This window comes from Neoroseomonas terrae, from assembly GCF_018129025.1.
GTDB classification, from domain to species: Bacteria; Pseudomonadota; Alphaproteobacteria; order Acetobacterales; family Acetobacteraceae; genus Neoroseomonas; species Neoroseomonas terrae.
On sequence record NZ_JAAEDI010000013.1, the window covers coordinates 56,817 to 112,033 of the forward strand.

The 55,217-nt window shown below is 70.6% G+C and carries 57 protein-coding genes (1 of these 57 only partly in view); 41 read left to right on the plus strand and 16 right to left on the minus strand.

The window, feature by feature from the left end; genetic code table 11:
- Positions 1–333 carry the 5' end (the start) of an alpha/beta fold hydrolase gene (locus GXW78_RS13170; RefSeq protein WP_211869282.1) on the minus strand. The gene continues 621 nt to the left of window position 1, outside the view, so the window shows 333 of its 954 coding nt (coding positions 1–333); it begins with the start codon at positions 331–333; its stop codon lies beyond the left edge, outside the window.
- Between the two features lie 110 nt (positions 334–443).
- On the opposite strand from GXW78_RS13170, the gene GXW78_RS13175 reads away from it, so the two are divergent.
- The gene (locus GXW78_RS13175; protein ID WP_211869283.1) at positions 444–1,031 is read left to right on the plus strand and encodes an HD domain-containing protein; all 588 of its coding nucleotides are present in this window, start codon (positions 444–446) and stop codon (positions 1,029–1,031) included.
- 42 nt (positions 1,032–1,073) lie between these two features.
- Complete coding sequence (locus GXW78_RS13180) at positions 1,074–2,066, plus strand: Bug family tripartite tricarboxylate transporter substrate binding protein (RefSeq protein ID WP_211869284.1); 993 nt, start codon at positions 1,074–1,076, stop codon at positions 2,064–2,066.
- Between the two features lie 42 nt (positions 2,067–2,108).
- On the opposite strand, the gene GXW78_RS13185 is transcribed toward GXW78_RS13180, so the two are convergent.
- The 4 genes from GXW78_RS13185 to fabD all read right to left on the minus strand — a co-directional run bounded on the left by GXW78_RS13185 (position 2,109) and on the right by fabD (position 5,926).
- Positions 2,109–3,452, minus strand: coding sequence for an RtcB family protein (locus GXW78_RS13185; RefSeq protein ID WP_211869285.1), 1,344 nt, complete (start codon positions 3,450–3,452; stop codon positions 2,109–2,111).
- A 283-nt stretch (positions 3,453–3,735) separates the two neighbouring features.
- Positions 3,736–4,104 (minus strand): low affinity iron permease family protein, encoded by a 369-nt coding sequence (locus GXW78_RS13190; RefSeq protein ID WP_211869286.1) that lies wholly within the window; start codon positions 4,102–4,104, stop codon positions 3,736–3,738.
- Between the two features lie 107 nt (positions 4,105–4,211).
- Positions 4,212–4,952, minus strand: a complete 741-nt coding sequence (gene fabG, locus GXW78_RS13195; protein ID WP_211869287.1) for a 3-oxoacyl-[acyl-carrier-protein] reductase — start codon at positions 4,950–4,952, stop codon at positions 4,212–4,214.
- A gap of 14 nt (positions 4,953–4,966) precedes the next feature.
- Positions 4,967–5,926 carry an ACP S-malonyltransferase gene (fabD, locus tag GXW78_RS13200; RefSeq protein WP_211869288.1) on the minus strand — a complete coding sequence of 320 codons (960 nt, stop codon included), beginning with the start codon at positions 5,924–5,926 and terminating at the stop codon, positions 4,967–4,969.
- A 604-nt stretch (positions 5,927–6,530) separates the two neighbouring features.
- Here fabD and rpsF point away from each other — a divergent pair.
- The 11 genes from rpsF to GXW78_RS13255 all read left to right on the plus strand — a co-directional run bounded on the left by rpsF (position 6,531) and on the right by GXW78_RS13255 (position 15,400).
- Positions 6,531–7,007 (plus strand): 30S ribosomal protein S6, encoded by a 477-nt coding sequence (rpsF, locus tag GXW78_RS13205; RefSeq protein ID WP_211869289.1) that lies wholly within the window; start codon positions 6,531–6,533, stop codon positions 7,005–7,007.
- A gap of 6 nt (positions 7,008–7,013) precedes the next feature.
- Positions 7,014–7,292, plus strand: a complete 279-nt coding sequence (gene rpsR / locus GXW78_RS13210) for a 30S ribosomal protein S18 (protein ID WP_198370384.1) — start codon at positions 7,014–7,016, stop codon at positions 7,290–7,292.
- 26 nt (positions 7,293–7,318) lie between these two features.
- Entirely contained in the window at positions 7,319–8,224 is a 906-nt protein-coding gene (locus GXW78_RS13215) for a hypothetical protein (protein WP_211869290.1), read from the plus strand.
- Entirely contained in the window at positions 8,221–8,790 is a 570-nt protein-coding gene (gene rplI, locus GXW78_RS13220; protein ID WP_211869291.1) for a 50S ribosomal protein L9, read from the plus strand. Before GXW78_RS13215 ends, rplI begins: the two co-directional genes overlap by 4 nt.
- 199 nt (positions 8,791–8,989) lie before the next feature.
- Positions 8,990–10,204 (plus strand): SAM-dependent methyltransferase, encoded by a 1,215-nt coding sequence (locus tag GXW78_RS13225; RefSeq protein ID WP_211869292.1) that lies wholly within the window; start codon positions 8,990–8,992, stop codon positions 10,202–10,204.
- Positions 10,201–10,578: a nuclear transport factor 2 family protein gene (locus GXW78_RS13230; protein ID WP_211869293.1), complete on the plus strand. Its 378-nt coding sequence runs from the start codon at positions 10,201–10,203 to the stop codon at positions 10,576–10,578. Before GXW78_RS13225 ends, GXW78_RS13230 begins: the two co-directional genes overlap by 4 nt.
- 217 nt (positions 10,579–10,795) lie before the next feature.
- Positions 10,796–12,310: a replicative DNA helicase gene (locus GXW78_RS13235; protein WP_211869294.1), complete on the plus strand. Its 1,515-nt coding sequence runs from the start codon at positions 10,796–10,798 to the stop codon at positions 12,308–12,310.
- Positions 12,303–12,767 (plus strand): GNAT family N-acetyltransferase, encoded by a 465-nt coding sequence (locus GXW78_RS13240; protein WP_211869295.1) that lies wholly within the window; start codon positions 12,303–12,305, stop codon positions 12,765–12,767. Before GXW78_RS13235 ends, GXW78_RS13240 begins: the two co-directional genes overlap by 8 nt.
- Positions 12,764–13,837, plus strand: coding sequence for an alanine racemase (gene alr, locus GXW78_RS13245; RefSeq protein ID WP_211869296.1), 1,074 nt, complete (start codon positions 12,764–12,766; stop codon positions 13,835–13,837). Before GXW78_RS13240 ends, alr begins: the two co-directional genes overlap by 4 nt.
- Positions 13,838–13,841: 4 nt before the next feature.
- On the plus strand, positions 13,842–14,627 hold the full coding sequence (locus tag GXW78_RS13250; protein ID WP_211869403.1) for an MlaE family ABC transporter permease: 786 nt from the start codon (positions 13,842–13,844) through the stop codon (positions 14,625–14,627).
- A complete protein-coding gene (locus GXW78_RS13255; protein WP_211869297.1) occupies positions 14,624–15,400 on the plus strand; it encodes an ABC transporter ATP-binding protein in 777 nt (258 codons plus the stop codon). The genes GXW78_RS13250 and GXW78_RS13255 overlap by 4 nt, the downstream gene beginning before the upstream one ends.
- 6 nt (positions 15,401–15,406) lie before the next feature.
- Here GXW78_RS13255 and GXW78_RS13260 read toward each other — a convergent pair whose 3' ends face one another.
- The 3 genes from GXW78_RS13260 to GXW78_RS13270 all read right to left on the minus strand — a co-directional run bounded on the left by GXW78_RS13260 (position 15,407) and on the right by GXW78_RS13270 (position 18,302).
- Positions 15,407–15,793 carry a hypothetical protein gene (locus GXW78_RS13260; RefSeq protein WP_211869298.1) on the minus strand — a complete coding sequence of 129 codons (387 nt, stop codon included), beginning with the start codon at positions 15,791–15,793 and terminating at the stop codon, positions 15,407–15,409.
- An 80-nt stretch (positions 15,794–15,873) separates the two neighbouring features.
- The gene (locus GXW78_RS13265) at positions 15,874–16,908 is read right to left on the minus strand and encodes an LLM class flavin-dependent oxidoreductase (protein ID WP_211869299.1); all 1,035 of its coding nucleotides are present in this window, start codon (positions 16,906–16,908) and stop codon (positions 15,874–15,876) included.
- Positions 16,909–17,030: 122 nt separating this feature from the next.
- Positions 17,031–18,302 (minus strand): MFS transporter, encoded by a 1,272-nt coding sequence (locus GXW78_RS13270; protein ID WP_211869300.1) that lies wholly within the window; start codon positions 18,300–18,302, stop codon positions 17,031–17,033.
- Positions 18,303–18,399: 97 nt separating this feature from the next.
- On the opposite strand from GXW78_RS13270, the gene GXW78_RS13275 reads away from it, so the two are divergent.
- The 3 genes from GXW78_RS13275 to GXW78_RS13285 all read left to right on the plus strand — a co-directional run bounded on the left by GXW78_RS13275 (position 18,400) and on the right by GXW78_RS13285 (position 20,363).
- Positions 18,400–18,966, plus strand: coding sequence for a bifunctional transcriptional activator/DNA repair enzyme AdaA (locus GXW78_RS13275; RefSeq protein ID WP_211869301.1), 567 nt, complete (start codon positions 18,400–18,402; stop codon positions 18,964–18,966).
- A 144-nt stretch (positions 18,967–19,110) separates the two neighbouring features.
- Positions 19,111–19,686, plus strand: coding sequence for a peroxiredoxin (locus tag GXW78_RS13280; protein WP_211869302.1), 576 nt, complete (start codon positions 19,111–19,113; stop codon positions 19,684–19,686).
- A gap of 140 nt (positions 19,687–19,826) precedes the next feature.
- Positions 19,827–20,363 (plus strand): carboxymuconolactone decarboxylase family protein, encoded by a 537-nt coding sequence (locus GXW78_RS13285; RefSeq protein WP_211869303.1) that lies wholly within the window; start codon positions 19,827–19,829, stop codon positions 20,361–20,363.
- A gap of 16 nt (positions 20,364–20,379) precedes the next feature.
- Here GXW78_RS13285 and GXW78_RS13290 read toward each other — a convergent pair whose 3' ends face one another.
- On the minus strand, positions 20,380–20,883 hold the full coding sequence (locus tag GXW78_RS13290) for a GFA family protein (protein ID WP_246522143.1): 504 nt from the start codon (positions 20,881–20,883) through the stop codon (positions 20,380–20,382).
- 158 nt (positions 20,884–21,041) lie between these two features.
- Between GXW78_RS13290 and GXW78_RS13295 the strand changes: the two genes are divergently transcribed.
- Positions 21,042–21,926, plus strand: a complete 885-nt coding sequence (locus GXW78_RS13295) for a TauD/TfdA dioxygenase family protein (RefSeq protein WP_211869305.1) — start codon at positions 21,042–21,044, stop codon at positions 21,924–21,926.
- Between the two features lie 470 nt (positions 21,927–22,396).
- On the opposite strand, the gene GXW78_RS13300 is transcribed toward GXW78_RS13295, so the two are convergent.
- Both GXW78_RS13300 and GXW78_RS13305 read right to left on the minus strand, forming a co-directional pair.
- Complete coding sequence (locus GXW78_RS13300; protein WP_338147745.1) at positions 22,397–23,062, minus strand: HAD family hydrolase; 666 nt, start codon at positions 23,060–23,062, stop codon at positions 22,397–22,399.
- Positions 23,059–23,952, minus strand: coding sequence for a LysR family transcriptional regulator (locus GXW78_RS13305; protein WP_211869306.1), 894 nt, complete (start codon positions 23,950–23,952; stop codon positions 23,059–23,061). The genes GXW78_RS13300 and GXW78_RS13305 overlap by 4 nt, the downstream gene beginning before the upstream one ends.
- 107 nt (positions 23,953–24,059) lie before the next feature.
- Between GXW78_RS13305 and GXW78_RS13310 the strand changes: the two genes are divergently transcribed.
- Both GXW78_RS13310 and GXW78_RS13315 read left to right on the plus strand, forming a co-directional pair.
- The gene (locus GXW78_RS13310) at positions 24,060–24,890 is read left to right on the plus strand and encodes a dienelactone hydrolase family protein (RefSeq protein ID WP_211869307.1); all 831 of its coding nucleotides are present in this window, start codon (positions 24,060–24,062) and stop codon (positions 24,888–24,890) included.
- Complete coding sequence (locus GXW78_RS13315; protein ID WP_211869308.1) at positions 24,890–25,627, plus strand: sulfite exporter TauE/SafE family protein; 738 nt, start codon at positions 24,890–24,892, stop codon at positions 25,625–25,627. Before GXW78_RS13310 ends, GXW78_RS13315 begins: the two co-directional genes overlap by 1 nt.
- A 179-nt stretch (positions 25,628–25,806) precedes the next feature.
- Here GXW78_RS13315 and GXW78_RS13320 read toward each other — a convergent pair whose 3' ends face one another.
- On the minus strand, positions 25,807–26,559 hold the full coding sequence (locus GXW78_RS13320) for a dienelactone hydrolase family protein (RefSeq protein ID WP_211869309.1): 753 nt from the start codon (positions 26,557–26,559) through the stop codon (positions 25,807–25,809).
- Between the two features lie 201 nt (positions 26,560–26,760).
- Between GXW78_RS13320 and GXW78_RS13325 the strand changes: the two genes are divergently transcribed.
- From GXW78_RS13325 to GXW78_RS13335, 3 genes are read left to right on the plus strand one after another with little or no spacing between them, the layout of a single operon-like run.
- Entirely contained in the window at positions 26,761–28,095 is a 1,335-nt protein-coding gene (locus tag GXW78_RS13325; protein ID WP_211869310.1) for a dihydroorotase, read from the plus strand.
- On the plus strand, positions 28,092–28,754 hold the full coding sequence (locus GXW78_RS13330; RefSeq protein WP_211869311.1) for a nitroreductase: 663 nt from the start codon (positions 28,092–28,094) through the stop codon (positions 28,752–28,754). Before GXW78_RS13325 ends, GXW78_RS13330 begins: the two co-directional genes overlap by 4 nt.
- On the plus strand, positions 28,754–29,626 hold the full coding sequence (locus GXW78_RS13335; protein WP_211869312.1) for a DMT family transporter: 873 nt from the start codon (positions 28,754–28,756) through the stop codon (positions 29,624–29,626). Before GXW78_RS13330 ends, GXW78_RS13335 begins: the two co-directional genes overlap by 1 nt.
- Here the strand turns inward: GXW78_RS13335 and GXW78_RS13340 are convergent.
- Positions 29,610–30,017 (minus strand): ketosteroid isomerase-related protein, encoded by a 408-nt coding sequence (locus GXW78_RS13340; protein WP_211869313.1) that lies wholly within the window; start codon positions 30,015–30,017, stop codon positions 29,610–29,612. The two genes, GXW78_RS13335 and GXW78_RS13340, sit on opposite strands and share 17 nt — an antisense overlap.
- A gap of 92 nt (positions 30,018–30,109) precedes the next feature.
- Here GXW78_RS13340 and GXW78_RS13345 point away from each other — a divergent pair, with 92 nt between their 5' ends.
- The 5 genes from GXW78_RS13345 to ppdK are packed head-to-tail and all read left to right on the plus strand — an operon-like array spanning position 30,110 to position 36,517.
- Positions 30,110–30,973 carry a glycine--tRNA ligase subunit alpha gene (locus tag GXW78_RS13345; protein ID WP_211869314.1) on the plus strand — a complete coding sequence of 288 codons (864 nt, stop codon included), beginning with the start codon at positions 30,110–30,112 and terminating at the stop codon, positions 30,971–30,973.
- A 59-nt stretch (positions 30,974–31,032) separates the two neighbouring features.
- Entirely contained in the window at positions 31,033–31,293 is a 261-nt protein-coding gene (locus GXW78_RS13350) for a type II toxin-antitoxin system VapB family antitoxin (RefSeq protein WP_211869315.1), read from the plus strand.
- On the plus strand, positions 31,290–31,679 hold the full coding sequence (locus GXW78_RS13355; RefSeq protein WP_211869316.1) for a type II toxin-antitoxin system VapC family toxin: 390 nt from the start codon (positions 31,290–31,292) through the stop codon (positions 31,677–31,679). Before GXW78_RS13350 ends, GXW78_RS13355 begins: the two co-directional genes overlap by 4 nt.
- Positions 31,679–33,832 (plus strand): glycine--tRNA ligase subunit beta, encoded by a 2,154-nt coding sequence (glyS, locus tag GXW78_RS13360; RefSeq protein ID WP_211869317.1) that lies wholly within the window; start codon positions 31,679–31,681, stop codon positions 33,830–33,832. Before GXW78_RS13355 ends, glyS begins: the two co-directional genes overlap by 1 nt.
- A gap of 15 nt (positions 33,833–33,847) precedes the next feature.
- Positions 33,848–36,517 (plus strand): pyruvate, phosphate dikinase, encoded by a 2,670-nt coding sequence (gene ppdK, locus GXW78_RS13365; RefSeq protein WP_211869318.1) that lies wholly within the window; start codon positions 33,848–33,850, stop codon positions 36,515–36,517.
- 160 nt (positions 36,518–36,677) lie between these two features.
- On the opposite strand, the gene GXW78_RS13370 is transcribed toward ppdK, so the two are convergent.
- Together GXW78_RS13370 and ygfZ are read right to left on the minus strand one after the other, a co-directional pair.
- Positions 36,678–37,136: a methyltransferase family protein gene (locus GXW78_RS13370; RefSeq protein ID WP_211869319.1), complete on the minus strand. Its 459-nt coding sequence runs from the start codon at positions 37,134–37,136 to the stop codon at positions 36,678–36,680.
- The gene (gene ygfZ, locus GXW78_RS13375) at positions 37,133–37,960 is read right to left on the minus strand and encodes a CAF17-like 4Fe-4S cluster assembly/insertion protein YgfZ (RefSeq protein ID WP_211869320.1); all 828 of its coding nucleotides are present in this window, start codon (positions 37,958–37,960) and stop codon (positions 37,133–37,135) included. The genes GXW78_RS13370 and ygfZ overlap by 4 nt, the downstream gene beginning before the upstream one ends.
- 73 nt (positions 37,961–38,033) lie before the next feature.
- On the opposite strand from ygfZ, the gene GXW78_RS13380 reads away from it, so the two are divergent.
- From GXW78_RS13380 to GXW78_RS13420, 9 genes are all read left to right on the plus strand, one after another.
- On the plus strand, positions 38,034–38,963 hold the full coding sequence (locus tag GXW78_RS13380) for a glycosyltransferase family 9 protein (RefSeq protein WP_211869321.1): 930 nt from the start codon (positions 38,034–38,036) through the stop codon (positions 38,961–38,963).
- Between the two features lie 187 nt (positions 38,964–39,150).
- Entirely contained in the window at positions 39,151–39,915 is a 765-nt protein-coding gene (locus GXW78_RS13385) for a glycosyltransferase family 2 protein (RefSeq protein ID WP_211869322.1), read from the plus strand.
- On the plus strand, positions 39,912–40,934 hold the full coding sequence (locus GXW78_RS13390; RefSeq protein WP_211869323.1) for a glycosyltransferase: 1,023 nt from the start codon (positions 39,912–39,914) through the stop codon (positions 40,932–40,934). The genes GXW78_RS13385 and GXW78_RS13390 overlap by 4 nt, the downstream gene beginning before the upstream one ends.
- Before the next feature lie 4 nt (positions 40,935–40,938).
- Positions 40,939–42,690 (plus strand): asparagine synthase (glutamine-hydrolyzing), encoded by a 1,752-nt coding sequence (gene asnB, locus GXW78_RS13395; protein ID WP_211869324.1) that lies wholly within the window; start codon positions 40,939–40,941, stop codon positions 42,688–42,690.
- Between the two features lie 207 nt (positions 42,691–42,897).
- Positions 42,898–44,202: a tetratricopeptide repeat protein gene (locus GXW78_RS13400; RefSeq protein ID WP_211869325.1), complete on the plus strand. Its 1,305-nt coding sequence runs from the start codon at positions 42,898–42,900 to the stop codon at positions 44,200–44,202.
- 159 nt (positions 44,203–44,361) lie between these two features.
- The gene (gene radA / locus GXW78_RS13405; RefSeq protein WP_211869326.1) at positions 44,362–45,768 is read left to right on the plus strand and encodes a DNA repair protein RadA; all 1,407 of its coding nucleotides are present in this window, start codon (positions 44,362–44,364) and stop codon (positions 45,766–45,768) included.
- A 33-nt stretch (positions 45,769–45,801) separates the two neighbouring features.
- On the plus strand, positions 45,802–46,359 hold the full coding sequence (locus tag GXW78_RS13410; RefSeq protein WP_211869327.1) for a CvpA family protein: 558 nt from the start codon (positions 45,802–45,804) through the stop codon (positions 46,357–46,359).
- 12 nt (positions 46,360–46,371) lie between these two features.
- Positions 46,372–47,832: an amidophosphoribosyltransferase gene (gene purF, locus GXW78_RS13415; protein ID WP_211869328.1), complete on the plus strand. Its 1,461-nt coding sequence runs from the start codon at positions 46,372–46,374 to the stop codon at positions 47,830–47,832.
- Between the two features lie 277 nt (positions 47,833–48,109).
- Positions 48,110–48,832 carry an SDR family NAD(P)-dependent oxidoreductase gene (locus GXW78_RS13420; protein ID WP_211869329.1) on the plus strand — a complete coding sequence of 241 codons (723 nt, stop codon included), beginning with the start codon at positions 48,110–48,112 and terminating at the stop codon, positions 48,830–48,832.
- Here GXW78_RS13420 and GXW78_RS13425 read toward each other — a convergent pair.
- Complete coding sequence (locus tag GXW78_RS13425; RefSeq protein WP_211869330.1) at positions 48,803–49,312, minus strand: hypothetical protein; 510 nt, start codon at positions 49,310–49,312, stop codon at positions 48,803–48,805. The genes GXW78_RS13420 and GXW78_RS13425 overlap by 30 nt on opposite strands.
- A 159-nt stretch (positions 49,313–49,471) precedes the next feature.
- On the opposite strand from GXW78_RS13425, the gene GXW78_RS13430 reads away from it, so the two are divergent.
- From GXW78_RS13430 to GXW78_RS13450, 5 genes are all read left to right on the plus strand, one after another.
- Positions 49,472–50,122, plus strand: coding sequence for a tetratricopeptide repeat protein (locus GXW78_RS13430; RefSeq protein WP_211869331.1), 651 nt, complete (start codon positions 49,472–49,474; stop codon positions 50,120–50,122).
- On the plus strand, positions 50,122–51,456 hold the full coding sequence (locus GXW78_RS13435) for an outer membrane protein assembly factor BamB family protein (protein WP_246522145.1): 1,335 nt from the start codon (positions 50,122–50,124) through the stop codon (positions 51,454–51,456). Before GXW78_RS13430 ends, GXW78_RS13435 begins: the two co-directional genes overlap by 1 nt.
- Before the next feature lie 14 nt (positions 51,457–51,470).
- Entirely contained in the window at positions 51,471–52,823 is a 1,353-nt protein-coding gene (gene der, locus GXW78_RS13440; RefSeq protein WP_211869332.1) for a ribosome biogenesis GTPase Der, read from the plus strand.
- 88 nt (positions 52,824–52,911) lie between these two features.
- A complete protein-coding gene (locus tag GXW78_RS13445) occupies positions 52,912–53,832 on the plus strand; it encodes an FkbM family methyltransferase (RefSeq protein WP_211869333.1) in 921 nt (306 codons plus the stop codon).
- 2 nt (positions 53,833–53,834) lie between these two features.
- Positions 53,835–55,070 (plus strand): hypothetical protein, encoded by a 1,236-nt coding sequence (locus GXW78_RS13450; RefSeq protein WP_211869334.1) that lies wholly within the window; start codon positions 53,835–53,837, stop codon positions 55,068–55,070.
- The last annotated feature ends 147 nt before the right edge of the window (positions 55,071–55,217 follow it).

Here is a 55,217-nt window from a genome sequence, read left to right on the forward strand (position 1 = left end):
GGCGCGGCCGCGCTCGACGGCATCGCCGACCACGACCTCCCACCCCTGGCGCAGGAAGAAGTGCTGCCAGCCCTCGCGCCCGTCGGGCGTCGTCTCCCAGCACGCACCCGTGAGCCCGCCGCCGTGCCACAGCATCAGCGGCACGGCGCCGCGCCGCGGCTCCGGCAGCATGAACTGCGCATACATCCCGCCGACCAGGTAGGTGCCATTCGGATCCAGCCGAGCCGGCGCACTGCCGGGCGTGTACAGCACCTCGCGCACCGCTTCCCCAGCGACACGCACCTCGCGACCGCCGACATGGAAGCTGCCCCAGCGTTGCAGGCTGACGCTCATCGATCGTTCCTCATGGCTGCGGCCGCAACCGTAGCAGGCTGCCTCCCCGCCGCCACTGGCCGGGCCAGGCAGGCGGCGTTAGCCTCCCGCGGATAACAAGGGGAAACGGCATGGCGCCCTATACGATCGACCGCGGCAGCAACTGGCGGCGCGAAGCGGTCGAGCAATGGCTGTTCGGCCTCGACCTCGTATCCCCTGCCCTGCGCACCGACATCGTCACCGCCTGGGTCAGCGCCTGGGCCTCCAGCCCCTACGACACGCTGGAGGCAATGCCCTTCACGCCGGACGCCCCGGACTATCCGCTGATGTCGCACGTCAACGACGTGACGCGCACGGGCATCGACCTCGCGAAGCGCGCGGCGGCCGATTGGGGCGACAGGATCGACCTCGAGGTGCTGGTCCCCATCCTCATCCTGCATGATGTCGACAAGCCGCTGCTCTATGTCCGCAAGGATGGCGGCGCGATGTACTCGCAGCTTGCCGGGGAACTGCCGCATGGCGTGATCGGCGCGATGCTGCTGAAGGATCTCGGCTTCGCCCACGGCATCGTCAGCACGGTCGCGACGCACGCCACCAACGCGCCATTCCACGGCAGCAGCTTCGAGGCCTACGTCCTGCACTATGCGGACCTCTTCTCGGCCGACCATGCCTTCATGACCTGCGGCAAGACGCCCTTCTACCGCCGGCACAGATCCTGACGGCGGGAACCGCCGCGCCAGACGACCCAGGAGGAAACGACAATGAATGGCAATGACAAGGCGGGCATGCTGTCCCGCCGGATGCTGGTCTCAGCGGCCAGTCTCGGCGCGCTGCATGCGCCGGGCGTCCATGCCCAAGGGGCCGAGTGGCCGACGCGCGCGGTGCGCGTCATCGTCCCCTGGCCGCCGGGCGGCACGGCGGACAGCGTCGCGCGCGTGCTCTTCGCCGAGGCCTCGCAGCGCGCCGGCCAGCAATTCGTCATCGACAACCGCACCGGCGCCACAGGCATGATCGGTAGCGCAGCGGTCGCGACGGCCGCACCCGACGGCACGACGATCCTCTACGGCACCACGCCGCTGTCGACCGCCGTGCTGTTCCCGCAGCTCACCTTCGACCCGAAGCGGGACCTGATGCCGGTGTGGCAGTCCATCACCGTGCCGCAGCTCATGCTCGCCCACCCGTCGGTCCAGGCGCGCAGCGTCGCCGAAGTGATCGCCGATGCGAAGGCACGGCCGGGGACGCAGAACTGGGCCTCGGCCGGCAGCGGCGGCGTGCAGCACCTGTCGATGGAGCTTTTCGCGCGCCGCGCCGGCATCCAGGTGAACCACGTCCCGTATCGCGGCGGCGGGCCGGCCACCAACGACCTGATCGCCGGCCAGGTCAGCTTCTACCTGGGCAATGCCGACACCGCGATCCCGCAGGTGCGCGCCGGCGCCCTGAAGGCGCTGTGCCACACCGGGCGCGAGAGGCTCGCCGCCCTGCCCGACCTGCCGGCGCTGTCGGACACGCTGCCGGGCTTCGAGACCTATGAATGGAACGGCGTGTTCGTGCCGAAGGGCACGTCGCCGGACGTGATCGTGCGGCTCAACCGCCTGATGAACGAGACGCTGGCGACGCCCGCGGTTGCCGAACGGCTGCGCAGCCTGGAACTGCAGGCGCGGCAGAACACACCTGAGCAGTTCGCGACGTTCTTCGACGAACAGACCACGCGCTGGACCGCCTTCATCCGCGAGGCGAACATCCGGCTGGAGTAGCGGCGGCACCGGGGCGGGCATGGCACCCGCCCCGGATCACGCTCAATCCTTGAAGGGATCGAACTCGCCCGCTCCCGCCATCGCGACGGCGAAGGGCCGCAGGCGATGCAGCACCCGCACCGTATCGCCCTGCGCCGCCAGCACATCCGGCAGACGACGATAGGCCATCGGGCTTTCATCGACATCGCCGCCCGAGAGCAGCACGCCGCGTTCCCGCAGCCAGTCGCGCATCTGGTCCCGCGTGAAGCGGCGATGCGCCTCCTTGCGGCTCGTCACGCGACCGGCGCCATGGATGGTGGAGTAGAGCGCGGCGCGCGACGCCTCGCTCTCCACCCCTTCCAGGATCACCGCGTCGTCGCCCATCGAGCCGCCGACGAAGCCGCGCTGGCCTGGGAAGGCCGGCGTCGCCCCCTTGCGCACCACCCACAGGTCGCGGTCGCCGTGCCGTTCCTTCCAGGCGTAGTTGTGGTGGTTGTGCACGCTGTCCGTGACGACGCCGCCGACGATCGCGCGCACGCGCTCCACCACCCATTCCCGCCCGGCATGGGCGTAGCGGCCGGCAAGCTCCATCGCGGCGATGTAGCGCTCGCCGAGTTCGGACCCCTCATCGACCACCGTCGGCGGCACATGCATGCCATCCCGCCCGCCGGCCGCCTTCAGGTATCGCGTGGCGGAGGTGTGCCCCAGCCCGCGCGACCCGAAATGCACGCCGATCCACACGAAGCCGGCCTCGTCCTCGAACAGGTCCACATAGTGGTTGCCCGAGCCGACCGTGCCGAGCTGCGCCACCGCCTTCTGGCGATAGTCGCGCATGCCCGAAGCGTGCCACGCCTCGTTGTCGTCCAGCACCTCATGCTCGACGCGCGCGGCATTCACGCGGCCGACACCGAAGGAGATCGTCCGCCGGATGCCGGCGAGGATGTCGGGCACGCTCTCGCGGATCCGCGCGGCCGGCATGTCGAGCCGCACCGCGAGGTTGCCGCAGCCGATGTCGAAGCCGACGCCGGAGATGCTGACCTGGCCCTCATACGCGATGACGCCGCCGACGGGCTGCGCGTAGCCGAGATGCCCGTCCGCGCACAGCGTCGCGGCAACCGTGTTGCCGACACGCAGGCAGTTGCGCATCTGCTCGACGGTGATCGGTTCGTGCTCACCGAAGACATGCAGCGGCGCATCGCGATAGGCCGCCGGCTGCGCAGCCATGATCTCGGCCTCGCGCGCCTTCGCCGCATCGCGCCGCGCATCCCGCGCGGCGTCGCGGAACTGCGTCCAGGTCGGCATGGTCTTGCCGGGCTTGTCGGGGTTAGGGATGCGCGCCTCGGGGTCGATACCGGCCGCCGTGGCCAGTTCGCGCGCAGACGCCTCCAGCGGGTCGGAGCGACGCATGGGGATACTCCAGATTGTCGTAGTCCAGGGGAGAAGGCGGCGCCGGAGGCGCCGCGGGTGTGTCAGGCGAGGACGGGTTGCGGCTTCGCTGAGCCGAACAGCCCATCGCGCAGCCGCAGTTTCCGTCCGGGCATTGATCCGGCGGTATTGCAGGCGACGACGATGCGAGGCGCTGTCGGCGACATGGGTGACACACGAAATCCCGGCGGAGGGAGTTCCGCCGAGGGCGCTGCGGATACGCGAATCGATCCCGGCAATGCAAGGGCAAAAGCGGCGCTAGGCATCAGCGCGCGCCGGGTGCCGAATCCCGCAGCGTGTCGAAGCGCCGCTTCACGACGTCGAGCTGCTCCTCGGTGCTGTCCTCGAGCGAGATCATCCGGTCCTCCGCGCCCTGCGTGGCGCGGATCAGCTCATCGAGCTTCAGCTGCAGCGCGCGCGTGTCGCGGTTCTGCGTGTTCTGCATCAGGAACACCATCAGGAAGGTGACGATGGTCGTGCTCGTATTGATGATGAGCTGCCAGGTATCCGAGAAGCCGAAGAACGGCCCCGAGAGCATCCATACCAGGATCAGCGCGAGGGCGCCGAGGAAGGTCGAGGCGCAGCCGGCCCGGTGGCCCGCCCATTGCGCCACGGCCTCGAACATCTTGGACATCGGCAGTCTCCGATCATGCCGGCGGCGCCACCGCGGCAGACCTGAAACATGCCGGCGCGGTCGCGGTTGCGTGACGAATTGGTCACGCAGATCCGCGACGCGGCGCGTCAGACCATCGCCATCCCGCCATTCACATGGATGGTCTGGCCCGTGACCCAGCCTGCCTCGTTCGACGCCAGGTACACGACCGCCGCCGCAATATCCTCCGGCGAGCCCATGCGCTGCGTCGGGATGCGCGACAGCAGCGCGGTCTTCTGCGCATCGCCCAGCACATCGGTCATCGCCGTCTTCACGAAGCCCGGCGCGACCACGTTCACGGTCACGCCGCGCGTCGCGACTTCCTGCGCCAGCGACTTCGACATGCCGATCAGCCCGGCCTTCGCCGCCGCGTAGTTCGCCTGCCCCGCATTGCCCGTGACGCCGACGATCGACGCGATGGAGACGATCCGGCCCGTCCGCTTCTTCATCATCCCGCGCAGCGCCGCGCGCGCCAGGCGGAAGGGCGCGGTCAGGTCGACCTCCAGCACTGCGTTCCAGTCGCTGTCGCCCATGCGCAGCGCCAGCATGTCGCGCGTGAAGCCGGCATTGTTCACCAGGATGTCGAGGCCGCCGGCCTCGCCCTCGATCTTCTCGACCAGCGCGGCCGGCGCCGCGGGGTCGGACAGGTCGGCCGGCGCGACGATCACGCGCGCGCCGCCCAGCGCCTCCGCAACGCGGGCGAGCTCCGCCTCCCGCCGCCCAGTGATCGCGACCGTCGCACCCTGCCTGTGCAGCGCCGTCGCGATGGCCTCGCCGATGCCGCCCGTGGCACCCGTGACGAGGGCGGTCTTGCCGGTCAGGTCGAACATGCGCGTTGGTCTCCTCAGAGCGACTTCAGGAAGGCTTCGACATCCGCCGGCGAGCCGATGGCGAGCGCCGTCGCCTCCGGCGCGTTGCGCTTCATCAGCCCGGTCAGCACCTTGCCCGCGCCGGTCTCGACGAACCGGTCGCAGCCCATCGCGGCCATGGCGGCCACGCATTCGCGCCAGCGCACCGTGCCGGTCACCTGGCGCACCAGCAGGTCACGGATCTCGGCCGGCTCACTGGCCTTGGCGGCGGTGACGTTCGCCACCACCGGCACCAGCGGCGCGCGCAGCTCGGCCTTCGCCAGCGCCTCGGCCATCGCATCCGCCGCCGGCGCCATCAGCGCGCAATGGAAGGGGGCGGAAACCGGCAGCAGCATGGCGCGCTTCACGCCCTCCGCCTTCGCGATCTCGATCGCCCGTTCCACCGCCGCCTTGGCGCCGGAGATCACCACCTGCCCGCCGCCATTGTCGTTGGCAGCCTCGACCACCTCCGCCACACCCGTCTCGGGGTCGGCGGCGGCCTTCTCGCAGATGGCCCGCGCCTGCTCGAGCTCGGCTCCGAGCAGCGCGGCCATGGCGCCCGTGCCCGCCGGCGTCGCCTTCTGCATCGCCTCCCCGCGTAGGCGCAGCAGCCGGGCGGCGGTCGCGATGTCGAAGGCGCCGGCCGCAGTCAGCGCGCTGTACTCGCCGAGCGAGTGCCCGGCGACCAACGCGACCCGCTCGGCGAGCACGAATCCGCCCTCCGCCTCCAGCGCACGCACCACGGCCAGCGAATGCGCCATCAGCGCCGGCTGGGCGTTGGCCGTGAGTGTCAGCTCCTCCTGCGGGCCTTCCCACATCAGCTTCGAGAGCTTCTGGGACAGCGCGTCGTCCACTTCCTGGAAGACGTGGCGGGCGGCGGGGAAGGCTTCGGCGAGGTCGCGGCCCATGCCGACGGCCTGGCTGCCCTGGCCGGGGAAGACGAAGGCGGTAGCCATGTCTGCGCGTTTCCGTGTTGTGTCAGTCGATCTGGATGGGCGGATTGCGGCGCGGGCACGCGGTTGTCAACGGCGGGCCGCCTATATCGCCGGGACGTTCCATACGCGATGTCGGGACTGCTGCAACGCAGGCGAAGGCTCGGCCGGGCTTCCTCGCCCACCCGCACAATGCGGACTACAAAGCGATCTCCGGTTATGCACGGGCTTTCGCCCTGAAGACCCTGAGGGCCGGACACGCCGGATCGGCGCGGACGACCCCGAACTCCTGGCGCTGTCCAAGGCGATCCGCGAGCCCGGTTTCTAACGGGACAGGTGGGGCCAGAGGATCAGCGCGAACAGGTCGCCTTGGTAGAATGGGGGCGCAGTTGCAGTCGGCCGCTGCGCCACGCATCCATTCCTACCGGCCCGCCGCGCCAGACTTGTCCCCGGAGACGCCATCTGAGCGGACGGCTGAGTCCCGCCCGCTTTCGGTTTCGTCCTTGAAATCGGCGCAGACCCGTGCTTTACGCCCCCCTCCCCTGCCGGGCGCAAGGCAAGCGCCCGGCTATGCCCGTTTGCGCGCTCCATTCCGGAGCCAGGGCTGAGACAGCCACAGGGAGATCACATGCCGCTCTATGAATGCGTGTTCATCGCGCGCAACGACGTCACCCAGCAGCAGGTCGAGGCGATCGCCGAGCAGGTCGCGACCCTCATCACCGAGGGCGGCGGCGAGGTGAAGAAGCGCGAGTACTGGGGCCTGCGCGGCCTCGCCTACAAGATCAAGAAGAACCGCAAGGCGCATTACATGCTCCTCGGTATCGACGCGCCGGGCACCGCCCTGCCGGAAGTCGAGCGTCAGCTCGGCCTGAACGAGGACGTGCTGCGCTCGCTCACGATCCGCGTCGAGGCGATCGACGAAGCGCCCTCCGCCGTTCTCGCGAAGCGCGGCGACGACCGTGAGCGCGACCGCGGCTTCCGTGGCCCGCGCCCGGCTGGCCGGTTCGGCTCCGGCCGCGGCGGCCGTGAGCGCAGCGACGACCGCGAGGAATTCCGTGCCCGCCCGCGGGACGAGATGGATGGCCCCGGCGGGGCCGAGGAGTAAGCCAGCATGTCCGAATCGACCGACCTGACCCCCGCTGGCCGTCGCCCGGCCGTCGGCGCGCGCCGCCCCTTCTACCGGCGCAAGAAGTCCTGCCCCTTCTCCGGGCCGCAGGCGCCGAAGATCGACTACAAGGACGTCCGCCTGCTGTCCCGCTTCCTGAGCGAGCGCGGCAAGATCGTCCCGTCCCGCATCACGGCGGTGTCCGGCAAGAAGCAGCGCGAATTGGCCCAGGCCATCAAGCGCGCCCGCTTCCTGGCGCTGCTGCCCTACGTCATCAACGACTGATCTCGTAGGGACCGGGGCTATCGGCCATGGGCAGCGTGCTCGGCAATCCGCGTTGGCTGGCGGGAATGGCGGCGGGTCTTACCGCCGCCATCCTCTCGCTATGGGCCATGCGCGGCCTGCCGCTCGGCTTCGCGGCCTTCTGGCTGACGCCGCTGCCGCTCTTCGCCGCGGGGCTGGGCTTCGGCTCGGGCGCCATGGCGACGGCGGCCGCGATCGGGGCGCTGATCCACGTCGCGCTGGCCGGCATGCTGCCGGCAGCGGTGTTCCTCGGCGCCTTCGCCGCACCGGCGCTGCTGATGGTCGCCTTCGGCTACCGCCAGGGGCGCATCGACCCCGGGCCGCCGCTCGCGGTGCTCGGGATCTGGCCGGCCATCCTCGTCATCCTGGCCGGCTTCGCCCTCTCGGGCGCGCCCGACGGGCTTGAAGGGGCTATCCGCGCCGCTGTCGTCGACGGGCTGGCCCGCATGGGCTCATCCCCGGCGCAGGTGCCGGTGCAGCCACTGGTGCAGGTGATGGCTGCGGCCCTCGGCTTCTGGGCGGCGGTCTCGCTCTCGGTCAACGGTGCGGCGGTGCAGTCGGCCCTGGCGCGGAGCGGCCTCGCTTTGGCGCCGACGCCGCGCTGGAGCACGGTGCGGCTGCCCGGCTGGTACCCTGTCCTGCCCGGCATCGGCGCGGCCGTCTGGCTCGCCTTCGGCGGGGACGGCGACGTCGTCCTGCTGTCGGTCCTGCTGCTGCTGCTCCTGCCGGTTTTCCTGCAGGGCATCGCCGCGGTGCACCGCCGCTCGATCGGGCGGCCTGGCCGCCAGTTCATGCTCGGCACCTTCTACGTCGGGCTAGTCATCCTCAGCGTGCCGGCCGCCATCGCGGTGACGGCCTTCGGTTTCTACGAGCAATGGGGGCGGCGCACGAGCCCGCCCGGAGGCACAACATGATCGAACTCATCCTGATGCAGCGCGTCGACAAGCTCGGCCAGATGGGCGAGCTGGTGAAGGTCCGTCCCGGCTACGCGCGCAACTTCCTGCTCCCCTCGGGCAAGGCGATCCGCGCCAACAAGGACAACCTCGCCCGCTTCGAGCGCGAGCGCGCCCAGCTGGAAGCGCAGAACATCAAGCGCCGCGAGGAAGCCGAGCGCGTCGGCGAGCGCGTCCACGGCCTGACGATCACCATCATCCGCCAGGCGGGTGAGAGCGGTGCGCTCTACGGCTCCGTCTCGACCCGCGACATCGCCGAGGGCTGCACCGCGGCGGGCCTGACCGTCGGCCGCGACCAGGTGCTGCTCGGCCACGCGATCAAGTCGGTCGGCCTCGCCACCGTGCAGGTCGCCCTGCACCCGGAGGTCTCGATCCCAGTGACGGTCAACGTCGCCCGGTCGGTCGAGGAAGCCGAGAAGCAGGCGCGCGGCGAGCGCGTCGAGGACGAGGACGAGGCCGAGGCGGCGAGCCTCGAGGCCGAGCTCGCGGCCGAGCTGGCCGCCGGCCAGGCCGACGCCGACCGCTGAGCATAAGACCCGGATAGGGGGCACGACCCCCCTATCCGGCGGCGACGGGCCCTCCCCGCACGGCAACGCGAAGCGTGCCCCTGTCCGGGCGGCGCGATCCTGCAGCGAAACGACCCGGCCGACCCTGCCATGCGGCAATCGGGTCTTTTCGGAGACATGCCGGGTCTGCAATGCTTCCTCCATGCCAGGAGGAGCTTGCATGCTGTTCCACCTTGCTCTGACGCGTCTGATCCGCCACGGCCACCTGACCGTCACCTTCCCCGACGGGACCGTGCGGGAGTATCGCGGCGGGCCGGGCCCCCGGGCCGCGATGCGAATTACCACCCGCCGCGCCCTCCGCGGCATGACCTTCAACCCCGCTTTGGCGCTGGGCGAAGGCTACATGGCCGGCGAGATCCGGCCCGAGGGCTGCTCCATCTTCGCCCTGCTCGAGCTGCTCGTCCTCAACATGATGGAGGGCGGCACCCATCCGGCCGAGCGCGTGATGGAGCTCCTCCGACTGTTCCGGCGGCGCTTCGACCAGCTCAACCCCGCCGGCCGGTCGCGACGCAACGTCGCCCATCATTACGACCTGAACGGCCGGCTCTATTCGCTCTTCCTCGACCGCGACCGGCAATATTCGTGCGCCTACTTCGCTACCGGCAGCGAGACGCTGGAAGAAGCGCAGGTCGCGAAGAAGCGCCATATCGCCGCGAAGCTGAAGCTCGACCGGCCCGACCTCGAGGTGCTCGACATCGGCTGCGGCTGGGGCGGCATGGCCCTCACGTTAGCGCGGGACTGGGGGGCGCGCGTCACCGGCATCACGCTTTCGCAAGAACAGCTCGCCGTCGCCCGCCAGCGCGCCGAGGAGGCGGGCCTCACCGACCGCGTTCGCTTCGAGATGATGGACTACCGCCGCTGGGCCACGCCGGTCGACCGGGTCGTTTCGGTCGGCATGTTCGAGCATGTCGGCATCGACCATTTCCGCCGCTTCTTCAGCACAATCCGCGGCGCGATGAAGGAGGACGGCGTCGCGCTGATCCACGCCATCGGGCGCTCCGACGGGCCGGGTTCCACCAATCCGTGGCTCGCGAAATACATCTTCCCCGGGGGCTATTCCCCCGCCCTGTCCGAGGTGCTGCCGGCGATCGAGAAGGCGAAGCTGTGGGTCACCGACCTCGAGGTCCTGCGCCTGCATTACGCGATGACGATCGCCCATTGGCGCGCCCGCTTCGCCGGCAATCGCGACGCCATCGCCAGCCTGACCGACGAACGCTTCTGCCGGATGTTCGAATTCTACCTGGCCGGGGCGGAACTGTCCTTCCGCTGCATGGGCCACATGAACTGGCAGGTGCAGCTCGCTCGCCGCGTGGACGCGCTGCCGCTGGCACGCGACTACATGCTGGAGGCGGAACGGGCATCGGCGCCGGCGTGACCGCAACGGATGACATACGGCGCCTGTTGGAAGCTAAGGCACAAGCCCTCGTCGCGCGGGAGGCCGGGGACCTGGGCAGGCTGATCCATGGCGACTTCGTCTACGTCAATGCGGGCGGCCGGACCTTCGACAAGACCGCCTATCTCGAAACCTACTGCACGTCCGGGAAGGTGGTGTTCGCCCAGCAGCGCTTTACCGATCTCGACGTCAGGTTGATTGACGGTGTCGCGGTGGCCACCGTCCTGATCGACGACGAATTCAGGACTGGCGAGCGAAGGGTAAGCGGCCGCTACCGGTCGCTTTGCGTGTTCATCCGTGCGCCGGGAGGCTGGCTCTGGGCCGCCGGCCAGACAATGACGGCAGGGGTCACGTAGGGCCGCTCGGGCTCGCGAAAAGTCGTTCCGCAGGAATCGAATACAGACTTCTGACGCGCCGATAGGAACCGGCGCCGGGTCAAGGTTCCGAAGGCCTTCCGGCCCTTGCCGACGGCGAGGTGTGGAGAGCCCTTTTTCAATCACCCCCGTTATCCACCGCCATCCACAGGCCCTCCCCCCGCGCCAGACTCGCGCCGCCGCGCTACACTGCCCGACGATGAACAGCTTCGACGCAACGCCACACCAGGACGGCCTGCTCGGCCTGTCCCAACGCCTGCCGCCGGCCAATCTGGAGGCCGAGCAGGCCCTGCTCGGCGCGTTGCTCGCCAACAACAAGGCCTATGAACGGGTCTCCGAGTTCCTCGCCGCCGAACACTTCGCCGATTCGATCCATGGCCGCATCTACCAGGCCATCCAACGGCGGGTGGAGGCAGGCCAGCTTGCCGACGTCGTCACCCTGCGGGCGGAATTCGAGCATTCGGGCCTGCTCGCGGAAGCCGGCGGCCCCGGCTACCTCGCGCAGCTCCTCTCGGCGATGGTCGGCATCATCAATGCCGGCGAGTACGGCAAGGTCATCTACGACGCGTACCTGCGGAGGCAACTGATCGACCTCGGTGAGGTCGTGGTGAACCGCGCCTTCGGCGCGGAACCGGAACTCGACGCGAAGCAGCAGCTCGAATCGGCGGAACAGGCGCTGTTCGACCTGGCGAAGGAAGGCGGCGCGGGGGATGGCGGCTTCGTCTCCTTCGAACGCGCGCTGACCATCGCGGTCCAGCATGCCGAGAAGGCCTTCAGCACGCCGGGCGGCGTGTCCGGCCTGAGCACGGGGCTGCGCGACCTCGATGCCAAGATGGGCGGCCTGCATCCGTCGGACCTGATGATCGTCGCGGGGCGGCCCGGCATGGGCAAGACAGCGCTCGCGACCAAGATCGCCTTCGGCGCCGCCAAGGCCATCCTGCGCGAGGCGCGCGAGAAGGACCCCAACGCCGTGCCCAGGGGCGGCTGCGCGATCTTCTCCCTGGAAATGAGCGCCGACCAGCTCGCGACCCGTCTGCTGTCCGAGGAATCACGCATCTCCGGCGACCGCATCCGGCGTGGCGAGATCGGCCAGCGCGACTTCGACCGGTTCGTGGAGGTCAGCCGCGACATCGCCGCCCTGCCGCTGTGGATCGACGACACGCCGGCCATCACCATCTCCGCGCTGCGCACGCGCTGCCGGCGGCTGAAGCGCACCAAGGGACTCGATCTGGTCGTCGTGGACTACCTCCAGCTCATGCGCCCCGCTGCGGGAACGCGGCCGGAAAGCCGCGTGCTAGAAATCTCGATGATCACGCAGGGGCTGAAGGCGATCGCGAAGGAATTGTCGATCCCGGTGATCGCGCTGTCGCAGCTCTCGCGCGCCGTGGAATCGCGGGAGGACAAGCGGCCGCAGCTTTCCGACCTTCGTGAATCCGGCTCGATCGAACAGGACGCGGACTCCGTCATGTTCGTCTATCGCGACGACTACTATCTCGCCCAGCGCGCGCCCAAGGAACTGACCTTCGACAATCCGGAGAAGTTCCACGAGGCTGTCGACAAGTGGCAGAAGGACATGGAGATGGCGCACAACAAGGCGGAGCTGATCATCGCCAAGCAGCGCCACGGCCCGACCGGCACGATCAAGCTGTTCTTCGAGGCGGAGTTCACCCGCTTCGGCGACCTCGACACCCATCATGACGAGCATCATGACTGACGCACCCACGGTCCGGCCGGCACGGCCGGAGGATTACGACGCCTGGCTGCCGCTCTGGCTCGGCTACAACGCCTTCTACGGCCGCGAAGGCGCGACGGCACCGGCCGAGGCGATCACCCGCGTGACCTGGGCCCGCTTCTTCGATGCGCTGGAACCGATGGACTGCCTGGTGGCGGAGGTCGATGGGCGCCTCGTCGGCCTCGCCCATCTCATCTTCCACCGCAACACCATCCTGGCGGGTAGCACCTGCTACCTCCAGGACCTGTTCGCCGCGCCCGACCTGCGCGGCCGCGGCGTCGGCCGCGCGCTGATCGAAGCGCTCTACGCGCACGCAAAGGCCAAGGGCGCGGAGCGCGTCTACTGGCACACGCATGAGACCAACGCGACGGCGCGCCTTCTCTACGACCGCGTCGCGACGCATGCCGGCTTCCTGCTCTACAGCAAGGCTCTTGGATGAAGGCCACGCTGACCATCGACCTGCCGGCCATCGTCGCGAACTGGCGGGATCTCGCCGCGCGCGGCGCGCCTGGCGCGGTGGCGGGCGTCGTGAAGGCCGATGGCTACGGCCTGGGCGCCGCCGAGGTCGGTCGCGCATTGCGCGATGCCGGCTGCCGGCATTTCTTCGTCGCCCTGCCGGCCGAAGGCATGGCGCTCCGCGCGGCACTCGGCGCCGGCCCGATGATTGGCGTACTCGGTGGCTTCGCGCCCGGCGCGGACGGGGACGCGGCGCTGACGCCGGTGCTGAATTCCCTTGGCGACGTCACTGCCCATGCCGCGGCGGCGCGCGTGGCCGGCGTGGCGCGTCGCGCCATCCTCCATGTCGATACCGGCATGGCGCGGCTTGGCCTCGATGCCGGCGAACTCGCGCGCGTCACTCAGGACCACGGCCTGCTCGCCGGGCTCGATCTCCTCTATGTGATGACGCATCTCGCCTGCGCGGACGAACCCGGCAACCTGATGAACGCGGCCCAGGCAACCCGCTTCGCGGCGGCCTGCGCGGGGCTGCCCGCCATGCGCCGTTCATTGGCCAACTCCTCCGGCCTCTTCCTCGGACCGGGCTTCGCCTCAGACCTCGCCCGGCCGGGCTGCGCGCTCTACGGCATCAACCCGACGCCGGACCATCCGAACCCGATGCGCGGGGTCCTGCGGCTCGACGCCCCGGTGCTTCAGGTGCGGGACATCCCCGCCGGCACCCCCGTCGGATACGGCGCCACCTGGTCCGCCCCGCGCCCCACGCGCATCGCAACGGTTGCCGTTGGCTATGCGGATGGCTACCTGAGGAGCCTGTCCGGCCGCGCCGTCGCCGATTTCCGCGGCCGGTCGGTTCCCCTCGTGGCGCGAGTATCCATGGATCTGACCACCTTCGACGTGACCGACTTGCCGGAGATCGCCGCGGGCGACCGCCTGACGCTGATCGGCGGCGACGGGTGCAGCGCCGATGAGGTTGCCGCCCGCGCGGGCACGATCGGTTATGAGGTGCTCACCAGCCTCGGCGCGCGCTATGCGCGTGAGTATCGGCGGGGCTGAGCGGTTGGATCTGGTGCTGAACCCCGTCGCGGCGCTCGGCCGTGCCGTTCTCTCGGCCTGCCGGACGGTCGGTGCGCTGGCGCTCTTCGCGCTGGAGGGCCTGTCCCATCTGGTGCGGCCGCCGTTCTACTGGCGGCTGTTCCTGCGCCAGCTCGTCGAGATCGCCTATTTCTCGCTGCCCGTCGTGTCGCTCACCGCGATCTTCACGGGCATGGTGCTGGCGCTGCAATCCTATACCGGCTTCGCGCGCTTCAATGCCGAAGGGGCCGTTGCGAATGTGGTGGTGCTGTCCATCACGCGCGAGCTCGGCCCGGTCATCGCGTCGCTGATGGTCGCCGGGCGCATCGGCGCCTCCTTCGCCGCCGAGATCGGCACGATGCGCGTGACCGACCAGATCGACGCGCTGACCACGCTGTCCACCAACCCGATGAAGTACCTGGTCACGCCGCGCCTGCTCGCCGGCGTGCTCGCCATGCCCTTCCTGGTGCTGGTCGCGGACATACTGGGCGTCATGGGCGGGTGGCTGATCGGGACGACGAAGCTCGGCTTCAACTCGGCCGGCTATCTCAAGGCGACGATGGATTTCCTGCAGGTGATGGACGTCGTCTCGGGTCTGGTGAAGGCCGCCGTCTTCGGCTTCGTCATCACGCTGATGGGCTGCTGGTGCGGCTACAATTCGCGCGGCGGCGCGCAGGGCGTGGGCGCGGCGACGACGACGGCGGTGGTCGCCTCCTCCATCCTCATCCTCGCCTTCGACTACATCCTGACCGAGATGTTCTTCGCGCGATGAGCGGCGATACCCCGAAGATCCGCCTGCGCGGCCTGTCCAAGGCCTTTGGTGAGAAGCGCGTGCTGGACGGCGTCGACCTCGATATCCGGGCCGGCCACGGCATGGTCATCCTGGGCGGTTCCGGTTCCGGCAAATCCGTCACCATCAAATGCATCCTCGGCCTGATCACGCCCGATGCCGGGACCATCGAGATCGACGGCCAGGACATCCTCGCCATGTCGCGCCGGGACCGCGAGGCACTGAACGACCGCATCGGCATGCTGTTTCAGAACGGCGCGCTGTTCGACAGCCTGCCGGTCTGGGAGAATGTGTGCTTCAAGCTGCTGGCGCAGAAGCGCATCACGCGGGCCAAGGCGCGCGACAAGGCGGCGGAGGTGCTGGCGCAGGTCGGCCTCGCCGCCTCGGTCGGCGATCTCGCGCCCTCGGAACTCTCTGGCGGCATGCAGAAGCGCGTCGGCCTCGCACGCGCCATCGCGGCACAGCCCGACATCATCTTCTTCGACGAGCCGACGACCGGCCTCGACCCCATCATGGGCGCGGTGATCGATGGGCTGATCGTGGATGTGGTGAAGCGGCTGGGTGCGACAGCGGTCTCGATCACGCACGACATGGCCAGCGCGCGGCGCATCGGCGACGACGCGGCGATGCTGCACAGGGGAAAGATCGTCTGGACCGGATCGGCGGCAGTCCTCGGCGACACCGGCAACGCCATGGTGGATCAGTTCGCGCGGGGCGAGCGCGAGGGCCCGATCCAGATGGAGTTGCGGCGGTAGCGATCGCTACAGCCCGTATGGATTGCCTGGGACAATCCGCGTCATGCTTTCCACCACGCCACCATGGACGGCTTCGAAGACGTCCCCTTGGCGGTACATCCGGGAGCAGCGGGCTTCGCCATTGCGTACCTCCGGCGCCACTGAACAGACTCCATCGCTGCCCGCGTAGAACCGGCCCGTCATTGCCATCTGTCCGCGGGGCATGAAGACGACGCCGCGCCGCGTCAGGTCCTCCGCGACATGAATGCGCCAGTTGTTGCCGCCGCCCGACCCGACCAGCGTGTTGCCGCGGATCGCTGCGAGGTAGTCGTCCGGCGAAACGGACACGCCCTGGGGCGCGGACGCCGCGCAGCCGGCCAGCAGCACGCCAACGCCCAGGATGCGGAGGGCCATCGAACGGCCTTTCGTTATCGCTCAATCAGAACGATAACGAAATATTCAGGCCCTTCGCAACATTTCCGCGCGTGAGCCGGTCAGGCGAAGGCGGGCGCGCGGACCTCCTGCCTGACCCGCGGCGCAATCTCCTTCATGAACAGCTTCAGCGCCCGCGCCGAGAACTCCGCCGGCATCGGCCCGGTGCGGAAGCGGACACTCACCCCGCCGATCCCCGTCGCCGCCAGCGTCGTGAAATCCTCCATCACCGTCGCCGGGGACCCGCATTGCAGCGGCGGCGCAGCGGCCTTGTTCTGGTCCGCCGCCCGCTGCTCGAAGGCCGAGCTCTGCGCCGCGCGATACTGCTGCATCTGCCGGAAATACGGCATGCCGACGTTCTGCGCTTCCTCATCCGTCGGCGCGATGATCGCCGTCCGCGACACCCAGGACTCGGCGATCGCGCGGTCGATCCCGGCATCGCTGATCCCAGCCTCGCTCGCCGCCTTGCGGTAGACGTCGATGTTGTGCGCGGCACCGGCGGCCGTCGCCGCCGCCATGATCACCGGCCGCCCCTGCCTGGCCTGGCCGACCAGTGACGCTTCCGACGCCACGGACCGCAGCACGGGCGGATGCGGCTTCGTGAAAGGCAGCGGGCGGAGCATCGGGATGTCGATGTTCCAGTACTTGCCTTCGTGCTTCACGGGTTCGCCGGACCAGCATTGGAACAGGATCTTCTCGATCTCCTCGAAGCGCTCCTGCGCGCTCGCCGGGTCGACCTGATATCCCTTGTACTCGTGCAGGTTCACCATGCTGCCGCGGCCGAGGCCGACGATCAGCCGGCCCTTCGACAGATTGTCGATCAGCGCGATCTGCTCGGCCATCCGCAGCGGGTGGTAGAGCGAGGATTGCAGCACCGCGAAGCCGATCTTGATGCGCGTCGTCGCCATCGCCAGCGCGGCCGCCATGGTCGGCGGATCGACATAGGCACAGTTGCCGTCGAAATGATGCTCGGCGAGGAAGACCGCATCCATGCCTTCCGCCTCGGCGAGTTGCGCTTCGCGCACCGCCTCGTGGATGACCTGGGCATCGGCGCCGGGGTTGCGGGATTCATGAAACAGGAAGACGCCAACGCGCATGCTGATCTCCAGCGGTCTGTGGCGTGCCTCCCCGACGGCGGCCTTGGCTCGGACAGCCGCTCTTCGTCGGGAGCCTAAGCCCGCCGATCCGCCAAGACCATCCCCCCACCGGCACCGCCCGATCAGACCGGGAACGGCGTCGTCGCGCGATCCCGCCAACGCATCACCACCATCGCCGCCGCGGCCTGCACCGCCAGGGCGAGCAGGATCGACGCGCCGCGCGACCCCGACAGGTCCTGCAACAGGCCGAACAGCGCCGGCGCGAAGGCGAAGACGGCCTGGTTCGTCGCCGTCACCAGGGCCACGACCCGCCCGACATCCCCGCGCGCGAATTCCCGCTGCGCGATCAGCGGCGGCAGCGAGATGAGGTTGCCCACGCCGAGCCCGAACAGGACGCAGCCGAGCAGCAGGAGCGGCGCCGACGTCCCGCCCGCCGCGAGGAACGCCGCCGAGCCGGCGACCTGCACCGCGAAGTTCAGCGCCGCGGCCCGGCGTCGATCGGCCTCGCCCAGCAATCGCCCGAGCAGCGACCGCCCCACCACGGCGCAGGCGGTGGTCAGGCTGACCGCGGCCCCGGCACCGACTTCGCCGAGTGCTGCGACCAGCAGCGAGAACAGATGCGCGATCAGCCCGATCTGCGCGAAAAGCCCCAGCGCGAAGGCCACCGAGAGCGAGCGGAACCGCCCGTCGCGCCAGACCGCCCGCCCGGCAGGCAGCGCCGGCCGGTCCGCTGCCGTGGCGCCGGCCGTCCCTACGGCCTCCGCCGCCGCGCCATCAGGCCGCTGCCCGAGCGATGCCGGCGTCGGCCGCAGCAGCGTCGCCGCGATCCACCACACCGCACCGGCCATGATCGCGCCCCGCAGCGCCGCCGCCGCCGGGAAGCCCAGTCCCCCGATCAGCAGCGCCCAGAGCGGCGCGAACAGCACGCCGCCGACGCTCGCGCCGTTGAAGGCCATCGACAGCGCCATCGGCCGCTTCCGGTCGAACCAAGGCGCCACCATGGCGTTGATCGCCGCACCGCTCGTCAGCGCCCAGCCCGCCCCGCTGAGCACCGCCGCCGGGAACAGCATCCAGGCCGCCGGCGCCAGCGCCCAGGCCACGACACCCAACCCGGCGAGCACCCCGCCCGCCTGCGTCGCCGCGACCAGGCCGAAGCGGCGATGCAGCGCCGGCAGCCGCGCCACGATCCCGGCTGAAAGCAGGAAGTGCCAAGTGATCGCCGCGGAGATGACCCAAACCGGCCAGCCCCGCCCGTCATGCAGCACATGCAGGAACACCGACGGCCCGTAGAAGCCGACGCCCCATGCCAGCACCGCCACCGTGAAGGCGCCCCAGACCACGCGCCAGCCGAAGAAGCCGGCGGTCTCGCGCGGCGCATTGTCGAATGTCGTCATCGTGGCTTTCTTCTTCCGTCGCGCCAGAGGTAGTGCGGGCCGGGGAGACGGGCTCGCCGGATCCGGACTCCGTCCCCAACGCGTGCGGAGAATGGCCATGCTCGATGCCGAAGAATGCGAACGCGCCCGGGTCGGCCGCGATCCCGCCTATGACGGGCGCTTCTTCACCGGCGTGCGGACGACCCGCATCTACTGCCGCCCCGTCTGCCCGGTCCGGCCCGCGCAGCCGCGCAACGTCCGCTTCTACCCCTCCGCCGCTGCCGCCGAGATCGACGGCTTCCGACCCTGCCTGCGGTGCCGGCCGGAGACCGCGCCCTTCTCCCCGGCCTGGAACGGATCCCGCACCACGGTCGCGCGGGCGCTCCGCCTGATCGAGGACGGTGCGCTCGACCAGGATGGCGGCTCGATGGAAGCGCTGGCGGCGCGGGTCGGCGTGGGCGGGCGGCACCTTTCGCGCCTGTTCCAGCGCCATCTCGGCGCCAGCCCTGCGCAGCTCGCGCGAACGCTCCGGGTGCAGCGGGCCAAGCGCCTGCTGGATGGCACCGACCTGCCGATGACCGAGATCGCCGCCCGCGCCGGCTTTGGCAGCCTGCGCCGTTTCAACGCCGTCTTCGCCGAGACCTACCGCCGGCCACCCACCGCCATACGCCGCGCCAAAAATTGATCCGATCCGTCAAATCGACCGGTTCGATCGAATTCTTCGAATAAATCCATTGGACAGAATCCCGGCCTGTCGGCATTGCTGCGCCGCACTCGCTGCAATGCACAAAGACGCCTGTGGCGACCCGAGAACTCAAGGAGCGCACCGATGCTGACCGTTGGCGACAAGTTCCCCGAATTCGCCCTGACCGCCGTGAAGGGTGGCAAGGAGGGCCTCGGCGGCCCCGGCGTCTCCTTCACCGAGATCACCTCCGCCTCCGATGCCGGCAAGTGGAAGATCGTCTTCTTCTGGCCGAAGGACTTCACCTTCATCTGCCCGACCGAGATCGCCGCCTTCGGCAAGCTCGCCGGTGAATTCGCCGACCGCGACGCGGTGCTCTACGGCGCGTCCACGGACAGCGAGTTCGTCCACCTGAACTGGCGCGTCTACAACGACGACATCCGCGACCTGCCGATCCCGATGCTGGCCGACATCAAGCGTGAGCTGTCGACCGCCCTCGGCATCCTCGACAAGAACGCGGGCGTCGCGCTGCGCGCCACCTTCATCGTCGATCCGGACGGCACGATCCAGTGGGCCGCGGTGAACGGCCTGAACGTCGGCCGCAACCCGCAGGAAGTGCTGCGCGTGCTCGACGCCCTGCAGACCGACGAGCTCTGCCCCTGCAACTGGGAGAAGGGCAAGGACGTCCTGAACGCCCAGGAGTTGTTTGAGAAGGCGGCCTGACGGCCGCCATCGCGGACGCAGTTAGCCGCCACACCAACCCTAACCGCATCCGCGAAGGGGGGGCAGGCAGCCCCCCGTAGACCCCCCGGTCCCGCGCGCCCTGGTCGGGCACGCGGGACGTGTTGCTCCCGGAGGCCATGATGTCCCTCGACGCCCTGCGCGCCCGCCTGCCCGAACACGCCAAGGACCTGAAGCTGAACCTCGGCTCGCTCGCCACCGAGCCCGTGCTGAACCAGCAGCAGCTCGCCGGCACCTTCGTCGCCAGCGCCATCGCGGCGCGCAATGCCGAGCTCACCCGTGCGCTCCTTGGCGAATTCGCCCCGAAGCTGTCGCCGGAGGCGCTCGCCGCCGCCAAGGCCGCGGCCGCCATCATGGGCATGAACAACGTCTACTACCGCTTCACCCACCTGGTCGGTGGCGACTACGCCAACCTGCCGGCGAAGCTGCGCATGAACGTCATGGCGAAGCCCGGCGTGGACAAGGTCGATTTCGAGCTCTGGTCGCTCGCCGTCTCCGCCATCAATGGCTGCGGCATGTGCATGGAAGCGCATGAGAAGGTCGTCCTCCACGGCGGCCTGTCGAAGGAAGCCGTGCAGGCCGCGGTGCGCATCGCCGCCGTCGTCCACGCGGTGGCCGGCGTGCTCGACGCCGAGGACGCGGTCGCCGCCGCCGCCTGACGCTCCGGTCGGCCCGTCAGCTTCCCGGATCTGACGGGTCCGGCACGGCCTGCGCCTTCAGCCGCTGGCGCATCGCCGCCACGCGCGCGCGGGCCTCCTCCGGCCACACCGTGCGGGCGTCGTAGAATTCCGGCACGGCCCTCGCCCCTTCCGGCAGCACGACCCAGGGCAGCTTCGTCGAGGTGTAGATGTGGATATCCGGCGGAAACGCCGCCGGGTCATCCATCGTGCCGACCCGCACGAAGCGCACGGCGGGCCCGCCCTGCGGATAATGGCTCCAGACCGCGACATGGCAGGCGGGGCATCGTGCGATGAGCTGCCCGCGCCCGCTCGCGGACGGCGTGTTCACGACCTCGGGCTGCCCGCTCGTCAGCACCACGTCGTCCGCGACGAACAGTGCATTGAGCGCATGCGCGCTGCCAGTCTCCCGCTGGCACCAGCGGCAATGGCAGGCATGGACGATCAGTGGTGGCCCGCCGATGCGGTACCGCACATGCCTGCAGGTGCATCCGCCTTCCATTCGTTTCCTCCCACGAGCGTGTCCGTTCCCCGGCGGCCCTAAGTGTCCTCCAACCGCACTCGTCTGCGCCACGCATCTTGACCCCCTTCTTCACCGGGGCGACGCTTTCCCCACAGAGCCCGGCCAGCCGGGACCGGGCCGGTTGGAGGAAGCCGCCCGTGACCCTCGCGCTCAAGCCGCTGCATCCGCTCTTCGTCGCCGAGGCGACCGGGATCGACCTGCGCCGCCCCCTCACCCCCCACCAGGTCGACGACATCCACCGCGCCATGGACCGGTACGCCGTGCTGGTCTTCCCCGGCCAGCCGCTCGACGACGACCAGCAGATGGCCGTCGGCCGCGCCCTCGGTACGCTGGAGACGACGCGCGCGACGGTAGACGCCGACAAGCACCGGCTGAAGCATCAGGAGATGAACGACATCTCCAACCTTGACACGGAGGGCAGGCTGCTCGCGGCCGATGATCGCCGGCGGATGTTCAGCCTCGGCAACCGGCTCTGGCACAGCGACTCATCGTTCAAGTCGACGCCCGCGCTCTATTCCATGCTGCATGCCCGCGTGATCCCGCCCGAAGGCGGAGAGACGGAATTCGCCGACATGCGCGCCGCGTGGGATGCGCTGGCCGACAGGCAGAAGGCGAAGCTGCGCAGCCTCACCACCTGGCACTCCCTGATCTATTCCCGCGCCCAGCTCGGCTTCGACGCATACACGGACGACGAAAAGAAGGCATTTGCCCCCGTCCCGCAGCGCCTCATCCGCCGCCATCCCGGCTCCGGCCGCGTCTCGCTCTACCTTTCCGCCCATATCGGCCGCGTCGAGGGGATGCCCGTGCCGGAAGGCATGATGATGATCCGCGAACTGACCGAACACGCGACGCAGCGGCAATTCGTGCATAGCCATACGTGGCGGCAGCACGACCTGGTCATCTGGGACAATCGCTGCACGATGCACCGCGCGCGTCCCTTCGAGGACAGCACCTACCCGCGCGACATGCGCCGCGTGACACTGCAGGACGTGGCACCGACGCTGGAACAGCAGGCGGCGTAGCGCGGGTTCCTCGGGGGGCCTTGCCAGTCCCGATATTTCCGCTGTTGCCGTTGGAGGGGCGTTGCCCCTCCAAGCCACCCCAGCAAAGGCCGAAGGGCCTTTGCAAACCTCGACTTGGCGCAGGGCACGGCAGGCGGGAAACGGCGCCGAGACCCGCTCCTGTGCGCGCAACCGGCTTGGAGGGGCAAACATGCCCTCCATGGCCGGCACCAATAGATTGCGGTCCAGGATGCCCAGCATCCTGGCGGGGTGGTTCGGAGGGGCAGAGCCCCTCCGATCTCCAATGGCGGACGTCGTAAAGTGCTCAAGAAGGCCTGCGGAAACCATTACCAGGCCCTGGACCAACGTGGCGTTCTACGACGTTGCGGCGGGCGAGACGGGAAAGCCTGCCGTGCCCGGCCTCGCCGAGAGGGATGCCCGTGTCCTGGCAACGTGAGGACCAAAGACAGCGCACAGCCGCTCCGCCGTCGTCACCCGCATCCAGCGATAAGTTGCACCACGGCATGCAGATCCTCCGCGACGGTCGCGCACAGCCGTCGATCCGCATCGCATGCCGGCACGAGATCCGGCACCATCACCACCGTCATTCCCGCCGCCGCCGCGGCCCGGACGCCATGCGGCGAATCCTCCAGCGCCAGGCAGGTCCCGGGCGCCACGCCGAGTTGCTCCGCCGCCCGCAGGAACGGATCGGGTGCCGGCTTGCCGCGCGCATAGTCGCCCCGCGCCACCACCGCATCGAAGCGCCCCGCCAGCCCATGCGCGGCAAGGTTCCGCCGCACGGCCTCATGCGAGGAGGAGGTCGCGATCGCCCGCCGCAGCCCGAGCGCATCGAGCAGCGTGAGCAGTTCCGCGACACCGCGCTTCAGCGCGGGACCACCCGCCGCGTGCGCGGCGTAGTGCCGGCTCCAGCACGCCTCGAAATCGTCGATGCCGAAGCCCGTGCCGAAATGCGCGAGCAGCCGCGCCCGGTTGTCCACCGCGCTGCCGCCGATCAGGCTCAGGAACACGGCATCCGGCAGCACGCAGCCATGCTCGGCGGCGGCATCCTGGGCGGCGGCGCGGTGCAGCACCTCGGTATCGAACAGCAGCCCGTCCATGTCGAAGACGACGGCACCCGGCATGCGGAACGCGGTCACGACGCCCCGTCCCGCGCCAGATGCTCCACCAGCCGCCGGGCATGCGGCGGCAGCGCCTCCAGCCCCCGCAGGCAGATCCCCAGCCGCCGCTCCGCCCAGGGATCGGCCAGCGCCACGGCGCGGATCGGCAGGCTGCGGCGGAACCGCTCGGCCGCTGTCCGGGGCACGATGCCCACCCCGGCCCCGGCGCCGACCATCCGGCACACCGCCTCGAAGCTGCGCAGCCGCACGCGCAACCGCAGCCGGCGCCGCGCCGCGGCCGCATGGCGCGACAGATGCTCCTGCAACGCGGATTCCTCGGGCAGGCCGATCACGTCATGGTCCAGCACCTCGCGGAACAGCACCGATCGCCGCGCCGCCAACGCATGCCTCCGCGGCACCACCACGACGAGCTGGTCCATGCGGAACGGCAGCAGCGCCAGCCCGGACGCTTCCGCCCAGTCCGCGATGATGCCGGCATCCGCCTGGCCCCCGCGCACGGCCTCGACGATCGCGGCACTCGGCCGTTCCTCCAGCAGCACATCGACATTCGGATGCTCGGCGAGCCACGGCGCCAGCAGCTCCGGCAGGAACTCGCTGATCGCCGCCCCGTTGGCGAGCAGCCGCACCTCCCCCTTCAGCCCGCGCGCATGGTCGTCGAGCTCCCCCGCCATGCGTTCCAGCTGCTCGACGACCAGCCGCGCGTGATAGGCGAGCGCGCGCCCCGCCGCCGTCGGCTCGACACCGCGCCGCCGCCGCACCAGCAAAGCTGCGCCGAGCGTCTCCTCCATCCCCTTCACCCGCGCGCTCGCGGATGGCAGGGCGAGCGCTGAGCGGTCCGCCCCGCGCGTGATGCTGCCGGTCTCCACCACGGCGAGGAACAGGCGCAGGTCCGTCAGGTCGAAGCGCATCTTTCTGCCTCTGCCTGCGCCGAAGGCAGGCTTGCGGAATGCCAGATTGTGGCGCCGCGGGGCGCTGCGCAACCTCGGTCCGTCACCGCCGAAGGATGCCGAACGCGATGCGGAACCTGGTCGCCGCCGCGATGCCGACCGCGAGGCGCAGCCTGCTAGCCGCCGCCCTCGCCACCGTCATGGCCGGCAGCGCCGCGGCCGAGGCGCCACCGGTCGCCGGCGGGCTAATCGCCGGCGCCGTTACCTCGCCCGCGACGGCCGCCAGGCACCGCGTCCCGGCCGTGCTGATCCTGGCCGACGCCCCCGGCGCCGATGCGCGGGCCGACGGCTATGTCCACGAACTCACCGCAGCCGGCCTGCTGGTCATGGAGGCCGACGCCCACGCCATCGCCGAGGCGACCGGGCTGCCGGCCACCGAGGCCGGCCTCGCCGCCGCCGCGTCTCTGGCAGTCCGCGCCCTGGCCCATGACCCGCGCGCGGCGCCGGGGCGGATCGGCGTGCTCGGTTTCGGGGAAGGCGGCCGCGCGGCGCTGCTCGCCGTGCCCGACCCCACGGGGGCCGACGCCATTGCCGCGCGCGCCGTGCTCTATCCCGGCTGCATCGGCCTCGCCGACACGCTGCGCGCGCACCACCCCACCATCGCGACCCCGGTGCTGCTGCTGCATGGCGACCGCGACGCCGCCAACCCGCCCGCCGCCTGCGCGGAGACCGCCGCCGTCCTCGCTGCCTGGGTACCGACCGAACGCCGGCAACTCGCCGGCGCCGCCTATGCCTGGGACCGCCCGGCCTACGGCGCCGACCGTTTCGCCCTGCTGCCGGTCCCCGGCGGAGATGGACGCATCCCCGGCGTGCCGCACCAGCGCCTCGCCGCCGAATCCGCCGCCCGCGTCGCCCGCTGGATGGCCCGGACCCTTGCCCCGGAGGCCGCCCGGCCGTGATGACCGACCCGACCATGCTGGCCGCGATCGCGGTCGTCTTCGTCCTTGCCGGCGTCGTGAAGGGCGTGGTGGGGCTCGGCCTGCCGACGCTCGCGATGGGGCTGCTGACGCTCGCCGTCGCGCCGGCCGAGGCGGCGACGCTGCTGCTCGCCCCTTCCTTCGTCACCAATGCCTGGCAGATGGCGGCCGGCCCATACCTGCCGGGGCTGGTGCGGCGGCTCTGGCCGATGCTGGCGGGTGTCGTGATCGGCACGGTCGCCGGCGCGGGCTCGCTGACCGGCGGCAGCCCGGCGGCGACGGCCGGGCTCGGGCTCGTGCTGATGCTCTATGCGGCGGTGGCGCTCTGGGCGCCTCGGCTGCGCGTGCCGGCGGGCGCGCAGGGCTGGGCCGGGCCGGTGGTGGGCGTGACGACCGGCCTCGTCACCGGCGCGACCGGCGTCTTCGTCGTCCCGGCCGTGCCTTACCTCCAGGCCATCGGACTGGAGAAGGATGAGCTGGTGCAGGCGCTCGGCCTGTCCTTCACCGTCTCGACCGTCGCGCTGGCGATCGGCCTTGCCCTTCATGGCGGCTTCGCAACCGGCGAGGCGCTTGCCTCCCTGATCGCCCTCGCGCCGGCGATGGCCGGCATGTGGCTCGGCCAGCGCATCCGGGCGCGGATCTCGCCGCCGACCTTCCGCTTCTGGTTCCTCGTCTCGCTCGGGGTGCTGGGCGCGTGGCTGGCCTGGCGGGCGATCTGATCGGTCGCCTGCACGGCCGACGGTTTCTTTCATACTCACGGTACGTTTGCGCTGACGAACGCGGCGGGGCCCCCTGCCGGGGGCGGTCGCAGGTTCAGCGACGCCGAAATCCGCGGCGCCTGCGGCAGCCCGACGACACGCCCGCCCTGCCGAATACGCGGGCGGCCGCTCCGCCGTGTTCAGGGCCGACCACGCGCCGTTCTCCGGGCGGCGTGCCGTTCGGGCGGGGCAAGCCGCGCCTCGAACCAATCCGCCAATGCCTCGGCGGCGAGTAGCGTCGTCTCGTGATCCGGCGTTGCACGGATCCGATCCGCGCCCGCGGGATCAGGCAGCATCGGCGCGATCCCCTGCGCATCCCAGGCGTGGCCCGCACCGGGCAACAGGCGGAGCACGACCCCGGGCGGCAGAAGCAGCGCATCGCAACCCCCGGCCACCGCGGCGCCCTGAAGGATCAGGGCCTCGCCCTCCGGCGGCAGGTCGAGCTCGACGCAACCGGGGTAGAGCGCAGCGACGGCGACGGCTACGCCCCCGCTTCGCAAGGCGGCGCGTCCGCCCGCGCCGAAGCCGATCAGGCCAACCCGCAGCCCGGCCGGCCCGGCCGCGGAAGCCCAACCGAGGGCCACGATGGCCGCATCGGCGCTGGTTGCGGCGTCGTGCAGCGTCCCCTGCGTCTCGACGCCGTCGTCGAAGCCCAGGACGAGGCTGGCGATGCCGCGCGCCAGCAGGCTATCCACATAGGGATCGGTACGGAGATCCTCGCCCAGCGTATCCGGCAGCATGATGACGAGCGGCGTTGCCGCGCCCGCGCCGTCGGGGAGCACGAGCCGCCCGGTGCCAGCAGGCATCGGCAGGGACAGCATCACCACCAGCGGCTCGGCGCGCGCGGCGGAGATCAGCAGGCAGGCCGCGACAGCCAGGAATGCGCGCATCATCGGCACATCTTTTCCGTTGTGATTTAGCAATGAGCATCCGTTGCATCCCGCCAGCCGGCAGTGAGCGAGGTCTCAGGCCGGAGCGCGGTGATACGCATGGCGCGTTCCAGGCATTGGCATAGGCGCGGCTCCGCGGCGCGGGGCTTCCGGACCGTCAGCGCCGGTGCGACAAGGGCGACCGACCCGTAAGGAGATGCCGCCATGCCCGCAGACCGTTACGACCTGATCCTCCGCGGCGGCCATGTCGTCATGCCCTGGGGCGTCGAGACCGCCGACGTCGCCGTGCGCGACGGCCGCATCGCGACGCTCGGCAACCTCCGCCATGCCGAGGCAGCCGAGACGATCGACTGCGCCGGCCTGCACGTCCTGCCCGGCCTGATCGACCCGCATGTGCATCTGCGCGACCCGGGCGACCCGGCGGTGGAATCCATCGAGACTGGCACCAAGGCGGCCATCCTCGGCGGCCTGACCGCCGTGTTCGACATGCCGAACACCGCGAAGTCCGTGGTGAACCGCGAGATCCTCGACGAGAAGCGCGCCTTTCTCGAAGGCCGCGCCTGGTGCGATGTCGGGCTCTATGTCGGCGCCTCGAAGAAGAACATCGCCGAGCTCGCGGAACTGGAACTCCAGCCGAATGTCTGCGCGGTGAAGGTCTTCGCCGGCTCCTCCACCGGGGACCTGCTGGTCGAGGACGATGCGAGCCTCGAAGCCGTCATGCGCTCCGGCCGCCGGCGCATCTGCTACCACTCCGAGGACGAGTACCGTCTGCAGGAACGGAAGCCGATGTTCACCGTCGGCATGCCGCATCGGAACCACATGGAATGGCGCGACGTGGAAACCGCCATGCTCGGCACGAAGCGGCTGATGGCGATCGCCCGCAAGACCGGCCGCGCCGCGCATATCCTGCACGTCTCGACCGCCGAGGAACTCGCCTACCTCCGCGACTTCCGCGATGTCGCGACGGTCGAGGTGCTGCTGAACCACCTGACCCAGACCGACGAGGCCTATGACCGCCTCGGCGGCTATGCCGTGATGAACCCGCCGATCCGCGACCAGCGTCACCTCGACGCCGCCTGGGCGGCGGTGAATGACGGCACGGTGGACTGCATCGGCTCCGACCACGCGCCGCATTCGCGCGAAGCCAAGGAGCGCCCCTGGCCGAACACCGCGGCGGGGCTCACCGGCGTGCAGACGCTGGTGCCGCTCATGCTCGACCACGTCACCAGCGGCCGGCTGTCGATCTCGCGGCTGGTGGACCTGATGTGCGCCGGCCCGGCGCGCGTCTATGGCGCGCTGAACAAGGGCCGCCTCGCCGCCGGCTACGATGCGGACTTCACGCTGGTGGACCTGAAGCGCCAGCGGATGATCCGCAACGACTGGCTGGCCACCCCCGCCGGCTGGACGCCCTTCGACGGCACGGTCTGCACCGGCTGGCCCGTCGCGACCATCATCCGCGGCACCGCGGTGATGCGGGAGGACGAGGTGCTGGGCGCGCCGATCGGCAAGCCGGTGGCCTTCGCGGACACCCATCGGTGACAGCCGAGGAGGCGATCGCCTCCCGCCGCTCCATCCGCGCCTTCCTCCCGACGCCGGTGCCGCGCGAGGATGTCGAGCACCTGCTCGACATCGCCGCCCGCGCCCCGTCGGGGACGAACATGCAGCCCTGGCGCGGCTATGTGCTGGCTGGCGAGCCCCTGAAGCGGCTCTCGGCCGCGTTGGTCGCGGCGCATGCGCCGCCCGAGGCCGAGTACCGCTACTACCCCGAGAGCTTCCCCGAGCCTTACCTGTCGCGCCGCCGCAAGGTCGGCTGGGACCTCTATGGCCTGCTCGGCATCGCGCGCGGCGAAACGGAGAAGATGCGGCGCCAGCATGACCGCAACTTCGACTTCTTCGGCGCCCCGGTCGGCATCATCTTCACCATAGACCGCCGGCTCGAGATCGGGTCCTGGCTCGATTACGGCTTCTTCCTCGGCAACCTGACGGTCGCCGCGCGCGGCCTGGGGCTCGACACCTGCCCGCAGGCCGCCTTCGCGCCCCAGCACCGCATCATCCGCGACCACGTGCCCATCCCCGAGGAGGAGGTCGTCGTCTGCGGCATGGCGATCGGCCACGCCGATCCGGGCGCCCCGGAGAACACGCTGACCACCGAACGCGCCCCGGCGCGGGAGTTCTGTCGCTTCCTGGGCTGGGAATGATGCCGCCGCTGACCGGCGCGGCGCTGTGGGTCCGGCTGATCACCATTGCCGCGCTGTGGGGCGGCGCCTTCCCGCTCATCCGCTACCTGACCGGCTTCCTGTCCCCCTTCGCCATGGCCGGCGTGCGCGGCGTGCTGGCGGCGATCGTCGTCTTCCTGTTCCTGTGGATGCGCGGCCAGCTTGGCGGCATCACGCGGAAGGTGGCGATCGGCGCACTCGTGCTCGGCACCTTCAGCGGCGTGCTGCCCAACACGCTGATCCCCATCGCCCTGCAACGGATGGAAGCCGCACCCGCCTCGCTGATCCAGGCGACCGGGCCGCTCATCATCACCTTGCTCGCCGGGCTGCTGCTGCCGGGGGAGAAGCCGACGCGGCGAATGATGCTCGGCATCGGCATCGGCTTCTGCGGCATCGCGCTGGTGATCGGGCCGGGCGGCCTCGGCGGCGGTACGGCCTTCGGTGCGATGCTGATCCTCGCCGCGACGACCTCCTACGCCATCAGCACCGTCTGGGTGCGGATGGCCCCGCGCGGGCCGGCGGCGGCGCTGGCCCTCGGGCAACAGACAGTGTCGGGCGTCATCTCGGGCAGCCTGGCAATGGCGGTGGACGGGCCGCAGGCGCTGGTCCAGCCGACGGAGGTCTGGGTCCTTGCCGTGGTGCTCGCCATCTTCGCCACCGCCATCCCGCTGACGCTGTTCCTTGGCCTCGCCACGCGGGCCAAGGCGGCGGATGCGGCGATGGTGGGCTACCTCCAGCCCGTGTTCGCGACGCTGATCGCCGCCGCCTGGCTCGGCGAGGTGCCGTCCTGGCAGGTCGTCGCCGGCGGCGTGGTGGTGCTGGCGGGCGTCGCGGTGGTCACGACCCGGCGCTGACCTGCGCGATCCAGTCCTGCAGGTTGTAGTGCATCGTCACGCGGGCGATGCGCCCGTCGCGAATGTCGTAGAAGGCCCCCGCCGGCAGGCGGTACGCCTGCCCGCGCGCCGCCGGCAGCCCCTCATCGGTCGCGAGGTACTCGCCCTCGACGACGAACTCCGCCGCCGCCCGCGTGCCGGTCCGTTCCGCCATCACGACGATGTCCACAAGCGTCTCGCGATAGCACCGATCCATCCGGGCCATGAAGGCGCCGAAGGCATCGCGCCCGACCTCCCGCCCGCTCTGGTTCACGTCATGGGCGACGTCATCCGTCAGCAGGGCCAGCATGGCCGCCCTGTCGCCCCGGTTGAAGGCGTCCAGATAGGAACGGATCAGGGCTGCGGCATCCAAGGCGGGGGCTCCATCGCGGGCGGTTTTCTTGCCGAGGGGTAGCCCTACCCCTATAGGTGCACTGCAACAACACCAGCACACCCGGATTGCCCATGCCGCAGAAGCCGCCGAGCTTCCAGGACATCATCCTGCGCCTCCATCGCTTCTGGTCGGAGCGCGGCTGCGTCATCCTCCAGCCCTACGACATGGAAGTCGGCGCCGGCACGTTCCATCCTGCGACCACGCTGCGGGCGTTGGGTCCGAAGCCATGGAAGGCGGCCTATGTGCAGCCCTCCCGCCGGCCCTCCGACGGTCGTTACGGCGAGAACCCGAACCGGCTGCAGCACTACTACCAGTACCAGGTCATCCTGAAGCCCTCGCCCGCCGACCCGCAGGCGCTGCTGATCGAGAGCTACCGCGCGCTCGGCATCGACCCCGCTTTGCACGACATCCGCTTCGTCGAGGATGATTGGGAAAGCCCGACGCTGGGCGCCTGGGGCCTCGGCTGGGAAGTGTGGTGCGACGGAATGGAGGTGACGCAGTTCACCTATTTCCAGCAGGTCGGCGGCATCGCCTGCGAGAAGCCTTCCGCCGAGCTGACCTACGGCCTCGAACGCCTGGCGATGTACATCCAGGGCGTGGAGAACGTGTACGACCTCGCCTTCAACGACGATGGCGTAAAGTATGGCGAGGTCTTCCTGCGGGCCGAGAAGGAATACTCCGCCCATAATTTCGAGTTCGCCGACACCGGCATGCTGTTCCGCCATTTCGAGGATGCGGAGAAGGAATGCGCCGCCCTGCTGGAACGGAAGCTGGCCCTGCCGGCCTATGACCAGTGCATCAAGGCGTCGCATCGCTTCAACCTGCTGGATGCGCGGGGTGCGATCAGCGTGACCGAACGCGCCGCCTATATCGGCCGCGTGCGGACCCTCGCCAAAGGCTGCTGCGAGGCCTGGCTGGCGGGGGAGACGGCGTGAGCTTGAACGGCGCCTCAGTTTCTACCATATCAGGGCGTCATTCTACCATGGAGGGTGCCATGGGCCAGCTGAACATCAAGGACGAGGCGCTGATCGCCGAGGCCAAGGAACTCGCGGCGCTGCTCGGCACGTCGGCGACGGGCGCGGTGCGCGAGGCGGTGCATGAGCGCCTGGCCCGGGAGAAGGCGGTGCGGGACGACCGGAAGCAGCGCATGTACGACGAGATCATGGCGATAGCCGAGCGCGCCTCGAAGCTCGTCCCCCCCGGTGTCACCAGCGACCATAGCGACCTCTACGACGAGAACGGCCTGCCGCGGTGATCGTCGATGCCTCCGCCCTGATCGCGATCCTGTTCAAGGAGAAGGAGGCAACCGCCTTCGCCTCGGCGATGCGCGATGCGGAATCGCGCGTGGTGTCGGCCGCGACGGTCGTCGAGACCGCGATGGTGGCCGAAGGGCGCACCGGCCCGGCCATGGGCGCGGAGCTCGACGAGTTGCTCGGGTCGATGCGCGCCGAGATCGTCCCCTTCACCGCCGAGCACGCCGCCCTCGCCCGCGACGCCTGGCGCCGCTACGGCAAGGGCCGCCACCCGGCCGGGCTGAACCTCGGCGACTGCTTCTCCTACGCGCTCGCCAAGGCGCGCAACGAACCCCTGTTGTTCAAGGGCGATGACTTCGCCCGTACCGATGTGAAGGCGGCGATCTAGTGCCTGAACTGCTCCTCGAACTCTTCTCCGAAGAAATCCCGGCGCGCATGCAGGCGCGTGCGGCGGAGGATCTCGCGCGCCTGTTCGGCGAACGCTGCGCCGCGCTGGTCGAGGCGCCGCCGCTGACCTTCCACGGCCCGCGCCGCATCGGCCTGTCGGCGCTGCTGCGCGCGTCGGTCACGACGGAAGGCAAGGAGGAACGCGGCCCGCGCATCGGCGCGCCCGACGCCGCGCTCGATGGCTTCCTGCGCAAGCACGGCGCGACGCGCGACGCGCTGAAGCAGGAAGGCCAGTTCTGGGTGCTGTCGAAGCCCGGCGAGACGGTCGAGGCGCGCGCCCTGGTCGCCGCCGCCGTGCCGGCCATCATCCGCGCCTTCCCCTGGCCGAAATCGATGCGCTGGGGTGGGTCGTCGCCGATGTCCTGGGTGCGGCCACTGAAGCGCATCCTCTGCGTGCTGGATGGCGCGGTGGTGCCGTTCGATCTCCGCAGCGGCGATGATGATGGGCATGCGCTGTCCTCCGGCAACGAGACCGAGGGCCACCGCATCATGGCCCCCGGCGCCTTCGCCGTGCGCGGGCTGACCGACTATCAGGAAGGACTGCGCGAACGCCGGGTGGTGCTTGATGCCGCTGAGCGCGCGCGGGAGATCAAGGACGGCATCGCCGCGCTGGCCGCCGCCGAAAGCCTGACCGTCGTGCCGGATGAAGGCCTGATCAGCGAAGTCGCGGGGCTGGTGGAATGGCCGGTGCCGCTGCTCGGCCGCATCGACGACGCCTTCATGGATTTGCCGCCCGAGGTGATGCGCACGACGATGCGCGTGAACCAGCGGTATTTCGCGCTGCGCAAGGCGGATGGGTCGGCCGCGCCACGCTTCGCGCTGGTGGCGAACATCGCCGCACCGGATGGCGGTGCTGCGATCGTCGGCGGCAATGAGCGCGTGCTGCGCGCGCGGCTGTCGGATGCGCGGTTCTTCTGGGACCTGGACCGCAAGCAGAAGCTGGAAGACTTCCTGCCGAAGCTGGACAGCGTGGTGTTCCACGCGAAGCTGGGGACGCAGGGGGAGCGTGTGGCGCGGCTGGAGCGACTGGCGCGCATCATCGCGGAGAAGATCGGCGCGAACGCGGATGATGCGGCGCGCGCGGCGAGACTGGCCAAGGCCGATCTCGCGTCCGGGATGGTGGGTGAGTTCCCGGAACTGCAAGGGGTTATGGGTCGGTACTACGCGCTCGGGCAGGGCGAGAAGCCAGCGGTCGCTGAGGCGATCGGTGCGCATTACCGGCCGCTCGGGCCGGGGGATGAGGTACCGTCGGAGCCGGTGGCGATTAGCGTGGCAATGGCGGACAAGCTCGATCAGTTGGCCGGCTTCTTCGCGGCCGGTGAGAGGCCGACCGGTTCCAGCGACCCATTCGCGTTGCGCCGCGCTGCGCTGGGCGTCATCCGCATTCTGCGAGAAAATGCACTGCGCGTCCGTCTGATAGACCTGCTCGTGCCCGCCGTCCGAGGCGCGGTCGAACCCATCTGGCTGAAGCAGGGCGGACCGGAAATCGCGTGGCAGGAGAAGCGCGCAGAGCTATGGGAGCGGCGCGAACGCGATCCCGCATTCCCATTGCCGGATCAAATCGTCGCCGCCGATGTCCTCGAGTTTCTCAGCGAGCGCCTCCGCGTCCAAATCCGCGCGGAGGGCATTCGGCACGACGTCGTCACCGCCGTACTCGCCGCGTCATCCGACGACGACCTAGTGCGTATTCTCCGCAGAGCGGAAGCTGTGCGCTCTTTCGTTGAAGCTGAGTCCGGCGCCAATCTGCTGGCAGCCTATAAGCGCGCCACGAACATCCTCCGCATCGAGGAGAAGCGTGATGGCAGAACCTTCGACCCTGGCTACCATCATCAGCTCCTCGCCGCGCCCGAGGAACAGGCCCTCGCCACCGCCCTTGAAGCCGCCGCCACACGCATCGAAACCGACCTCACCGCCGAGGCGTTCGAGCCTGCGATGGATGCGATGGCCACCCTCCGCGCGCCCGTTGACGCATTCTTCGACAAGGTGATCGTCAATGACGCGGACGCCGCCATCCGTGACAACCGCTTGAAACTTCTCGCCCGCCTCCGCACCGCGATGGACGCCGTCGCGGATTTCTCGAAGATCGAAGCCTGAAGGGGAACCCCTGAGATGACGCAGTGGGTCTACAGCTTTGGCGCCGGCCGCAACGAAGGGCGCGCCGACATGCGCAACCTGCTCGGCGGCAAGGGTGCGAACCTCGCCGAAATGGCCTCGATCGGGCTGCCCGTGCCGCCCGGCTTCACCGTCACCACCGAGGTCTGCACCTGGTATTACCAGAACAATGAGACCTACCCGGCCGACCTCGAAGACCAGGTGAAGGCCGGCCTCGCCCGCATCGAGGAAGCGGTCGGCAACAAGTTCGGAGACCACCGCAAGCCGCTCCTGGTGTCGGTGCGCTCCGGCGCCCGCGTCTCGATGCCCGGCATGATGGACACGGTGCTGAACCTCGGCCTGAACGACGCGACGGTCGAAGGCCTGGTCGTCGCCTCCGGCGATGCGCGCTTCGCCTGGGACAGCTACCGCCGCTTCATCCAGATGTACGGCTCGGTGGTCCTCGGCGTGGATCACCACCGCTTCGAGGAAATCATCGAGAACGAGAAGCTCGACACCGGCAAGACCGAGGACACCGAGCTGACCGCGCAGGAATGGCACCGCGTGGTCGATGGCTACAAGGAAATGGTGCGCGAGGTCACCGGCAAGCCCTTCCCGCAGGACCCCTGGGATCAGCTCTGGGGCGCGGTCGGCGCGGTGTTCGGCTCCTGGCAGAACCAGCGCGCCATCACCTATCGCCGCCTGCACGACATCCCGGCCGAATGGGGCACGGCGGTGAACGTCCAGGCGATGGTCTTCGGCAACATGGGCGAGGATTGCGCGACCGGCGTCTGCTTCACGCGCGACCCGTCCACCGGCGAGAACATCTTCTACGGCGAATACCTGATCAACGCGCAGGGCGAGGACGTCGTCGCCGGCATCCGCACCCCGCAGCCCATGGCGGAATCCCGCGCGAAGCCCGGCGAGCGCAGCATGGAAACCGTCATGCCGAACGCCTACGCCGAACTGGTGAAGGTGCGCGAGACGCTCGAGCGCCACTACACCGACATGCAGGACATCGAGTTCACGGTCCAGTCGAACAAGCTGTATATGCTGCAGACGCGCAACGGGAAGCGCACCGCGGCGGCGTCGCTGAAGATCGCGGTCGACATGGCGCAGGAAGGCCTGATCGACCACGCCGAAGCCGTGAAACGGGTGAACCCCGCGGCCCTCGACCAGCTCCTGCACCCCACGCTCGATCCGAAGGCGCCGCGCAAGCTGCTGGCGAAGGGCCTGCCCGCCTCCCCCGGCGCGGCTTCCGGCGTGGTCGTCTTCAGCGCGGATGAGGCGGAAGCACGCGCGCAGAAGGGCGAATCCGTCATCCTCGTGCGTATCGAGACGTCGCCCGAGGACATCCACGGCATGCACGCCGCGAAGGGCATCCTGACCACGCGCGGCGGCATGACCAGCCACGCCGCCGTCGTCGCCCGCGGCATGGGCCGCCCCTGCGTCGCCGGCTGCGGCGGCGTCTCGGTGGACTACAACAACCAGGTGCTCTCCTCCGGCGGCGTGCAGATCCGCGGCGGGGAAGTCCTGACGATCGATGGCGGCACCGGTGAGGTCTATGTCGGCTCCGTCGCCATGGTGGAACCGCAGCTCTCCGGCGACTTCTCAACGCTGATGGGCTGGGCGGACAAGGTGCGGCGCCTCAAGGTGCGCGCCAACGCCGAAACCCCGCTCGATGCCGAGACCGCGCGCAAGTTCGGCGCCGAGGGCATCGGCCTCTGCCGCACCGAGCACATGTTCTTCGACCCCGAGCGCATCGGCGCCGTGCGGCAGATGATCATGGCGGAAACGGAATCGGGCCGCCGCACCGCGCTGGCCCGCCTGCTGCCCTTCCAGCGCCAGGACTTCGTGGACCTGTTCCGCATCATGGCGGGTCTGCCGGTGACGATCCGCCTGCTCGACCCGCCGCTGCACGAGTTCCTGCCCCATAGCGACTTCGAGATCGCCGAGGTGGCCCAGTCACTGGGCACGGACACCGAGACGATGAAGCGCCGCGCGCAGGAACTGAGCGAAGCCAACCCGATGCTCGGCCATCGCGGCTGCCGCCTCGGCATCGCCTTCCCCGAGATCTATGAGATGCAGGCGCGCGCGATCTTCGAGGCCGCCTGCCAGATCGGCAAGGAAACCCACAAGGCACCGCATCCCGAGATCATGATCCCGCTCGTTGCCACGAAGCGGGAACTCGAGATCACCCGCGCCCAGGTGGACCGCATCGCGCAGGAAGTCTTCGCGGAGACGAAGTACCACGTCGAATACAGCGTCGGCACGATGATCGAACTGCCGCGCGCCGCGCTGACGGCGGATGCCATCGCGGATTCGGCCGACTTCTTTTCCTTCGGCACCAACGACCTGACGCAGACCACCTTCGGCCTGTCGCGCGACGACGCCGGCAAGTTCCTGCCGCTCTATGTCGAGAAGGGCATCTTCCCGAAGGACCCCTTCGTCTCGATCGACCCGGACGGCGTCGGCGAACTCGTGAAGATCGCCGCCGAGAAGGGCCGCCGCGTGAAATCCGACCTCAAGCTCGGCATCTGCGGCGAGCATGGCGGCGACCCGTCCTCGATCCATTTCTGCGAGAGCGTCGGGTTGGACTACGTCTCCTGCTCGCCCTATCGCGTGCCGGTCGCGCGGCTGGCGGCGGCGCAGGCCGCGATGGCGGGCGGCGGTGACCGCACCGCCTGATCGACCCCCGACGGGCGGCGGACGCCGCCCGGCGCGGGCCTTCGGCAGGCCGCGACCCGGAGAGGAACGAAGCTCCCGGCTACCTGCGCCACCGCGATGCTGCCATCGCCCTTGCCGCCGCAACCACTGACCTGGTTGCGGCGCACGTCCGACGACGCCGCTACAGCCAGCGCCGCACCCGCCCGCGATACGCCTCGTAGGCCGCCCCGAACCGCGCGGCGAGATACGCTTCCTCCCGCGCCACCACCATCCGGTCGAGCAGCAGGTGCCCGCCGACCAGCGCCACCCATCCCCACAGATCGCCCCAGCGCAGCGCGAAGCCGAACATGGCGACCAGGAAGCCTAGATAGACCGGATTGCGGCTGAAGCGGAACGGCCCGGCCTCCACCAGTGCCTTGTCCGGCCGATCGGGCCGAGGGTCGTTGCCCGCATGGACCAGCGCCAGCAGCGACAGGCCGATCAGCAACAGCGCCGCGAAGAACATCAGCATGCCGAGTTCCGGCAGGGGCGGCCCCAGCGGTACCGGCAGCACCCGCTGCATCAGCCACGCCGCGGCCAGCAGCAATGCGACGATCACCGGCGGCGGCACGCGCACGCCGGGGCCCGTATCGGCGCTCACGCCTCCTCGCGCGCCGGCAGCCGCATCCAGCCGGGAATGCGCGGCGTCACCACCGCCTCCCCGCCACGGAACGGCGCCCGGTCCAGCGCATCGATCCGCAGCAGCGCGATCCCCTGCCCGTCCCGGCCCGAGCGCATCTCGCCGATCTCGGCACCCTTCGCATCGGTCAGGGCCGTGCCGCGCGCCGGCATCGCGCCGTCCACATCCACCGGCACCAGCCGCCGCTTGAGCAGCCCGCGATACCGCGTCCGCGCCGTCAGCTCCTGCCCCATGTAGCAGCCCTTGGACCAGGAAACGCCGTTCAGCTCGTCGAACCCACCTTCCAGCAGGACGGACTTCTCGCCCTCCATGTCCCGCGACCCGTCCGGCAGGCCGAGCGCCAGCCGATGCCGGTCGTAATCGGCCTCCGTCGCATCGGTGGCGAGCGGCGCGGCAGCCAGCACCCGCCACCCGGCACCCTCCAGCCGCGGGTCCGGCACGACCAGACCCGTCGCGGCCGGTGGCGCCGCGCCCCAGGCGGCATGGACATGCCATTCATCCGAGGCATCCCGCAGCGTCACCTTCGACCGCAGCCGGAACCGCGACAGCCGCTGCACCAGCGCACCGGCCTGTGCCCGCTCGGCATCGACCAGCAGCACCTCGCCGGACGGGATGACGAAGAAATCCGCAAGCCATTTCCCCTGCGGCGTCAGCAACGCGGCCCAGGCCGCCTGCCCCTCGGGAATCGTGGCCACGTCGTTGGAAACGAGACCCTGCAGGAACGCCACCCGGTCGGGCCCGGCCAGTTCCAGCACGCCTCGGTCAGGAAGGAGGGCAATCGGCATGGCCCAACAGGTGAGGCGGATCGGCGAATGCTGCAACCTCCCCCCCGGCGTCCGGGCGTGGTAAGCGCCGCCGGTGCGCATCCTGTTCATCACCTCGACCCGGATCGGCGACGCCGTCCTGTCCACCGGGGTCATCGACCACCTGATCCGCGCCCATCCCGACGCGCGCTTCACCATCGCGGTGGGCCGCGTGGCGGAAGGCGTGTTCCGCCGCATGCCCGCGCTCGACCGGCTAATCCCCATCGAGAAGAAGCGCTTCGGCCTGCACTGGCTCGGCCTGTGGTCGAAGGTCGCCTTCGCCCGCTGGGACCTGGTGGTGGACCTGCGCGGGTCGGCCATCGCCTGGCTGCTGCTGGCGCGGCGCCGCGCCGTGATGCGCGGCGGCCGCCGGCCGGGGCACCGCCTGCTGCACATCGCCCAGACGCTCGGCCTCGCGCCCGCGCCGCGTCCCGTCGCCTGGTTCGGCCCCGCCGAGGCCGCCCGCGCCGAGGCGCTGCTGCCCGCCGGCGCGCCGGTGCTGGCCCTCGGCCCCACCGCGAACTGGGTACGCAAGGTCTGGCCGGCCGACCGCTTCCTCACCCTCGCCCGGCTGCTCACCGAACCCGGAGCGCCGCTGGAAGGTGCCCGCATCGCCATTCTCGGCGGGCCGGGCGCCCAGGAACGCGCCATGGCGGAACCGGTCCTGAACGGCCTGCCGGGCGCAATCCACCTCGTCGGCGCGCTGGACCTGCCGGAAGCCGCCGCCGTGCTCGCCCGCTGCGCCCTGTTCGTCGGCAATGATTCCGGCCTGATGCACCTCTCCGCCGCCACCGGTACGCCGACGCTCGGCCTGTTCGGCCCGACCCCGGCCTCGGAATACGGGCCGGTCGGCGCGCGTGCGGCGGCCGTGCTGGCGGAAGGACCACCGGGCGACGCGCCGATGGGGGCGCTGTGCGCGACGGGCGTCGCCAAGGAAGCGACCGCGCTGCTGGCAGGGCCCGCGGTTGTGGAGGCGGCGCTGTGACAGGCACGGGCGCATCGGAGAGGGGCGCCGCCCCTCTCCGAACCTCACCCCGCCAAAGGCCCGAGGCCTTTGGAAACCATCCTTTGGCGCCGGGCGTGGCGGACAGTTCCGCCTTCGCTTCCGCCCGCCATGGCCGGCGCCGGCTATCGGGTTCCAAGGGGCTCGGGGCCATGCGGACCGGCGCCCCATGACCCGCCTCTCCGCCCTGATCGTCGCCCGCAATGAGGAAGCACGGCTGCCCGATTGCCTCGCTTCCGTCGCCTTCGCCGATGAGGTCGTGGTGGTGCTCGACCGCAGCATCGATGACAGCGCGGCCATCGCCGCCGTCGCCCGCGCGAAGGTCGTCGAAGGCGCCTGGGAACTGGAAGGCGAGCGCCGCAACGCCGGCCTCGATGCCTGCACCGGCGACTGGATCATCGAGGTCGATGCCGACGAACGGGTGAACGAGCCGCTCGCCCGCGCCATTCGCCAAACCATCGCCACCAGCCCCCATGCCTGGCACCAGGTGCCGGTCGACAACTATGTCGGCGACCGGCTGATCCGCCACGGCTGGGCGGGCTCCTTCGGCACCACCTCCGTGCCGCGACTGTCGCGCAAGGGGGCGAAGCGGTGGCGGCCCCAGCGCGTGCATCCGGGGCTCGACTGGACCGGGCGGGAAGGCCCGAAGATCACCGAAGGCGCGCTGATCCATCTGGTCGATCGCGATATCTCCGACATGCTGCGCCGGCTCGACAAGTATTCCTCCGCCAAGGCCGCCGACCTGCTGGCGACAGGCGAGATCGGCACGCTCCGCGCCAATGTCCGGCGCTTCTTCTCGCGCGGCTTCAAATCCTACGTCTCGCGCAAGGGCTACCGCGAAGGCGGCTGGGGCGTGCTGCTCGCCCTCTGCACCGGCGCCTTCCCCCTGCTGTCCTACCTCAAGGCAGCGCTCGAGCCGGAGCGCCATCGATGAGGATCGCCCAGATCATGGCCGGCGCCCCGCATGGCGGCGCGGAGGCCTTCTACGAGCGCCTCTGCATCGGCCTGCACGCCGCGGGCGAACAGGTCCTGCCGGTGATCCGCCGCGATGCCGAGCGTTCGGCGAAGCTCCGCGCCGGCGGCCTCGCGCCGGTCGAACTCGGCTTCGGCGGTGCGCTCGACCTGCTGACCGGCCCGCGGCTGCGTGGCGCGCTGACCGGCTTCGCGCCGGCCGTCGCCATCGCCTGGATGAACCGCGCCGCGCGCTTTACGCCGAAGGGCGCCTGGACGCTGGTCGGCCGGCTCGGCGGCTACTACGACCTGAAGTACTATCGCCGCTGCGACCACCTGGTCGGCAACACGCGCGACATCGTCCGCTGGATCGCCGCGCAGGGCTGGGCGCCGGCACGCACCCACTACCTGCCGAACTTCGCCGCCGACCTGGCCGGCGCGGCGCCCGCCGACCTTCCCGGCCGCACCCGTCTCCTCGCCATGGGCCGCCTGCATCGCAACAAGGGCTTCGACATCGCCCTGCGCGCCCTCGCCGCCCTGCCCGCCGCGCATCTCTCCATTGCCGGCGAAGGGCCCGAACGCGCGGCGCTGGAATCGCTCGCCGCCGAACTCGGCGTGATGGACCGCGTGACCTTCCTCGGCTGGCGCAGCGACATCGGCGCGCTGCTTGCCGGCTGCGACATCTTCGTCTGCTCCTCCCGTCACGAACCGCTCGGCAACATCGTGCTGGAAGCCTGGTCCGCCAGCCGCCCGGTCGTCGCCGCGGCGGCGCAGGGTCCGACCGAACTCATCACGGATGACGACACCGGCCTGCTCGTCCCGGTCGAGGATGCCGACGCCCTCGCCTGCGCGATCGGCGCGCTGATCGCCGACCCGCAGCGTGCCGCGCGCCTCGCGCAAGCCGGCCGCGCCGCCTACGAAGGCGACTTCACCGAGGCTGCCGTGGTGGCGCGCTGGCGGGACTTCCTCGCCGCCGTCGCGCCGCGGCAGCAGGCGGCGTAGCGCCATGTGCGGCATCGCCGGCCTCGCCCTCAAGCCCGGGGAACGCCCCGACCCCACGGTGCTCGACGCGCTGACGCGGGCGCTGGCCCATCGCGGCCCGGACGGCCACGGCCATCACGTGCAGGGCAATGTCGCGCTGTCGCATACGCGGCTCGCCATCATCGACCTCGTCACCGGCGACCAGCCGCTGCATGCCGGCCCGGCAAGCCTCGTCGGCAATGGCGAGGTCTACAACTACCGCGAGCTTCGCACCGACAACGCCCTGGTGTGCAGCACGGGCTCCGACTGCGAGCCGCCGCTGCACCTGTTCCGCCGCGACGGCGTCGCCTTCGCCGACACGCTGCGCGGCATGTACGCCATCGCGATCCACGACCGCGCCTCGCGCCACATCGTGCTGTCGCGCGACCCCTTCGGCATCAAGCCGCTGTATCTCGCCGAGACGCCGCAGGGCATCGCCTTCGCCTCCGAACCCCAGGCGCTTCTCGCCGCCGGCCTCGTCGCGCCGAAGCTGCGCGAGGCCGCGCTGCATGAATTGCTGCAACTGCAATTCACCACCGGCGCCGAGACCATCTTCCAGGGCATCACGCGCCTGCTGCCCGGCGAGACGGTGGTCATCGCCGATGGCCGCATCGTCGAGCGCCATCGCCGCGCCGCCCTGCCCGAGGGCGGTCCGGAAACCATCACCGAGGTCGCCGCCCTCGCCCGCCTCGATGCCGAGCTGGAACGCTCGGTGGACCTGCATCAGCGCAGCGACGTGCCCTACGGCATGTTCCTATCCGGCGGCACGGATTCCGCCGCCATCCTCGCGATGATGGCGCGGCTGAACGACCGCCCGGTCCTCGCCTTCACCGCCGGCTTCGACGTGCCGGGTGCTGCCGATGAACGCGAGGCGGCCGCCCGCGCCGCCGCGGCCGCCGGCGCCCGCCACGTCACGCTGAACGTCACCCGCGACGACGTGTTCCGCCATTTGCCCGAGATCGTCGCCTGCATGGACGACCCGGCCGCCGACTACGCCATCATCCCCACCTGGTTCCTCGCCCGCCGCGCGGTGCAGGAGGTGAAGGTCGTGCTCTCCGGCGAAGGCGGCGACGAGATCTTCGGCGGCTACGGCCGCTACCGCTCCGCGATGCGTCCCTGGTGGCTCGGCGGCAAGGCGATGCGCGCCCATGGCGCCTTCGACCGGCTGGACGTGCTGCGCACCCCGCCCCGCTACTGGCGGGACGGCTTCGAGGCCGCGATCGCCGCCGCCGCCACCCCCGGCCGCACGCGCCTCCAGGCCGCACAGGCGGTCGATGTCGCGGATTGGCTGCCGAACGACCTGCTGACCAAGCTCGACCGCTGCCTGATGGCCCATGCGGTCGAAGGCCGCACGCCCTTCCTCGACACTGGCATCGCCGCCGCCGCCTTCCGCCTGCCGGATGCGATGAAGGTGCGCGACGGCCAGGGCAAATGGGTGCTGCGGCAATGGCTCGCGAAGCACTTCCCCGCCAGCGAGCCCTTCCGCAAGAAACAGGGCTTCACCGTCCCGGTCGGCGCCTGGATCGCCGACGCCGCGGACAGGCTCGCCCCCCTGGTCGCCGCTCAGCCGGGCGTGGCCGAGATCGCCAAGCCCGACCGCATCCTGCCGCTGTTCCGCGCCGCCGCCGGCAAGCGGGAGGGCTTCGCCGCTTGGCACCTGTTGTTCCACGCGCTGTGGCATCGCCGGCATGTCGAAGGCCGCCCGACCGAAGGCGATGTCTTCGAGGCGCTCGGCTGAGCAGCGCGACATTCCGCCGCTCCGGCCGGCGTCGTCCGCGAGTTCGGATGGCGTCCTCGACGAAGTTTCGTTTGCGCCATTGAGCGACGATGCTCGCCGGCCTGCCGGGCGATGCGGTCCCGCCGGGGAAGAGCTGCGGCGGATTTCCATGGCTGCCCCCTCGGCGCGACCTGTAGGGTCGGCACCCGCCGGGCCGGAGGAACCGCCATGCTGACCGATCGATACGGCCTCGCCCTGTCCACGGCCTCCACGACCGCGCGCGACGCCTATGTCGAAGGCTGCGACCTGCTGCTCTCAGCGAATGTCGGCGCCGAGGACGCGTTCCGAACCGCCATCGCCGCCGACCCACGCTTCGCCCTCGCCCACGCCGCGCTCGCCCGCGGCCTGCAACTGCGCGGCCACATCCCCACCGCGCGGCAGGCCATGGAGGCCGGGAACGCCCTCCTCCCCGGCCTCCCGGCGCGCGAGGCGAGCCACATGGCCTTCTACGCGCTGGTCCTCGCCGGCCAGGGTGACGCTGCGGTCGCGGCCGCCAAGGTCCACCTCGCCACCTGGCCGCGAGACGCGATGGTGCTCAGCCCCTGCACCTCCGTCTTCGGCCTGATCGGTTTCTCCGGACGCGCGGGCCGCGAACGCGAACAGGTCGAACTGCTCGACGGTCTCGCCACGCATTACGGTGACGATTGGTGGTTCAACACGCAGCACGCCTTCGCGCTGCTGGAATCCGGGCAGCTCGCCGCCGCGCATCCGCGCATCGAATCCGCCATGGCGCAGATGCCCCGCAACGCCCATGGCGCCCATATCCGCGCGCATCTGTACTACGAGGATGGCGAGCAGGCGGCCGCCCTCGCCTTCCTGAAGGATTGGATGAAGCCGTATCCGCGGGCCGGCCAGCTTCATTGCCACATCAGCTGGCATATCGCGCTGTGCGAGCTGGAAGCCGGCGACGCCGCCGAAGCCTTTCGCGTCTATGCCGAGGATGTCGCCCCTGGCGGGTCCTGGGGTCCGGCGATCAACACCCTGACCGACGCGGTGTCCTTCCTCTGGCGCGCGGAACTCGCCGGCCATCCGCGCGACCCGGCACGCTGGCGCGCGCTGCACGATTTCTCGCGCCGGATGTTTCCGCGCGGCGGCATTGCCTTCGCCGACACCCACGCCGCCCTCGCCGATGCGGTCGAGGGCGATGGCGATGCGCTCGAGGCAAGACTGCGGGAGTTGGAGACCATGCGGCAAGAAGGGCGACTGCCCTCCGGCCCGGTCGTCCCGGGCCTGGCGCGCGCCTTCGCCGCCTTCCTGCGCAACGATTTCCGCGCCGCCATCGCGGCGATCGAACCCGTCCTCGCCGACCATGAACGCATCGGCGGCAGCCGGGCGCAGCGCGACCTGGTCGAGTTCACCTTGATGAAAGCCTACCTCGCCGATGGTCGCCTCGATGCGCTGCGCGACATGCTTGCGGCACGCCACCGCGGCCCCGCGGCCGTGCCGGTGGCGGGCCTGCCCGGGCATCATTGACGGGCCGTGCGCGCTGGCGCCTCGGCCGCACAATCGGCGCCGCGCAACTCCGTCCGGCCGACGCGACGCTGCGGCGCGCGGCGTCGCTGCCGCAGATGACGCTGCGGCGACAATGCCCTAGCTCTGCGTCCTGACCCTCGCCCCCAGCCCGAGTCGCGCATGGCCAAGGACAAGAACCTCTTCGTCTGCCAGTCCTGCGGCGCCGCCTATCCGAAGTGGCAGGGCCGCTGCGACGCCTGCGGCGAATGGAACACCCTCACCGAGGAAACCCCCGTCCAGCGCGGCCCCGGCCCCGCCGCCAAGGCCGGCGGTGGGCGGCGCGTGGAATTCGTCGGGCTCAAGGGCCATTCCGCCCCGCCCCCACGCATCCCGACCGGCATCGCCGAACTCGACCGCGTGCTCGGCGGCGGCCTCGTCGCGGCCTCCGCCATCCTGGTCGGCGGCGACCCCGGCATCGGCAAGTCGACCATCCTGCTCCAGGCCGCCGCCCGCGTGGCCAGCGCCGGCCGCCGCGTCCTCTACGTCTCCGGTGAGGAAGCGGTCGAACAGGTGCGCCTCCGCGCCGCCCGCCTCGGCCTCACCGACAGCCCGATGGCGCTCGCCGCCGCCACCTCGCTGCGCGACATCATCGCGTCCCTGGAACAGGAGAGCGACGCCGCCCTCGTCGTCATCGACTCGATCCAGACCGTCTGGCTCGACGCGCTCGATTCCGCCCCCGGCACGGTCGCCCAGGTGCGCGCCTGCGCCGCCGAGCTGATCCGCCTCGCCAAGGCGCGCGGCTTCGCGATCGTCCTGGTCGGCCACGTCACCAAGGAAGGCACGCTCGCCGGCCCGCGCGTGCTGGAACACATGGTCGACGCCACGCTTTATTTCGAAGGCGATCGCGGCCATCAGTTCCGCATCCTGCGCGCGGTGAAGAACCGGTTCGGCGCCACGGACGAGATCGGCGTCTTCGAGATGACCGGCACAGGGCTGGTGGAAGTCGCCAACCCGTCCGCCCTCTTCCTCGCCGAACGCCGCGGCAATGTCTCGGGCTCCGCCGTCTTCGCCGGCATCGAGGGCACCCGCCCCGTCCTCGTCGAAGTCCAGGCGCTGCTCTCGCCGAGTTCCGGCGGCTCGCCGCGCCGTCAGGTCGTCGGCTGGGATTCCGGCCGCCTGTCCATGCTGATGGCCGTGCTGGAATCGCGCTGCGGCCTCTCGCTCGGCCAGAACGACGTCTACCTGAACATCGCGGGCGGCCTGCGCATCGCCGAACCCGCCGCCGACCTCGCCGTCGCCGCCGCGCTCGTCTCCGCCGCCACCGACCGCCCGACCGACCCCGACCGCGTCTATTTCGGCGAGGTCGGCCTGTCCGGTGAAGTCCGGCAGGTCGCCCAGGCCGAGGCCCGCCTGCGGGAGGCCGCCAAGCTCGGCTTCGGCCGCGCCACCCTGCCCCGCCGCGTCGCCCGCGGCGGCAAGGCCCCCAGCGCCCCCGACGGTATCGCCCTGACCGAGACCGGCCACATGGCCGATCTCGTTGCCGTTTTCGCGGAGCAGACCGTCAAGCCGCGCAGGGCTGGCGCGTGACGCCGCCGGGACCCGCCGCTATAGGGGGCCCCCATGAACTGGGTTGACGCAGCGCTCATCGCAGTGGTCGTGATCTCGGCCATCTGCGCCTATTTCCGTGGCTTGGTGCGCGAGGTCCTGAGCCTCGGCGCCTGGATCGGCGCGGCAATCGTGGCTTTCCTGGCGCGCGAGCCGATTCGCCCGCATGTCGAGCAATGGCTCGAACCGCCCGTCCTGGCGGATGCCGTCGGCACCGGCGCGGTGTTCCTCGTCGTGCTCGTGATCCTGAAGATCATCACCAACATCATCGCCGACCAGGTGCAGGATTCGATCCTCGGCGGCCTCGATCGCATCCTCGGCCTCGTCTTCGGCGCCGTGCGGGGTGCGTTCGTGCTGGTGCTTGCCTATATCCTCGCCGGGATGTTCGCCCCCGAGACGAACACCTGGCCTGCCGCCGTGAAGGAAGCCCGCGGCCTGCCGATCGTCGCCGACGCCGCGCGCCGGGTGGTCGAGCAGCTGCCCGAAGCCTATCGGCCACGCTTGGTCGCCCCCCCCGGGCCCGCCGGCCCGACCGTTGATGACCTGCTGCGTCCCCCCGCGCGCAGCCGATAGTTGAGGACCGCGATGCTCGTCACCATCGACCATGACGACGACAAGCCGCATGAGGAATGCGGCGTGTTCGGCGTATGGAACGGCACCGACGCCGCGGCGCTCACGGCGCTCGGCCTCCACGCGCTCCAGCATCGCGGGCAGGAAGCCGCCGGCATCGTCTCGCTCGACGAGAAGGGCCTGTTCCATGCCCATAAGGGCCTCGGGCTGGTCGGCGACAATTTCGGCGAGGCCAAAGTCATCGCCTCCCTGCCCGGCGCCGCCGCGGTCGGCCACAACCGCTACGCCACCACGGGCGAGACGGCGCTGCGCAACGTCCAGCCGCTCTATGCCGATTTCGAGTTCGGCGGCTTCGCCGTCGCGCATAACGGCAACCTGACCAACGCCGCCGTGCTGAAGCGGGCCCTGGTCCGCCGCGGCTGCCTGTTCCAGTCCACCACCGACTCCGAAGTCTTCATCCACCTCATCGCCATCAGCCTCTACTCGACTGTGCTCGACCGGCTGATCGACGCGCTGAAGCAGGTGCAGGGCGCCTATTCGCTCGTCGCGTTGCATGACGGCGCGCTGATCGGCGCGCGGGACCCGCTGGGCGTCCGCCCGCTGGTGCTCGGCCGTCTCGCCAATGGCGGCTACGTCCTGGCCTCCGAGACCTGCGCGCTCGACATCGTCTCCGCCGAATTCGTCCGCGACATCGAGGCCGGCGAGATCGTCATCATCAACGACGAAGGCGTGCGCAGCGTGAAGCCCTTCGGCCGCCACGGCAGCCGCTTCTGCATCTTCGAATACATCTACTTCGCCCGTCCCGATTCCGTGATGGAAGGCACGCCGGTCTATGAGACGCGGAAGCGCATCGGCGCCGAGCTGTCCCGCGAATCCGGCGTCGAGGCCGATGTGGTCGTTCCGGTGCCCGATTCCGGCGTTCCCGCTGCCATGGGCTACGCCTCGGAGGCCGGCATCCCCTTCGAGCTCGGCATCATCCGCAACCACTATGTCGGCCGCACCTTCATCGAGCCGACCGACCAGATCCGCCACCTCGGCGTGAAGCTGAAGCATTCGGCGAACAAGCCGATGCTGGAAGGCAAGCGCGTCATCCTGGTGGACGATTCGATCGTGCGCGGCACCACCTCCCGCAAGATCGTCGAGATGGTGCGCCAAGCCGGTGCGAAGGAGGTGCATATGCGCATCTCCTCCCCGCCCACGACCCACTCCTGCTACTACGGCATCGACACGCCGGAACGTGAACAGCTCATGGCTGCGAAGCACGACGTGGCCGAGATGGCGCGCATCATCGGCGCCGACAGCCTCGCCTTCATCTCGCTGGACGGGCTGTATCGCGCGCTCGGCCGCCCCGCACGGGACCCGGCCAAGCCCGACTACTGCGATGCCTGCTTCACCGGGGACTACGCGATCCCCCTGACGGATTGGCAGAACAATTCGGAGAAGCAATTGTCGCTGCTGCAGGCGGCGGGGCAGTAGGGCGCATCAGAGGGGGGCGTTGCCCCTCTCCTCACCGCGAAGCAGTGCTTCGCGCCCGCCAAGGCCGAAAGGCCTTGGAAACACCCGTCCGCCGCCGGCCCGACCGCTCCCATTCCCCTGATCGCCCGTTCCGGGCACAAGCGCGGGTCCGGGCAGTCGTCCTGACCGCGGGGCAAGGCGCCAGATCGAGGTTTCCAAAGGCCCTTCGGCCTTTGGCGGGGTGGTCCGGAGGGGCAGAGCCCCTCCGGCATCCGCCCTCCCCATCATCGAGGACTCCATGACCACCCACCCCACCCGCGTCGCCCTGATCACCGGCGCTTCCCGCGGCATCGGCGCCGCTGTCGCCGTCGAGCTCGGCCGGCGCGGCGTGCAATGCGTCCTCGTCGCCCGCACCCAGGGGGGCCTGGAGGAGACGGACGACGCCATCCGCGCCGCCGGCGGCCCGGCCGCGACGCTGCTGCCGCTCGACCTTCAGAAGAAGGCGGCGGACATCGACATGCTCGGCCCGTCCATCGTCGCCCGCTTCGGCCGGCTGGACATCCTGGTCCATGCCGCGGGCGCGCTCCCGAAGCTGACGCCCGTCGCGCATATCGAACCGCGGGACATGGACGAATCCATCGCGGTGAACATGGCCGCCGCCTGGCGCCTGATCCGCACCTGCGACCCGCCGCTGCGCGCGGCGGAGGCCGGCCGCGCCGTCATGCTGACCGACGCTGCGGCCGGCGAGCCGCAGCCCTATTGGGGCCTCTACGCCGCCGCCAAGGCCGGCATGGAATATCTGGTCCGTTCCTGGGCCACGGAGACCGCCGCCACCCCGCTGCGCGTGAACCTCCTCGATCCCGGCCCGGTCGCGACCCGCCTGCGCGGCCGCGCCTTCCCGGGCCAGGAGCCCGGGGAACTCGCCGCCGCGGCTGACGTCGCCCCGGCCATCGCCGCGCTGTGCGACCCGGCGGAAACGCGCCACGGCGCCCTAATCCGTGCGCAGGCCAACACCCACTGACGGCCCCGGATCGGGGATGAGCGCCCTGGCCGCCGCTTCGGCCGCGGCCGCGCCGGCCTGCGGCGGCGCAGGCACCCCCTGCCCCGGCACCAGCACGACCTGGGGGGGTTGGGCCTGCGGCGGCGGGGCCGGTGCCGGCTCCAGGGACCGCGCGATGCGACGGACCCAGCCGATCCGGTTGTTCTCCTGTGCCTCGGACAAGGTCGCCGGCCCGTCGGCGACGCCGCGATAGGGCGGCCATGCCGCCGGCGGCACCGTCCAGCAATCCACCGCACCCAGGCTGCGCGTGCACATCGGCGGCGGCGCCGGCGCGGGGTCCTGGCCGCAATACGCGTCCCCGCGCCCGATCCGGGCGATCGAGCAATCCTCCCCCGTCACCAGCGATACGATCGAATCCCCCGTCGTGCGGCCGAAGGCCCGAAGCGACAGCCCCTCCACCGCCGCCGGGATGGCGAGCAGCGGCGCGCCCGGCGCACCCACGGCCCCACACCCCCCCAGAAGCATCACGAAAGGCAGCAGGAACCGGCACATGGCTGGTATCAAGGCCCGGACGGGCTTAACGCCCCGCCAACGGGGGGTTATGTTCCGCCCCCTTTTTCCAGGCTGGCCGTGCCGGCCGGCAACCCAGGGATGCCGCCTTTGCCCGATATCTTCGACGAGGTAGCCGAGGATCTCCGCGCCGAACGCGCGCGGAAGCTGTGGGCGCGCCTCAGCACCCCGCTGTTCACCGTGCTGCTGCTCGTGCTGGTCGGCATCGGCGGCTGGCAGGGCTGGCGCTGGTACGAGAACCGGCAGCAGGCCGCCGCCGCCACCGCCTTCATGGCCGCCCACCGTGCGACCGAGGCGCAGGGTGCCGACCTCACCGCCATGGCGTCCCGGTTCGAGGCGATCGCGGGCGAGAACCCGGGCGGCTACCGCACCATCGCCCTGCTTCGTGCCGCCGCGCTGAAGGCCGAGGCCGGGGACCGCGACGGCGCGCTCGCCGTCTACGACCGCGTCGCGAACGACACCTCCATCGACCCGCTCTACCGCAGCCTCGCCTCGCTGCTCTGGGCCCTGCGCTCGCTCGACACCGCCGAGCCCGCCGCGCTCACCGCGCGCCTCGCGCCGCTGACCGGTGCGGATTCGCCCTTCAGCGCCTCGGCGCGCGAACTCTCGGCGCTCGCCACCCTCAAGGCCGGCCAGCGGGCCGAGGCACGTACCGCCTTCCAGGCCCTCGCCGCCGACCAGGCCGCGCCGCAGTCGATCCGCGAACGTGCCGGCCGCATTGCCGAGGAGCTGGCTTCCTGATGCGCGGCCCCATCTCGCGCCGCACGGCGCTGCTCGGCGCCGCCGGCCTGCTCGGCGGCTGCTCGCTGTTCGACGACATCTTCGGCGAGCGCCGCGAGCGCTTCCCCGGCGAACGCCAAAGCGTCATGTCGATCCCTGAACGCACGCTGGAGGCCGCCAGCAGTGCGGCGGGCACCGCCGTGACCCTGCCGCCGCAGGCGCCGCGCACCGACTGGCCCGTCGCCGGCGGGGACCTGCCCCACTCCGGCGGGCACATCGCCTTCGGCCCCGGCCTTGGCCGCGTCTGGAGCAGCGGCTTCGGCAGCGGCAACGGCTACCGCCGCCGGCTCCTCGCGGGCCCGGTGGCGCAGAACGGCACGGCCTATGTCTCGGACTCGCTCGGCGTCGTCTCGGCCTTCGACGTCGCTACCGGCAGCCGCCGCTGGCGCCGCGAAACCGACCGGACCGATGACGATACCGGCACGATGGGCAGCGGCGCGGCGGTCAGCGGGGAGACGCTCTACGTCGCCACCGGCCTCGCGGAACTGCTCGCCCTCAACATCGCGGATGGCTCGGTCCGCTGGCGCGTGGACCTGCCCGGCCCGGCGCGCGGCGCACCCACCGTCGCCGGCACCACCGTCTACGTGCCGACCGTGTCGAGCCACCTCGTCGCGCTGGCCACCGATGACGGGCGGCGCATCTGGACCCACCGCGCCAACCCGATCCCGACCATCCCGCTCGGCCTCGGCACGCCCGCCGTCGAGGGCGACACGGTCATCGCCGGCTTCCCGTCGGGCGAGCTCCTGGCACTGCGCGCCTCGGACGGCCGGGTGCTTTGGAGCGAAAGCCTCGCCGCCACCGGCGGCGGCGTGCTGTCGGACATCGCCGGCGTGCGCGCGCGCCCGGCGGTCGCCGATGGCCGCGTCGTGGCCGTCGGCATGGGCGGGCTGACGATCTGCGTCGACCTGCGCTCCGGCCGCCGCCTGTGGGAACAGGAGGCCGGCGGGACCGAAGGTGCCTGGATGGCCGGCAACTGGGTCTTCATGACCACCGACGCCGGCCAGGTGGTGGCGATGGAGCGTGAATCCGGCGTGGTCCGCTGGGCGATCTCCCTGCGCCCACCCGCCCGCGGCAGCCGCGCGCCGGACCCGATCGTGCTGTCGAGCCCGATCCTCGCCGGCGGCCGCCTGCTGATCGGCACCTCGCTGTCGGAACTGGTCTCGATCGATCCGTCGGGCGGTGACGTGCTGTCCCGCCAGTCGCTGCCCGCAGGCCTCGGCCTGCAGCCGATCGCCGCCGGGGGGCTGCTGCTCGCCGCGACGGACGACGCCACCCTGCTCGCCTTCTCCGGCTGAGACGCGATCGCACCATGACGCCCACCGTCGTCATCCTCGGCCGGCCGAATGTCGGCAAGTCCACGCTGTTCAACCGCCTGGCGCAGCGGCGGATCGCGATCGTGGACGACACGCCGGGCGTGACGCGCGACCGCAAGGAAGCGCCTGCCCGCATCGCCGGCCGCGACGTGACGCTGGTCGACACGGCGGGGCTCGAGGAAGCGCCGCCCGACACCGTCGCCGGCCGCATGCGCAGCAGTTCGGAAGCTGCGCTGCGCGCCGCCGACCTCGTGTTGTTCGTCGTCGATGTCCGCGCCGGGCTGACGCCGGCCGACCGCGCCTTCGCCGCCTGGCTGCGCCGCGCCTCCCTCCCCGTGCTGCTGATCGCAAACAAGGCGGAAGGCCGTGGCGGCATCGCCGCCGCACTCGAAGCCTATGAGCTCGGCCTCGGCGACCCCATCGCCGTCAGCGCCGAGCACAATGAAGGCCTCGGCGTGCTGCACGAAGCCGTGGCCGAAGCCCTCGGCGAAGCGCCCGAGGAGGATGAGGAACCGGCCGAGGACGATCCGGAACGCCCGCTCCGCCTCGCCATCGTCGGCCGTCCCAATGCCGGCAAGTCCACGCTGCTGAACGCGCTGATCGGGCAGGAAAGGACGATCACCGGCCCCGAGCCCGGCCTGACGCGCGACGCCATCACCGTGCAGTGGCGCGACGAGACCGGCGGCCGCGTGCGCCTGGTCGACACCGCGGGCATGCGCAAGAAGGCGCGCATCGAGGAAAAGCTCGAGCAGATGTCGGTCGCCTCCACCCTCGGCGCGCTGAAGGAAGCCGAGGTGGTGGTGCTTGTGGTCGACGCGCTGCTCGGCATGGACGAGCAGGATCTGCGCATCGCCCGCCTCGCCGAACGCGAAGGCCGCGCCGTCGTCATCGCGTTCAACAAGTGGGACGCGGTCGAGGACCGCCCCGGCACGCGCCAGAAGCTGGACGACGTGCTGACGGCCTCGCTGGCGCAGATGAGGGGCGTCGCCGTCGTGACGCTGTCCGCGCAGACCGGGCGTGGCCTCGACCGGCTGATGCCGGCGGTGCGTGCGACCTACGCGCTGTGGAACCGGCGCATCCCGACGGGCGAACTGAACCGCTGGTTCGAATCGGCGCTCACGCGCCATCCGCCGCCGGCTGTGAATGGCCGCCGCGTGAAGCTGCGCTACGCCACGATGACCAAGGCGCGGCCGCCGACCATCACGGTGTTCGGCACACGCGCCGAGGAGATCCCCGAGGAATACCGCCGCTACCTGGTGAACAGCTTTCGCGAAGCATTCACCATGCCTGGCGTACCGATCCGGCTGCAGCTCCGTGGCACGCGCAACCCGTATGCGGAGGAGGCGTGAAGCCCGCCGCGTTCCGTGCCCGGGGTTGGTGGGCAAACGCCCTGCCATGTATGGTTGTGCTTCAGCGAATGGCGTGTGCATCCGACTCATGACTGACCCGTCCGGCCATCTCCTCGACTCACTGACCGGACGGCAGCGGCTGTTCGATCGCCTCGACCGCATCGAGCGCCGGCTCGAGGAAGCCATCGCCTATTTCGCCATCCGCTCGAACCGCGTGTCCGACAGTCAGTCGGTCTTCCTCGGCGACCACACGGCGGTCACCTTCCTCGAAGGTGGCATCCGCATCCTCGTCGATACGCGCAGCATCGATATCGGCATCCACCTCCTCACCCTCGGGCGGTGGGAGACAGGCTACACGAGCCTCTTCACCCGGCTGGTGAAGCCCGGCGACACAGTGCTCGACCTCGGCGCCAACCACGGCGTCTACGCGTTGCTCGCGGCACAGATCGTCGGGCCCACCGGCCGCGTCGACGCCTTCGAGCCGAATCCGCGCCTCGCCCACCTCGTCGACCTCTCGCTGCGGCTGAATGGCTTCTCCCCCTGGGCCTCCGTGCACGCGGTCGGCGTATCTGAGGCCGCCGGCACGGCGCGGCTGGTCTTCGTCGACAGCTTCTCGGGCGGCGGCTCGATCGCCGCGCCCGGCACGCAGCAGACGCAGCCCGGCGTCGACTGCCGCCTCGTCGCGCTCGACGAGATGTTCGCCGACCCCGCCTATCGCCCCGACGTCATCAAGATGGACGTGGAAGGCCACGAAGGCCGGGCGTTGCGCGGCATGCGTCGCCTGCTCGAACGGGCACCCGGCGTGCGCATCATGATGGAATTCGCCCCCGAAATGATGGCGCGCGCCGGCGTTCCCGCCGCCGAGGTCGCCGACATGCTGGGTCGCCTCGGCCTGCGCCCCTGGATGATCGACCATGAGGGCGCCCTGACGGGCATGGATTGGGGCGCGGTGCTCGCCACGGCGAGCGGCATCCAGAACATCCTCGTCGCGCGGGAGGAGCCGGCCTGACAATGGCCGACACCGCGCCCGAGGACGAACTCGCCGAGGCCGACCGACCGGTCTTCTTCATCCATATCCCGAAGACCGGCGGCAACAGCGTCGTCTCCCACTTCCTCGCCTTCCTGCCGGTCGGCGAGGTGTTCCCGCCCCCGCCGCAACTCACCATGCTCGGCCCGGACTTCCCTGTTGCGCGCGAAAGGTTGCCGGGGCTGCGCTTCCTGCACGGCCACCTGCGCAACAACCTGCAGGGGCAGCTGCCCCTCGCGCGACTGCGCCTGCTCACCTTCATCCGCCATCCGGTGCGGCTCGTCGCCTCGCACTACCTGTATTTCCGGCACATGCCGGAACTGCCGATGCACGGGCCCGCGAAGGCGCTCGGCATCCTCGACTTCCTGCGCGCCTATCCGAACTACGGCACCAACCCGCAATCGCGCTACCTGATCCAGGCGCTCGGCGTGCATCGCGGCGTCAGTCCGGATGAGCGGCCCGACCATGCGGGCCCGGCGCTCGATCGGCTCGACTTCGTTGGCGTCACCGAGCGCATGCAGGAATCGCTCGATGCCATGTCGGAGCACTACGGCATCCCGAGCTTCCCGGCGCAGCGGCTGAACGAGGGCCGCGCCTCGCGCGACGAGGTCGAGGCCTGTGAGGCCGCGCTTCGGAATGACGAGGCACTGCTGCGGCTGGGCGCGGACCTCATGCTCCGCCGCGCGGCGGAACAGCGGCTGGACCGCTGGCTGGGGACGCGCCGGGCCCAGCGCGCCGGCGCCGCTCTGGTCGCCGGGCTGCGTGGCCGCGGGCCGATGCCCTGGGTCGTGGCGCGGCACGAGAATGCCGCGGTCGCCTTCCTCGACGGCTGGTACCCGCAGGGCTGGATCGGCGAGCCCGGCCCCGACAACCATTATTGGTGGACGAACGAGACGCCGCGCCTGCTCGTCGCCTCCGCCGCCGGGCGACCGGTCCGCGTGCGCCTGCACGTGCTCGAGACCATGGGCTTCGAGGCAGCCCGGATCCGCGCCAACATCGGCCTCCGCCAATTGAAGGTCGAAGCCGCACCGGCCAATCCGGGCACCGAAATCAGCTTCCGCATCGAGGCGACAAGCTTCGCGCGGCACGCCAACGCCGTCCCGGTGCGCCTCGCCGGCGCGCGGTCCTCGACCTTCGCCGAAGTCGACCCCGCAATCGACGACCACCGGCGGCGCGCCTTCGCCATCCGCAGCGTCTCCGTCAGCTTCGACGAGGGCTGACACGGGCTTGCCCTGCGGAGGGGCCTTCCGGGTAATCCGGCTACCTGCATCTGTGGCGATCGGAGGGGCGCCGCCCCTCCGAACCACCCCGCCAGGATGCTGGGCATCCTGGACCGCAATCTGTTGGCGCCCGGCGCAACGAACACG

Bases quoted from the DNA above. Each gene is read 5' to 3' on its own strand.
- rplI (WP_211869291.1), top strand. From the start codon at position 8,221: ATGATCGAACTCATCCTGATGCAGCGCGTCGACAAGCTCGGCCAGATG.
- der (WP_211869332.1), top strand. From the start codon at position 51,471: ATGACGCCCACCGTCGTCATCCTCGGCCGGCCGAATGTCGGCAAGTCC.
- GXW78_RS13435 (WP_246522145.1), top strand. From the start codon at position 50,122: ATGCGCGGCCCCATCTCGCGCCGCACGGCGCTGCTCGGCGCCGCCGGC.
- GXW78_RS13255 (WP_211869297.1), top strand. From the start codon at position 14,624: ATGAGCGGCGATACCCCGAAGATCCGCCTGCGCGGCCTGTCCAAGGCC.
- GXW78_RS13265 (WP_211869299.1), bottom strand. From the start codon at position 16,908: ATGCGCGTTGGCGTCTTCCTGTTTCATGAATCCCGCAACCCCGGCGCC.
- rpsR (WP_198370384.1), top strand. From the start codon at position 7,014: ATGTCCGAATCGACCGACCTGACCCCCGCTGGCCGTCGCCCGGCCGTC.
- GXW78_RS13310 (WP_211869307.1), top strand. From the start codon at position 24,060: ATGCGGAACCTGGTCGCCGCCGCGATGCCGACCGCGAGGCGCAGCCTG.
- GXW78_RS13280 (WP_211869302.1), top strand. From the start codon at position 19,111: ATGCTGACCGTTGGCGACAAGTTCCCCGAATTCGCCCTGACCGCCGTG.
- GXW78_RS13235 (WP_211869294.1), top strand. From the start codon at position 10,796: ATGAACAGCTTCGACGCAACGCCACACCAGGACGGCCTGCTCGGCCTG.
- GXW78_RS13305 (WP_211869306.1), bottom strand. From the start codon at position 23,952: ATGCGCTTCGACCTGACGGACCTGCGCCTGTTCCTCGCCGTGGTGGAG.
- fabG (WP_211869287.1), bottom strand. From the start codon at position 4,952: ATGTTCGACCTGACCGGCAAGACCGCCCTCGTCACGGGTGCCACGGGC.
- GXW78_RS13190 (WP_211869286.1), bottom strand. From the start codon at position 4,104: ATGTCCAAGATGTTCGAGGCCGTGGCGCAATGGGCGGGCCACCGGGCC.
- GXW78_RS13390 (WP_211869323.1), top strand. From the start codon at position 39,912: ATGAGGATCGCCCAGATCATGGCCGGCGCCCCGCATGGCGGCGCGGAG.
- asnB (WP_211869324.1), top strand. From the start codon at position 40,939: ATGTGCGGCATCGCCGGCCTCGCCCTCAAGCCCGGGGAACGCCCCGAC.
- GXW78_RS13175 (WP_211869283.1), top strand. From the start codon at position 444: ATGGCGCCCTATACGATCGACCGCGGCAGCAACTGGCGGCGCGAAGCG.
- GXW78_RS13260 (WP_211869298.1), bottom strand. From the start codon at position 15,793: ATGGCCCTCCGCATCCTGGGCGTTGGCGTGCTGCTGGCCGGCTGCGCG.
- GXW78_RS13350 (WP_211869315.1), top strand. From the start codon at position 31,033: ATGGGCCAGCTGAACATCAAGGACGAGGCGCTGATCGCCGAGGCCAAG.
- ppdK (WP_211869318.1), top strand. From the start codon at position 33,848: ATGACGCAGTGGGTCTACAGCTTTGGCGCCGGCCGCAACGAAGGGCGC.
- GXW78_RS13345 (WP_211869314.1), top strand. From the start codon at position 30,110: ATGCCGCAGAAGCCGCCGAGCTTCCAGGACATCATCCTGCGCCTCCAT.
- GXW78_RS13335 (WP_211869312.1), top strand. From the start codon at position 28,754: ATGCCGCCGCTGACCGGCGCGGCGCTGTGGGTCCGGCTGATCACCATT.
- GXW78_RS13445 (WP_211869333.1), top strand. From the start codon at position 52,912: ATGACTGACCCGTCCGGCCATCTCCTCGACTCACTGACCGGACGGCAG.
- GXW78_RS13325 (WP_211869310.1), top strand. From the start codon at position 26,761: ATGCCCGCAGACCGTTACGACCTGATCCTCCGCGGCGGCCATGTCGTC.
- radA (WP_211869326.1), top strand. From the start codon at position 44,362: ATGGCCAAGGACAAGAACCTCTTCGTCTGCCAGTCCTGCGGCGCCGCC.
- purF (WP_211869328.1), top strand. From the start codon at position 46,372: ATGCTCGTCACCATCGACCATGACGACGACAAGCCGCATGAGGAATGC.
- alr (WP_211869296.1), top strand. From the start codon at position 12,764: ATGAAGGCCACGCTGACCATCGACCTGCCGGCCATCGTCGCGAACTGG.
- GXW78_RS13285 (WP_211869303.1), top strand. From the start codon at position 19,827: ATGTCCCTCGACGCCCTGCGCGCCCGCCTGCCCGAACACGCCAAGGAC.
- GXW78_RS13290 (WP_246522143.1), bottom strand. From the start codon at position 20,883: ATGGAAGGCGGATGCACCTGCAGGCATGTGCGGTACCGCATCGGCGGG.
- GXW78_RS13315 (WP_211869308.1), top strand. From the start codon at position 24,890: ATGACCGACCCGACCATGCTGGCCGCGATCGCGGTCGTCTTCGTCCTT.
- GXW78_RS13275 (WP_211869301.1), top strand. From the start codon at position 18,400: ATGCTCGATGCCGAAGAATGCGAACGCGCCCGGGTCGGCCGCGATCCC.
- GXW78_RS13240 (WP_211869295.1), top strand. From the start codon at position 12,303: ATGACTGACGCACCCACGGTCCGGCCGGCACGGCCGGAGGATTACGAC.
- GXW78_RS13410 (WP_211869327.1), top strand. From the start codon at position 45,802: ATGAACTGGGTTGACGCAGCGCTCATCGCAGTGGTCGTGATCTCGGCC.
- ygfZ (WP_211869320.1), bottom strand. From the start codon at position 37,960: ATGCCGATTGCCCTCCTTCCTGACCGAGGCGTGCTGGAACTGGCCGGG.
- GXW78_RS13215 (WP_211869290.1), top strand. From the start codon at position 7,319: ATGGGCAGCGTGCTCGGCAATCCGCGTTGGCTGGCGGGAATGGCGGCG.
- fabD (WP_211869288.1), bottom strand. From the start codon at position 5,926: ATGGCTACCGCCTTCGTCTTCCCCGGCCAGGGCAGCCAGGCCGTCGGC.
- GXW78_RS13185 (WP_211869285.1), bottom strand. From the start codon at position 3,452: ATGCGTCGCTCCGACCCGCTGGAGGCGTCTGCGCGCGAACTGGCCACG.
- GXW78_RS13385 (WP_211869322.1), top strand. From the start codon at position 39,151: ATGACCCGCCTCTCCGCCCTGATCGTCGCCCGCAATGAGGAAGCACGG.
- GXW78_RS13450 (WP_211869334.1), top strand. From the start codon at position 53,835: ATGGCCGACACCGCGCCCGAGGACGAACTCGCCGAGGCCGACCGACCG.
- rpsF (WP_211869289.1), top strand. From the start codon at position 6,531: ATGCCGCTCTATGAATGCGTGTTCATCGCGCGCAACGACGTCACCCAG.
- GXW78_RS13400 (WP_211869325.1), top strand. From the start codon at position 42,898: ATGCTGACCGATCGATACGGCCTCGCCCTGTCCACGGCCTCCACGACC.
- GXW78_RS13180 (WP_211869284.1), top strand. From the start codon at position 1,074: ATGAATGGCAATGACAAGGCGGGCATGCTGTCCCGCCGGATGCTGGTC.
- GXW78_RS13420 (WP_211869329.1), top strand. From the start codon at position 48,110: ATGACCACCCACCCCACCCGCGTCGCCCTGATCACCGGCGCTTCCCGC.
- GXW78_RS13270 (WP_211869300.1), bottom strand. From the start codon at position 18,302: ATGACGACATTCGACAATGCGCCGCGCGAGACCGCCGGCTTCTTCGGC.
- GXW78_RS13225 (WP_211869292.1), top strand. From the start codon at position 8,990: ATGCTGTTCCACCTTGCTCTGACGCGTCTGATCCGCCACGGCCACCTG.
- GXW78_RS13320 (WP_211869309.1), bottom strand. From the start codon at position 26,559: ATGATGCGCGCATTCCTGGCTGTCGCGGCCTGCCTGCTGATCTCCGCC.